The sequence below is a fragment of the Leclercia sp. 119287 genome (assembly GCF_009734485.1).
GTDB lineage: Bacteria > Pseudomonadota > Gammaproteobacteria > Enterobacterales > Enterobacteriaceae > Enterobacter > Enterobacter adecarboxylatus_C.
Genome location: NZ_CP046445.1, coordinates 2522035 through 2578965, shown reverse-complemented (window position 1 = coordinate 2578965; position 56931 = coordinate 2522035). Strand labels below are relative to the sequence as shown.

The 56931-nt window shown below is 56.1% G+C and carries 52 protein-coding genes and 1 pseudogene (2 of these 53 cut by a window edge); 27 read left to right on the top strand and 26 right to left on the bottom strand.

Annotated elements, in window-relative coordinates; all coding sequences use genetic code 11:
* The 4 genes in view from GNG27_RS12415 to GNG27_RS12400 are tightly spaced (at most 55 nt apart) and all read right to left on the bottom strand, a layout consistent with a single transcriptional unit that may run on beyond the window.
* A protein-coding gene (locus GNG27_RS12415) for an ROK family protein (protein WP_156263877.1) crosses the window boundary here: on the bottom strand, positions 1 to 423 show its 5' portion. 492 nt of this gene lie to the left of the window's left edge; the window shows 423 of its 915 coding nt (coding positions 1–423); it begins with the start codon at positions 421 to 423; the stop codon falls past the left edge of the window.
* A 55-nt stretch (positions 424 to 478) separates the two neighbouring features.
* On the bottom strand, positions 479 to 784 hold the full coding sequence (locus GNG27_RS12410; RefSeq protein WP_156263876.1) for a PTS lactose/cellobiose transporter subunit IIA: 306 nt from the start codon (positions 782 to 784) through the stop codon (positions 479 to 481).
* Between the two features lie 24 nt (positions 785 to 808).
* The gene (locus tag GNG27_RS12405; RefSeq protein ID WP_156263875.1) at positions 809 to 2134 is read right to left on the bottom strand and encodes a PTS sugar transporter subunit IIC; all 1326 of its coding nucleotides are present in this window, start codon (positions 2132 to 2134) and stop codon (positions 809 to 811) included.
* 11 nt (positions 2135 to 2145) lie between these two features.
* A complete protein-coding gene (locus GNG27_RS12400; RefSeq protein ID WP_156263874.1) occupies positions 2146 to 2460 on the bottom strand; it encodes a PTS sugar transporter subunit IIB in 315 nt (104 codons plus the stop codon).
* Between the two features lie 178 nt (positions 2461 to 2638).
* On the opposite strand from GNG27_RS12400, the gene GNG27_RS12395 reads away from it, so the two are divergent.
* The 5 genes from GNG27_RS12395 (at position 2639) to manA (ending at position 10335) form a co-directional block, all read left to right on the top strand.
* Entirely contained in the window at positions 2639 to 3913 is a 1275-nt protein-coding gene (locus GNG27_RS12395) for a PTS sugar transporter subunit IIC (protein ID WP_156263873.1), read from the top strand.
* Between the two features lie 241 nt (positions 3914 to 4154).
* Positions 4155 to 5489, top strand: coding sequence for a carbohydrate porin (locus tag GNG27_RS12390; RefSeq protein WP_156263872.1), 1335 nt, complete (start codon positions 4155 to 4157; stop codon positions 5487 to 5489).
* 12 nt (positions 5490 to 5501) lie between these two features.
* Positions 5502 to 7697 carry a CBM35 domain-containing protein gene (locus tag GNG27_RS12385; protein ID WP_156263871.1) on the top strand — a complete coding sequence of 732 codons (2196 nt, stop codon included), beginning with the start codon at positions 5502 to 5504 and terminating at the stop codon, positions 7695 to 7697.
* Positions 7698 to 7747: 50 nt separating this feature from the next.
* Entirely contained in the window at positions 7748 to 9157 is a 1410-nt protein-coding gene (locus tag GNG27_RS12380; RefSeq protein WP_156263870.1) for a glycoside hydrolase family 1 protein, read from the top strand.
* Positions 9154 to 10335, top strand: coding sequence for a mannose-6-phosphate isomerase, class I (gene manA / locus GNG27_RS12375; RefSeq protein WP_156263869.1), 1182 nt, complete (start codon positions 9154 to 9156; stop codon positions 10333 to 10335). Before GNG27_RS12380 ends, manA begins: the two co-directional genes overlap by 4 nt.
* Before the next feature lie 77 nt (positions 10336 to 10412).
* On the opposite strand, the gene GNG27_RS12370 is transcribed toward manA, so the two are convergent.
* A complete protein-coding gene (locus tag GNG27_RS12370; protein ID WP_156263868.1) occupies positions 10413 to 11678 on the bottom strand; it encodes a Y-family DNA polymerase in 1266 nt (421 codons plus the stop codon).
* A gap of 240 nt (positions 11679 to 11918) precedes the next feature.
* Between GNG27_RS12370 and GNG27_RS12365 the strand changes: the two are divergent.
* Positions 11919 to 12014, top strand: a pseudogene (locus tag GNG27_RS12365) (DUF4113 domain-containing protein); the annotation flags it as partial.
* A gap of 438 nt (positions 12015 to 12452) precedes the next feature.
* Here the strand turns inward: GNG27_RS12365 and GNG27_RS12360 are convergent.
* Positions 12453 to 13130 (bottom strand): SOS response-associated peptidase, encoded by a 678-nt coding sequence (locus GNG27_RS12360; protein WP_156263867.1) that lies wholly within the window; start codon positions 13128 to 13130, stop codon positions 12453 to 12455.
* A 107-nt stretch (positions 13131 to 13237) separates the two neighbouring features.
* On the opposite strand from GNG27_RS12360, the gene GNG27_RS12355 reads away from it, so the two are divergent.
* A complete protein-coding gene (locus tag GNG27_RS12355) occupies positions 13238 to 14041 on the top strand; it encodes a DMT family transporter (protein WP_231600392.1) in 804 nt (267 codons plus the stop codon).
* A 5-nt stretch (positions 14042 to 14046) separates the two neighbouring features.
* Here the strand turns inward: GNG27_RS12355 and GNG27_RS12350 are convergent, their stop codons facing one another.
* Together GNG27_RS12350 and GNG27_RS12345 are read right to left on the bottom strand one after the other, a co-directional pair.
* The gene (locus GNG27_RS12350) at positions 14047 to 15852 is read right to left on the bottom strand and encodes a glycoside hydrolase family 15 protein (RefSeq protein WP_231600391.1); all 1806 of its coding nucleotides are present in this window, start codon (positions 15850 to 15852) and stop codon (positions 14047 to 14049) included.
* Positions 15853 to 15998: 146 nt separating this feature from the next.
* Entirely contained in the window at positions 15999 to 16385 is a 387-nt protein-coding gene (locus GNG27_RS12345; RefSeq protein ID WP_142489608.1) for a helix-turn-helix domain-containing protein, read from the bottom strand.
* A gap of 112 nt (positions 16386 to 16497) precedes the next feature.
* Between GNG27_RS12345 and GNG27_RS12340 the strand changes: the two genes are divergently transcribed.
* Positions 16498 to 17547, top strand: coding sequence for an NAD(P)-dependent alcohol dehydrogenase (locus GNG27_RS12340; protein WP_142489607.1), 1050 nt, complete (start codon positions 16498 to 16500; stop codon positions 17545 to 17547).
* Positions 17548 to 17673: 126 nt separating this feature from the next.
* On the opposite strand, the gene catA is transcribed toward GNG27_RS12340, so the two are convergent.
* The gene (catA, locus tag GNG27_RS12335) at positions 17674 to 18351 is read right to left on the bottom strand and encodes a type A chloramphenicol O-acetyltransferase (RefSeq protein WP_142489606.1); all 678 of its coding nucleotides are present in this window, start codon (positions 18349 to 18351) and stop codon (positions 17674 to 17676) included.
* 344 nt (positions 18352 to 18695) lie between these two features.
* Here catA and GNG27_RS12330 point away from each other — a divergent pair, with 344 nt between their 5' ends.
* Positions 18696 to 19178 (top strand): glutathione peroxidase, encoded by a 483-nt coding sequence (locus GNG27_RS12330; RefSeq protein WP_142489605.1) that lies wholly within the window; start codon positions 18696 to 18698, stop codon positions 19176 to 19178.
* Positions 19179 to 19254: 76 nt separating this feature from the next.
* Here GNG27_RS12330 and GNG27_RS12325 read toward each other — a convergent pair whose 3' ends face one another.
* From GNG27_RS12325 to GNG27_RS12310, 4 genes are all read right to left on the bottom strand, one after another.
* The gene (locus GNG27_RS12325) at positions 19255 to 20286 is read right to left on the bottom strand and encodes a methionine synthase (RefSeq protein ID WP_142489604.1); all 1032 of its coding nucleotides are present in this window, start codon (positions 20284 to 20286) and stop codon (positions 19255 to 19257) included.
* Positions 20287 to 20313: 27 nt separating this feature from the next.
* Positions 20314 to 21297 (bottom strand): DUF1852 domain-containing protein, encoded by a 984-nt coding sequence (locus GNG27_RS12320; protein WP_142489603.1) that lies wholly within the window; start codon positions 21295 to 21297, stop codon positions 20314 to 20316.
* Between the two features lie 162 nt (positions 21298 to 21459).
* Positions 21460 to 22230, bottom strand: a complete 771-nt coding sequence (locus tag GNG27_RS12315; RefSeq protein ID WP_142489602.1) for a hypothetical protein — start codon at positions 22228 to 22230, stop codon at positions 21460 to 21462.
* A 1-nt stretch (position 22231) separates the two neighbouring features.
* Positions 22232 to 22429: a hypothetical protein gene (locus GNG27_RS12310; protein WP_142489601.1), complete on the bottom strand. Its 198-nt coding sequence runs from the start codon at positions 22427 to 22429 to the stop codon at positions 22232 to 22234.
* A 174-nt stretch (positions 22430 to 22603) separates the two neighbouring features.
* Between GNG27_RS12310 and GNG27_RS12305 the strand changes: the two genes are divergently transcribed.
* The gene (locus GNG27_RS12305) at positions 22604 to 23977 is read left to right on the top strand and encodes an FAD-binding oxidoreductase (RefSeq protein ID WP_156263866.1); all 1374 of its coding nucleotides are present in this window, start codon (positions 22604 to 22606) and stop codon (positions 23975 to 23977) included.
* A gap of 68 nt (positions 23978 to 24045) precedes the next feature.
* Here GNG27_RS12305 and GNG27_RS12300 read toward each other — a convergent pair whose 3' ends face one another.
* Positions 24046 to 24369: a hypothetical protein gene (locus GNG27_RS12300; RefSeq protein WP_142489599.1), complete on the bottom strand. Its 324-nt coding sequence runs from the start codon at positions 24367 to 24369 to the stop codon at positions 24046 to 24048.
* Positions 24370 to 24599: 230 nt separating this feature from the next.
* Here GNG27_RS12300 and GNG27_RS12295 point away from each other — a divergent pair, with 230 nt between their 5' ends.
* From GNG27_RS12295 to GNG27_RS12280, 4 genes are all read left to right on the top strand, one after another.
* Complete coding sequence (locus tag GNG27_RS12295; RefSeq protein ID WP_032610935.1) at positions 24600 to 24875, top strand: metal/formaldehyde-sensitive transcriptional repressor; 276 nt, start codon at positions 24600 to 24602, stop codon at positions 24873 to 24875.
* Between the two features lie 29 nt (positions 24876 to 24904).
* Entirely contained in the window at positions 24905 to 26023 is a 1119-nt protein-coding gene (locus tag GNG27_RS12290) for an S-(hydroxymethyl)glutathione dehydrogenase/class III alcohol dehydrogenase (RefSeq protein WP_156263865.1), read from the top strand.
* Positions 26024 to 26198: 175 nt separating this feature from the next.
* Positions 26199 to 27890 carry a methyl-accepting chemotaxis protein gene (locus GNG27_RS12285; protein ID WP_156263864.1) on the top strand — a complete coding sequence of 564 codons (1692 nt, stop codon included), beginning with the start codon at positions 26199 to 26201 and terminating at the stop codon, positions 27888 to 27890.
* A gap of 206 nt (positions 27891 to 28096) precedes the next feature.
* On the top strand, positions 28097 to 28549 hold the full coding sequence (locus GNG27_RS12280; protein WP_156263863.1) for an energy transducer TonB: 453 nt from the start codon (positions 28097 to 28099) through the stop codon (positions 28547 to 28549).
* 41 nt (positions 28550 to 28590) lie between these two features.
* Here GNG27_RS12280 and GNG27_RS12275 read toward each other — a convergent pair whose 3' ends face one another.
* On the bottom strand, positions 28591 to 30969 hold the full coding sequence (locus GNG27_RS12275) for a glucose/quinate/shikimate family membrane-bound PQQ-dependent dehydrogenase (RefSeq protein ID WP_156263862.1): 2379 nt from the start codon (positions 30967 to 30969) through the stop codon (positions 28591 to 28593).
* A 280-nt stretch (positions 30970 to 31249) separates the two neighbouring features.
* Positions 31250 to 32173 (bottom strand): LysR substrate-binding domain-containing protein, encoded by a 924-nt coding sequence (locus GNG27_RS12270; RefSeq protein ID WP_142489594.1) that lies wholly within the window; start codon positions 32171 to 32173, stop codon positions 31250 to 31252.
* Between the two features lie 274 nt (positions 32174 to 32447).
* Between GNG27_RS12270 and GNG27_RS12265 the strand changes: the two genes are divergently transcribed.
* Positions 32448 to 33791, top strand: coding sequence for a VOC family protein (locus GNG27_RS12265; protein WP_156263861.1), 1344 nt, complete (start codon positions 32448 to 32450; stop codon positions 33789 to 33791).
* Between the two features lie 42 nt (positions 33792 to 33833).
* The gene (locus GNG27_RS12260; RefSeq protein WP_156263860.1) at positions 33834 to 35342 is read left to right on the top strand and encodes a carboxylesterase/lipase family protein; all 1509 of its coding nucleotides are present in this window, start codon (positions 33834 to 33836) and stop codon (positions 35340 to 35342) included.
* On the opposite strand, the gene GNG27_RS12255 is transcribed toward GNG27_RS12260, so the two are convergent.
* Entirely contained in the window at positions 35329 to 36171 is an 843-nt protein-coding gene (locus GNG27_RS12255; RefSeq protein WP_142489591.1) for a LysR family transcriptional regulator, read from the bottom strand. The two genes, GNG27_RS12260 and GNG27_RS12255, sit on opposite strands and share 14 nt — an antisense overlap.
* A 110-nt stretch (positions 36172 to 36281) precedes the next feature.
* On the opposite strand from GNG27_RS12255, the gene GNG27_RS12250 reads away from it, so the two are divergent.
* The 4 genes from GNG27_RS12250 to rimL all read left to right on the top strand — a co-directional run bounded on the left by GNG27_RS12250 (position 36282) and on the right by rimL (position 40979).
* Positions 36282 to 37466: a pyridoxal phosphate-dependent aminotransferase gene (locus GNG27_RS12250; protein ID WP_156263859.1), complete on the top strand. Its 1185-nt coding sequence runs from the start codon at positions 36282 to 36284 to the stop codon at positions 37464 to 37466.
* The gene (locus GNG27_RS12245) at positions 37463 to 38236 is read left to right on the top strand and encodes an ABC transporter substrate-binding protein (protein ID WP_059307840.1); all 774 of its coding nucleotides are present in this window, start codon (positions 37463 to 37465) and stop codon (positions 38234 to 38236) included. The genes GNG27_RS12250 and GNG27_RS12245 overlap by 4 nt, the downstream gene beginning before the upstream one ends.
* 377 nt (positions 38237 to 38613) lie before the next feature.
* Complete coding sequence (locus tag GNG27_RS12240; RefSeq protein ID WP_142489589.1) at positions 38614 to 40269, top strand: glucan biosynthesis protein D; 1656 nt, start codon at positions 38614 to 38616, stop codon at positions 40267 to 40269.
* A 164-nt stretch (positions 40270 to 40433) separates the two neighbouring features.
* Positions 40434 to 40979, top strand: a complete 546-nt coding sequence (gene rimL, locus GNG27_RS12235; protein WP_156265125.1) for a 50S ribosomal protein L7/L12-serine acetyltransferase — start codon at positions 40434 to 40436, stop codon at positions 40977 to 40979.
* Here the strand turns inward: rimL and ydcK are convergent.
* Positions 40974 to 41954, bottom strand: coding sequence for a YdcK family protein (gene ydcK / locus GNG27_RS12230; protein WP_156263858.1), 981 nt, complete (start codon positions 41952 to 41954; stop codon positions 40974 to 40976). The two genes, rimL and ydcK, sit on opposite strands and share 6 nt — an antisense overlap.
* A gap of 122 nt (positions 41955 to 42076) precedes the next feature.
* Here ydcK and tehA point away from each other — a divergent pair, with 122 nt between their 5' ends.
* Positions 42077 to 43081: a dicarboxylate transporter/tellurite-resistance protein TehA gene (tehA, locus tag GNG27_RS12225; RefSeq protein ID WP_142489587.1), complete on the top strand. Its 1005-nt coding sequence runs from the start codon at positions 42077 to 42079 to the stop codon at positions 43079 to 43081.
* The gene (gene tehB, locus GNG27_RS12220; protein ID WP_156263857.1) at positions 43078 to 43674 is read left to right on the top strand and encodes a tellurite resistance methyltransferase TehB; all 597 of its coding nucleotides are present in this window, start codon (positions 43078 to 43080) and stop codon (positions 43672 to 43674) included. The genes tehA and tehB overlap by 4 nt, the downstream gene beginning before the upstream one ends.
* Positions 43675 to 43760: 86 nt before the next feature.
* On the opposite strand, the gene pepT is transcribed toward tehB, so the two are convergent.
* Positions 43761 to 44990, bottom strand: coding sequence for a peptidase T (pepT, locus tag GNG27_RS12215; protein ID WP_156263856.1), 1230 nt, complete (start codon positions 44988 to 44990; stop codon positions 43761 to 43763).
* A 114-nt stretch (positions 44991 to 45104) separates the two neighbouring features.
* Here pepT and GNG27_RS12210 point away from each other — a divergent pair, with 114 nt between their 5' ends.
* Together GNG27_RS12210 and GNG27_RS12205 are read left to right on the top strand one after the other, a co-directional pair.
* Positions 45105 to 46697 (top strand): ABC transporter substrate-binding protein, encoded by a 1593-nt coding sequence (locus GNG27_RS12210; RefSeq protein ID WP_156263855.1) that lies wholly within the window; start codon positions 45105 to 45107, stop codon positions 46695 to 46697.
* Positions 46698 to 46837: 140 nt separating this feature from the next.
* Complete coding sequence (locus tag GNG27_RS12205) at positions 46838 to 47509, top strand: DUF3313 domain-containing protein (protein WP_156263854.1); 672 nt, start codon at positions 46838 to 46840, stop codon at positions 47507 to 47509.
* Between the two features lie 35 nt (positions 47510 to 47544).
* On the opposite strand, the gene GNG27_RS12200 is transcribed toward GNG27_RS12205, so the two are convergent.
* On the bottom strand, positions 47545 to 48441 hold the full coding sequence (locus tag GNG27_RS12200) for a DMT family transporter (protein WP_156263853.1): 897 nt from the start codon (positions 48439 to 48441) through the stop codon (positions 47545 to 47547).
* A gap of 186 nt (positions 48442 to 48627) precedes the next feature.
* Here GNG27_RS12200 and GNG27_RS12195 point away from each other — a divergent pair, with 186 nt between their 5' ends.
* The gene (locus tag GNG27_RS12195; RefSeq protein ID WP_156263852.1) at positions 48628 to 49500 is read left to right on the top strand and encodes a helix-turn-helix domain-containing protein; all 873 of its coding nucleotides are present in this window, start codon (positions 48628 to 48630) and stop codon (positions 49498 to 49500) included.
* Here the strand turns inward: GNG27_RS12195 and GNG27_RS12190 are convergent.
* Entirely contained in the window at positions 49480 to 50667 is a 1188-nt protein-coding gene (locus GNG27_RS12190; protein ID WP_255474667.1) for a benzoate/H(+) symporter BenE family transporter, read from the bottom strand. The genes GNG27_RS12195 and GNG27_RS12190 overlap by 21 nt on opposite strands.
* Positions 50668 to 50735: 68 nt before the next feature.
* Here GNG27_RS12190 and GNG27_RS12185 point away from each other — a divergent pair, with 68 nt between their 5' ends.
* Together GNG27_RS12185 and GNG27_RS12180 are read left to right on the top strand one after the other, a co-directional pair.
* Positions 50736 to 51263 carry a helix-turn-helix domain-containing protein gene (locus GNG27_RS12185; protein ID WP_156263850.1) on the top strand — a complete coding sequence of 176 codons (528 nt, stop codon included), beginning with the start codon at positions 50736 to 50738 and terminating at the stop codon, positions 51261 to 51263.
* 80 nt (positions 51264 to 51343) lie between these two features.
* Positions 51344 to 53308: a U32 family peptidase gene (locus GNG27_RS12180; protein WP_156263849.1), complete on the top strand. Its 1965-nt coding sequence runs from the start codon at positions 51344 to 51346 to the stop codon at positions 53306 to 53308.
* Here the strand turns inward: GNG27_RS12180 and GNG27_RS12175 are convergent, their stop codons facing one another.
* The 5 genes from GNG27_RS12175 to GNG27_RS12155 all read right to left on the bottom strand — a co-directional run.
* A complete protein-coding gene (locus GNG27_RS12175; RefSeq protein ID WP_142489577.1) occupies positions 53309 to 53539 on the bottom strand; it encodes a DUF2554 family protein in 231 nt (76 codons plus the stop codon).
* A gap of 151 nt (positions 53540 to 53690) precedes the next feature.
* Positions 53691 to 53819 carry a DUF2474 domain-containing protein gene (locus GNG27_RS12170; RefSeq protein WP_156263848.1) on the bottom strand — a complete coding sequence of 43 codons (129 nt, stop codon included), beginning with the start codon at positions 53817 to 53819 and terminating at the stop codon, positions 53691 to 53693.
* Positions 53819 to 54829 carry a cytochrome d ubiquinol oxidase subunit II gene (gene cydB, locus GNG27_RS12165; RefSeq protein WP_156263847.1) on the bottom strand — a complete coding sequence of 337 codons (1011 nt, stop codon included), beginning with the start codon at positions 54827 to 54829 and terminating at the stop codon, positions 53819 to 53821. Before cydB ends, GNG27_RS12170 begins: the two co-directional genes overlap by 1 nt.
* On the bottom strand, positions 54829 to 56235 hold the full coding sequence (locus GNG27_RS12160) for a cytochrome ubiquinol oxidase subunit I (RefSeq protein WP_156263846.1): 1407 nt from the start codon (positions 56233 to 56235) through the stop codon (positions 54829 to 54831). The genes cydB and GNG27_RS12160 overlap by 1 nt, the downstream gene beginning before the upstream one ends.
* 227 nt (positions 56236 to 56462) lie before the next feature.
* On the bottom strand, positions 56463 to 56931 hold the 3' portion of the coding sequence (locus GNG27_RS12155; protein WP_156263845.1) for an LLM class flavin-dependent oxidoreductase. The gene runs 560 nt beyond the window's last position; the window shows 469 of its 1029 coding nt (coding positions 561–1029); its start codon lies beyond the right edge, outside the window; its stop codon occupies positions 56463 to 56465.

Sequence of the window (56931 nt, the reverse complement as noted above, 5' to 3'; positions counted from 1 at the left end):
GACCACCACACCGCCACCACAGCCTGTACCCACAATGACGCCAAACACCGTACCGTATCCTTTACCCGCCCCATCAACGGCCTCAGACAAGGTAAAACAGTCGGCATCATTGGCCAGAAAGACGGGCTGATCGAGCAACACCGTCAGGTCGCGCTTTAAATTCTCGCCATTCAGCACCAGACAGTTACAGTTTTTAATGAGTCCGCTCAGAGGATCGATCGCCCCCGGTAAACCTACGCCGACCGTAAAGTCGACCTGCGTGGCGGAGCGGATGCCATTGATCATCTCTGTCAGGTTATCCAGAAATCCCCGGTAGTTGTCTTTGTAAGTTGGACGGCGTTCACGCAGGACAACAGCGCCGGTAGCGTCCAGCAAGACGGCTTCCATTTTGGTGCCGCCAATGTCCAGGCCGAGATGGTACATAATGCTTCTCCTGAAAAAAGAAGAGAGGCATTGCCTCTCTTAAATCACGCAACACTCAATGACGAGTTCTGTAGATATCAATAAGCTCGGTGACGAGCTCTTTGGCGAGGATGGAGGTCATCAGGTGATCCTGGGCATGTACCATCACCAGCGTCATTTTGGTTTTGCCTTCGCCTTCATCGGCTTCAATAAGTTGGGTTTGCACCAGATGCGCTTCACGTGCGAAATGTTGCGCCTGTTTCATTTTTTCATCCGCATCGGCAAAGTCTCCTGCTTTAGCGCTTTGAAGTGCTTCGAAACACAGGCTGCGGGACTGTCCGGCATTAATGATGATGCCCATAATTTGTTCTTCTAATTCCATAACATCCTCTGGCAGTAAATACGTTTATGCAGTTTCAGATTGACCCACAGGCTGGGCCTGCTCTTTTTCACCAGATTCCTGATTAAGAAGCTGTTTTTCATAAGCTTTCAGGAATGGGTAATACATAATGACCGCCGTTACCATGCAGATTAAGCACATGATGACCGGACTGAATGCCCAGTTGGCGGCCCATGAGGCACCAATTGGGGCTGGCGTTGTCCAGGGTGTCATTGAGACCACACGTGCGACCAGACCCAAATCCAGCGCAAACCAGGCCAGCGTGGCATTGACCATCGGAACCAGGACGAATGGAAGGAAGAACAGCGGGTTCATAATCACAGGCGCACCGAACAAAATCGGTTCGTTAATGTTAAACAGGCCGGGAACGACGCCCATACGACCAATGGTGCGAAGATGTACAGCTTTGCTGCGCATAAGTAAAAGCGCCAGCGGGAGCGTAGAGCCTACACCGCCAATCAGCAGATAGTGATCCCAGAACCCCTGCACATAGATGTGGGGGATCGCCGTTCCTGCGGCCATCGCGGCCTGGTTTACAGAGAGGTTTGCCATCCAGAATGGATTCATGATGCCGGTAACGATCAGCGCACCGTGGATACCCGCAAACCACAGGATCTGACACACCAAAACAGACAGCAAAATGGCAGGCAATGTATCAGAAGCCGCGACCAGCGGTTTCACCAACGACATAATAGCTTTCGGGATAATCATCCCGAGCTGCGCTTCGATGAACAGATTCAGCGGATGCAGCGTCAGTACCACCGCCAGCACCGGAATTAAAATCTCAAACGAGCGGGCTACACCGGTCGGCACTTCAGGCGGCAGACGGATAGTAATATTATTGCGACGCAGAAAAGCATACAGTTCGGTAGTATAAATCGACACCAGCAGTGCGGTGAAAATGCCCTGCCCGGAAAAATAGGCTGTTGATACCATGCCATCTTTTAAGGGCGCAGCGACCAGTAAAAAGCCCATCAGCGACAGCATCCCAGACGTCAGCGGGTCCAGCCCATGATGACGTGCCAGGCTAGCAGCCACACCCACTGAGATGAATATTGTCATAATCCCCATGCTGAAGTTAAACGGCAACATCAGGTTTTCACGATGGTCTAATGAAAACTGCAACCAGGCTCGGGCGAAGCCCCAACTGGTATCTGGTGAGAAGGGCGGGAATATAAACACCAGCATAAACGAGCCGACAATCATAAAGGGCAGGGCAAGAATAAACCCGTCACGGATCGACGTGACATACTTTTGCTGGCCAATTGCACCAGCCATAGGCGTGATTTTTCGCTCTATCACGCTGATTAATTTAGAGTACAGGGCGCTCATGTTGATGTCCTTTAGTTATTTTTTTCAATCAGTGAAAGGGCAAAATCTAAAACTGCGCCTCCCTTTTGCATGCCGTAATCCATCATGTTGATGGGCTCGACCTTGATTCCATAGGGGTTGGCTTTGTTCTGAAGATCTTTTTGCATGTACTTCACCTGTGGTCCCAGCAGCACCACCTGATAATTCCCCACCTGTTGTTCAAACTCCGCGACCCCAAAGGCTTTGATATCAACGGACAAGCTGCGTTTTTCAGCCTCTTCCAACATTTTTTTAACCAGAAGGCTGGTAGACATTCCGGCGGAACAGCAAAGCATGATTTTCTTCATAAAAACTCCTGACCAGGTAATAACGATGAGCGGACTATAATCTTTACGGATTCAAAACGGAAAGCGCTTTCCGTATGCGGATCCATTAAATGTGAGCGCGATCACCTGATGCAGGCTTTTACTTTGTCGGGATGTAGGGGATGATCGCCGAACTTTCCTGTCCTCTATAGGCCTCGCCATGAGCATTCAGTTTATGAATGTTGCTGTGACACTGATTGAGCAGCGCGTTACTCCTTTTGCCAACCTACTCACCCGCAGCCCCCACATAACAGCGATGCGGGACAGCTTTGCGCTGGCGATGCCGTTTGTCATAGTGGGTAGCGTGATGGTTCCCCTTATCTTTCCGCCATTTTCCGTTAATCCCGGTGCGTGGTATGGCGCGGCATATCAGGCCATTCGGCCGATGCTGCTGCCGACGTTTGAATTGACCATTGGGCTCGTAGCGCTGATCATTGCTTTTGGCGCCAGTGCCAGTCTGGGCAAGCAGTATCAGCTGCCGGAACGGCTTTCTGGCCTGACGGGATGCCTGGCCTTTCTGGTATTTATCGGTTTCAAAGAGACGGATAACAGCAATGCTTTTCTTGGTGGGATTGGGATATTTAGCGCTTTAATATCAAGCTTCTACACGATTGAAGTAATGCGGCTCTTTTACCGGCGTGGCTGGTGTATCCGCCTGCCGGAGGAGGTTCCGGTGATGACGCGCAATGGTTTCCAGCTTCTGATGCCTCTCCTCGCCATCATGCTTTCTATTACCCTGGTTAATGCACTTCTGAAGCAGAACACCGGCATGATTTTACCGGACATGATAAGCGAAGCTTTTCGTCCGCTCATCATCGCCTCAGATACGCTCACCGCTCTTATTATTTCTATTGTTATCTGCAACTTACTGTGGTTTATCGGCATACATGGCGCATTGATTGTCACCGGTATCATGAACCCTTTCTGGATGACTTATCTCTTTGAAAACCAACAGGCGCTGGCGAATAACGTGACGCCTCTACCTCATATCTATCTGCAGGGTTTCTGGGATTTTTATCTGCTAATCGGTGGGATTGGCTCAACGCTGCCGCTGATCTTCATGGCCCTGCGTAGTCGCTCGCGTCAGTTAAAAAGCGTCAGTAAAATCGGGCTTATTCCCTCGTTGTTTAATATTAATGAGCCGGTACTTTTTGGCTTTCCGATCATCCTTAATCCGTTGTTTTTAGTTCCATTTATTTGTGTTCCAGTGATAAATGCTTGTCTTGCCTGGTATCTTACTCACCTTGGGGTGCTTGACCGCGCGGTTGCGATGTTACCCTGGTCGATGCCCGCCCCGCTGGGTGCCGCCTGGTCAGCAAACGGCAGCTGGAAGAACCTGTTTATGTGTTTGTTCGCATTCTTCAATGCCTGGATGATTTACCGCCCGTTTTTCAACGTTTATGAACGGCAACTGGTAGAATCAGAAAGCAAATAATCCTCCGCTTTCCCTTATCTTTTCCAGCCAGCGCGCGTAAGCCGCTGGCTTTTAAATTCTCCCCTTCGAATATGTGTGATCAGCATCACGATTTATTTCCCATTATTTTTGATTATGTGATTTAAACCGGCAATTACGGAAAGCGCTTTCCATAATTGGATGTACATTTCCATTTTTGATCCGTAGATTTCCAGTCGCGCCATAAGACGCTCTTTCACTCAGAAAAAGAAAAAGGAAATTTATGAACAGGTTGAACCGATTAATACCTCTGGCTCTTCTCATCAACGCGGCTGTCTGCGGTATCGCGCAGGCAGAGCAGTACGACTTTAAACTGCACGGTTATATGCGTTCGGGCATTCTGGCGAACTCCGATGGCAACCGTGCTGACTCTGTCGGCCTGATGCCGGACGGCAAATGGCGTCTCGGCAATGAAGAAGATACGAAGATTGAACTGATCCCGCAGGTGACGCTGAAATCTGACGCCGGTCCGGTTGCCAAAATTCAGGCCAATATTACCCATCAGAGCAAATGCACCTCCGACTGGAACTGTCAGGACGATGACGGCAAAGAGGTACAGTTCCGTGAAGGGTACGTTGAATTAAGCAACCTGGATTTTGCGCCAGATGTGACGTTCTGGGGCGGCAAACGTTACAGCAGCTCGAACACCTCCAGCCACCAGTTTGACTGGGAGTACATTCAGTACAACGGTACGGGCGGCGGTTTTGACAATCTCGATCTTGGCTTCGCGCGTTTCGATGCGGGCGTTTACGCCTTCTCTACTACAGATGAAGCCAAAGCGTACCCGGTAGATAAAGGCGATCAGGGGTACCCGGATGACTACTCTCTCAACCTATGGTTGAAGAAAATTGGCGGCACGGGCTTTGACCTGGAGTTGATTGGCCACCACATGAACCGCAATGAAAACCACCCTACCTCTGCCGAAAAAGGCTATGGCGTTACAGGGGTCTACAACTTTGAAGGTTTCTGGGGTCTGACGGGGGGATATTCCAAAGTGGTGATGCAGTACGGCCGGGGGCTAGCGGCGGGTGACTCGCTGGGCAAAAACGGCTGGGGCTGGGCAAACCTGGATGATACCCAATCCTGGCGTGTGATCCTGGACAGCATGGCTTCTCTGGGCAGAGTCGATATATCGACCTTTGCTTATTACCAGAAAGACAAAAACTACCGTTGGTGGAGCAGCGATGCTGATGGTTGGGGCCGTACCAGTTGGGTTGCTGGAGTGCGTCCATATCATCAGATAACCAAAAACTTCGCCATGCAGTATGAGCTGGGCTACGAATATCTCGATGACGAAAACTATAAAGGCGTCAACGGGAAAGGCAAAGGCGGTCTGACCAAAGTGACCATCGCCCCGACGCTGACCTTTGAATCGGGATACTGGAATCGGCCACAGTTGCGCTTCTTTGTAACCTACGCGAAGTGGGATAAAGGCGTCTCTGATGCCCTGGACGGTAACTATAACTGGGATACCAACACTCTCTCCGCCGGTGGCTATAGCCGCAGCGGTGAGAGTGACACGGTGAACTTCGGCGTTCAGGCTGAAGTGTGGTTCTAAGGAGAGAATAAAATGATTCAACCTATCCAAAAAATATTGTTAGTTTCACTGCTCTCTGCGCTGGGCTGCGCGGGAGCGATGGCGGCAGAACAGTCGCATTTCGAGCACTTCATTACGCGTGATGGCGCGAAGCTAATGGACGGTGAAACGACCTTCCGTTTTGCTGGCATTCACGCACCGGAACTGCATCGCATCGAAGATGATGCCCGCGGTGTCTGTAAAGCTGACCCGCGCGGCTGGGGGCAATATTTCAAATGGCCGACGCCGGAAGAACAGGCGAACTGGATCAAAGCCATGGTGGCAACAGGTGCGAAAGCGCAGCGTGTTTATGTGCTCTCCGTTCAACAGGAAAACGATACTGCCTGTGAACGCGAAACGCACATCCTGGCCCCGCTAAGCACGGATGGTATGCCTCGGCTTAATGAAAAAGCGATGAAGGTCTATGACAACATGATCGCCGAAGCCGACAAACAGGGGTTACGCCTGATTTTACCTTTTATCGATCACTGGTGGTGGTGGGGAGGACGTGAGCAACTTGCGGCCTTCTACAATGAAAAGCCAGAAGATTTTTACCGCACCGACAGCAAAACCTACAGAGCCTATCAGGACGTTATCCGCCAGGTTATCACCCGTACGAACACCGTGACGGGGCGTGCTTATTCTGATGAGAAGGCGATCATGGCCTGGGAAACAGGCAACGAACTGGAGGACACCAATGCCGCGTTCCTGCATGAGACGGCGGCGTGGATCCGCAAATGGGCGCCAAATCAGCTGATCGTTGATGGTACCTACAAGAAGATTAACGAATTTGCGTTAAGCGATCCGAACGTCGATATCGTCAGCAATCATTACTACACCAATGCCGATAACAATCATCCCGATCAGGTGCGTAAAGACCTGACCGCTATTGGCGGTAAGAAAGCCTATCTGGTCGGGGAATTTGGCCTGCTTGACCATACGCAACTCAACGACATTATGCAGTCAATTGTTCATAGCGAGTTCAGTGGCGCGCAGGCAGTCGGGGGATTCATCTGGGGCTTCCGTGGGCATCGCCATGAGGGGGGCTTCTACTGGCACAAGGAGCATACCGGCCACTACAGCTACCACCTGCCAGGTTTCCCTGTTGAAGGGAAAGCTAACCAGGAGATGGAGGTCGTGGATTTGGTGCGAAAAGCCTCGGCGCAGATGGCAGGCCTGAGTAAGGTTCCGCCGTTGCCGGTTCCTGACGCACCAGTACTGCGCGGGACCGATTCACCGTTCGCCATCAACTGGATGGGCGCAGCCGTCGGACGTAGCTATGACGTTGAACGTGCTGAGGCGGAGACCGGTCCATGGACGCGGGTTGGAGAGAACATCTCAGACGGAGTAAATGAGTGGAACCCGGCAACCATGGATCTGTTCCGCGATGATTACCGCAGTTTGCAACTGGGGAAAACCTACTACTACCGCGTCACTGCTAAAAACGAGAGTGGAGCCTCCTCGCCGTCCAACGTGATCGGTGTGAAACACACGCAGCAGAACCAGGCTCCGGTGGTCACCCTCGAAGATGCCCTGACGGCCACACTGGATAAAGGCGTGTGGTTGCAGGCGGCATGGATGGACGACAACCTGCCGGACCGCGAGGTAAAAGTTGGCTGGGAGAGCGGGGAAAATGCGAACGTACATTTCTGCGATGCGACGAAAGCGCACACCCGAGCATGGTTCTCCGCGCCGGGTGAGTATGCGCTGACCTTTACAGCCGACGATGGCCTGTTGAAAAGCAGTAAAACTGCCAGTGTCACGGTAAAAAAGGCGCTGGGAGAAGTTCCCGCGGATTACTGCCACTTTGCCGGAGGTGTGCTGGAAGTGGACAAAGGCAAACTGCACGTGGTGAAGAGTAAAGAAAATGCCCTCGCCATTGATGACGATGGCTTCCTTGGCCCCTTTGCCAATGAGGGGGATAAGGTGAGCTGGCAGGTTAACGTGCCCTGGGAGGGGCAATATACCCTGCGCGTCACTTTTAGCGGTAAGTGGGGCGGTAAAAAGAACTCTTTCGTGGTGAACAGCGGTGCGCCAGTTGCTATTGAGTTCCCACAGACCGACGAAAAAGGCCAGCAACTGGCGATCCCGGTGACGCTGAAAGCCGGTAAAAACAGCATCGATTTTGGTCGTTTCGCCGGCGACTGGGGCTACATGTTTATCAAATCTATCGAAGTATACGCAGAGTAGTGTTTTTGACCGCGTCCATCGGGCGCGGTTTTTTTATTAACGGAGGCGTCATGACCCGGTATTCATTCCCGAACGGTTTTTTATGGGGTGCAGCAGCATCTGGCCCACAAACGGAAGGCACGGCAGGTAAACAGCATTGTTCAATATGGGATAGCTGGTTTTCTGAAGAACCCCAGCGTTTTTATCAGCAAACAGGTCCCCAACGTGTTTGCGAGACTTACACCAAATATAAAGAAGATGTCGCCCTGATGAAGCAGACAGGGTTTAACTCTTTCCGGACCTCTATCCAGTGGTCACGCCTGATCGACGACTTTGAATCCGGAGAGCCGAACGCCGATGCCGTTCGCTTCTATAACGACTATCTCGATGAGATGATCGCCAACGGTATCGAGCCGATGGTCAACCTGTATCACTTTGATATGCCAGAGATACTGCAGAAAAAATATGGTGGCTTTGAATCTGCGCATGTGGCGGAATTGTTTGCCCGTTTCGCACGTACCGCTTTCTCTTTGTTCGGCCACAAAGTGAAATACTGGATCACCTTCAACGAGCCGATTGTCCCGGTGGAAGGTGGGTATTTGTATGACTTCCACTATCCGTGTAAAAAAGACGGGAAGCTGGCGGTACAGGTCGCCTTTAATATTATGCTGGCCCATGCGAAAGCGGTGCAGGTGTTCCGTGAGCGAGCAGAGAGCGGCGAAATTGGCGTGGTACTGAATCTGACACCGACCTACACACGTAGTGATTCAGCGGAAGATATAAAGGCGGCCTGGTATGCCGACCTGCTGTTTAACCGCAGCTTCCTTGATCCCCTGGTTAAACACCAGTTCCCAAAAGAGCTGTGCGAGCTTCTGGCGTTTCACCACTGTCTGCCAGAGGCGGCCCCGGAAGACGTGCGTCTGATTACCGACTCCAGAATTGATTTTCTCGGCGTGAACTATTACGTACCACGCCGCGTTCAGGCGCGAGAATCAGCTTACACGCTCGACTACTTCTCCCCGGAATATTACTTCGAGAACTATGTTGATCCGAACGGACGCTTTAACCCTTACCGCGATAATAATGAAATCCTTCCCGTTGCTATCTACGATATTGCCCGCAATATTCGCGACAATTACGGCAATATTAAGTGGTATCTCGCTGAGATTGGTATCGCGATGGATCTGGAATCAGAAGGTCCGGTACAAGCCGACGGTGTCATTGATGACAGTTTCCGCATCAGGTTAATGAAAGAACATCTGGTGCAACTCCACCACGCCATTCGCGATGGAGCAAACTGCTTTGGTGTTCACCAGTGGACGTTTATCGATAACTGGTCGTGGATAAACGCCTTCAAGCGCCGCTACGGATTTTATCGTCTGGATCTGGAAACGGGTGAGCGCTGCATTAAGCGTAATGCGCTGTGGTTCCGGGAGCTGGCGTTGAGCAATCAATTCAGCAGCGAGGACACGCCATCATGAGTCGGGCCTATTTTTATCCGCTTACCAATGTAGTAAAAAATTATCCCTGGGGAAGCCGACACGCGCTAAATCAGCGTTTCAACATTCTGAACCCGGACGATCAACCGCAGGCCGAACTGTGGATGGGGGTTCATCCGGCAGGGATTTCATATGTGAAAAACGCGCAGGGAATGGTGGCGCTCTCTGATTTACTGGCTTCAGAGCCAGTGGCAATGCTTGGCGAGGTAACGCATAAGCGTTTTAAAGACTTACCCTTTTTGCTGAAAATCCTTGCCGCTGAAAGGGCGTTGTCCATTCAGGTTCACCCCACTAAAACGCAGGCTGAACGTGGGTTTGCGCGCGTGCAGCAGTTGAAAGATGGTGAGGTGCCGGATTATAACGACGCGAACCACAAACCGGAGCTGGTCTACGCCATCACCCCATTTGTGGCGATGAACGGCTTTCGTGATGCGAAAACGATTGCCGCGAACCTGGCTGCGCTGGATATCCCCGAGCTAAAGATCATTGCCACAAGTCTGCTCGCACAGCCGGACGGTGAAGGATTACGCACATTCTTCACCGCCATAATGCAACTCCCTCCCGCCCTCAAAACGCAGGCCATCACGCAGGCGGTCGCGCGGGGAGAGGCGCTTTACGGTGAGGTGACTGGCGGGATTTTCCGGCGCTTACAGCAACACTATCCGGATGATACTGGCGTGCTGGCACCGCTGTTCCTCAACTGTATTACTCTGCAACCCGGCGAAGCGATGTTTCTTTATCCGGGTACATTGCATGCCTATGTTCACGGCATGGCAATTGAGGTGATGGCCAGTTCCGACAACGTGCTACGCGCTGGGCTCACCCCTAAGAAGATCAATCTGGACGAGTTGATTCAGTGCACCAACTTCACACCGACCGCGGCAGCCTCGCTGCGTATGTTACCGGAGCAGCATGCCGCAGAAGCGCGCTATCCTGTTCCGGTTGAGGATTTCCGTTTCAGTATTTTCACTGCGGTGGACAATCAAATGATAATGACATCCAGCGCTGAAATTGTGTTAGTGATTGAGGGTGCCGCGACATTAAGCCATGCCAGCGGCGAGAGCCTTTTGCTTCACGTCGGGCAGTCAGCGTTTATCCCTGCCTCCACTGGACAATGGCTGCTGACTACGACAGGGAAAGTCGGTCGAGTATCGTGTTAATGTGAAATCAGAGGGGGCACAGCCCCCTCATTAGTGTTTGCTTAATTAATCCGTTCAGCCATGGAGAGCTACCTGTCTCACTTAACGATGGGGAGATCAGTATATCGGGTGGTATATCGCGGAGAGAGCATTTCCCGCTTCATCTGCCATTGTTGCTGGATCCCTTGTCCGGCAAAATAAAGCGTCCCATGCCCGTTTTTAGCGTTCAGATAATCCAGGACATTCATCAGTTTCTGGCTATTTTTACGGGGTGGGTTTTCGTCAAACAGATTAAGTTGTGCGACGCCCTGGCTATAAAAATCTCCCAGCATGACGCCCGCTTTCTGATACCGATGTCCGTTTTTCCAGATTACATCCAGGCAGCGGGTTGCCGCGCCGATAATATCTCTGCTGTCCTGGGTCGGAGTGAGCAGCGTTACCGATGCGCTATTACCGTAATACGGTTCGTTAATTGTGAACGGAGAGGTTTTAACAAATGCCGATATAAATCGACAATGCTGATGCTCATTACGTAGTTTCTCTGCTGCCCGGGTCGCATAACTACAGATGGCCTCGCGCATCTCTTCATATTCTGTGATGCGGCTGCCGAATGACCGAGAACAGATAATCTCCTGCTTTACGGACGGGAACTCTTCCAGCTCAAGGCAGGGTTCACCGCGTAATTCACGGACCGTTCTCTCAAGCACGACGCTGAAGTGTTTTCTGATGAACCCTATATCGGTATCTGCCAGCTGTAATACGGTTTTGATACCCATACTTTCAAGTCTTTTTGTCAGGCGGCGGCCTACACCCCAAACATCTTCGACGGGCAGCGCTGCCATCAGTTTTCTCTGACGATCCATATCCGATAAGTCAACCACACCTCCGGTCTGCCGCTGCCATCGTTTTGCCGCATGATTCGCCAGTTTCGCCAAGGTTTTAGTCTGTGCGATTCCTACCCCAACGGTCAGATGCGTGCGCTGTAAAACAGTGGCTCTGATTTCACGGCCAAACTCGGTAAGATCGCGACAGTTACGTATACCTGTAAGGTCACAAAAAAGCTCGTCAATTGAGTATCTTTCGCAGCGGGGGGACATCTCTTCAAGCGTGGTCATCACCCGGTTGGACATATCTGCGTAGAGTTCATAATTGCTACTGAAGCAAACCACCCCATGATGTCTGAAAAGATCTTTTTGTTTGAAATATGGCTCACCCATTTTCACAAAGGGTTTCGCTTCTGCAGAACGTGCGATAACACAACCGTCGTTATTTGATAAAACGACGACTGGCCGGCCCTTCAGGTCCGGGCGAAAAACGGTTTCGCAGGAAGCATAGAAAGAGTTCACATCGCAGAGTGCAAACATGATCAGCTCCAGATTTTCACGACATCGGTCTGTGCGGGGCCCGGTAAAGCGCAGGGAATAAAATCACTGAACATACGCAATGCCACGATCTGGTGTAACCCGGTAGAAATGAAAAACAGCATTATGCTTACCGCTAAATTTACTGTGTTTATATACAGTATTGTATGTCGGTAGCAAAGATCAAGGGGCGGGAACCTTCTGGACACTTCGGCTGTTGGTAGGTCATGGCGGCGAGATAGTGCGGGGCAGGGCATCGAACAGCAATGGCAAATGAAAAGAGAGATGTTATCTCCCCGATATACCACGCGTTTTTCTGATTTATTACGGGTGAGATAAATCCTTATCCCGAAAATAATTTGCATATAAAAAAGAAATATAGGCGCAAAGGAAGTTTTTTAAACGATATATCCCTGGTCGATTGATATTTACGTTATGGTGGTCGTTCTATTCACCTGCCCGGAGGGGCTATTCCCAACCTAAAATTTGAGTGCCCGGTTTGCACAAGTAAGCGATTTCGTTTTACCACGTTTAGTCCAGCGCAAACCCAACCTCATGGTGCTGTTTGTTCCGTCTGTGGAACCCGACTCACTACCCACTCATGCGTGCCACTCCCGAAAAGGAGACGCTGGCCAAAACAGGTTGTTTAAGTGTAAAGCGGGGGCCTGATTCAGGCCCTCCTGGATATTATTTTGCCGCTTCGCTTACGACATTTTTATATTTTTTGGGTGTTAGTAAGTTCCAGAAATAATAGCTGTCAATGCCATTGACGTTATTTTACACCTCACCGATGTTCTCAATTAATTCTGGCCCCTGGTTTCTTATATTCCCCACCGCCCGGGTCACGGCATGCCAGTGGAACTGGTCTGCGGGGACGGCTCCCGTCTGCGCGATCTCTTCTGCCTCTTGCCCGCTCACCGTTTCGCGCAGCCATTCCCGCGCCGCCTCTGGCGTTAACACCAGCGGACGTCGGTCGTGGATATCTACCAGCCCTTTATCCGCCGCGGCGGTAACGATCAGAAATCCTTCAGCCTCATCCCCGCGTTCAAACGGCGTACTGCCGATGGCAGCCATAAAAATAGGTTGCCCGTCGGCGCGATAGAGAAAGTAAGGCTGCTTTTTATCCCCCTCTTTTTTCCACTCGAACCAGCCGTCGGCAAAGACAATTGCCCGGCCATGGTGCCACAGCGGTTTAAACATCCGGCTGCTGGCGGCGGTCTCCTGCCGGGCATTGATCAGCGGTGGCTTGTCCCACCAGCCGGGGGCGTAACCCCAGAAGACGGGGTCGAGATGCAACTGGTCCTCGCGCTCGCTGAGCAGTAAGACTTTGGTGCCGGGCGCGACGTTATAGCGCCCGATAGGTTCCGGATCGTAGGGGATGTTGCAATCCGCTTCATCGGCAAGAATGGCAAGGTACTCTTCCCGGGTCTGGGCCTGGGCGAAACGTCCACACATAGTCACCTCCGAAGGTTTGCTTAAGTATAGGATAGGGGGCATAGCTGAAGGGCTTCGGGCAGGTTTCACTTGTGAGATACGATATGACAGGAAAAATAATACTTACCATGCTGGCGTTTGCCGCGAACTCCGTCCTGTGCAGGGTGGCGCTGACCAGCGGATACATCGATCCGGCGACCTTCAGCGATGTGCGGATCGTCAGCGGGGCCCTGTTCCTGGTTATTCTGATGAGCGTCAGAAAAAAACCGGCATCGAAAATACATTATGACTGGCGCAGCGGCCTGGCCCTGACGCTGTATGTCCTGGCGATGTCCTGGTCCTATCTCCGGATCGATACCGGAACCGGGGCGCTGTTGCTGTTCGGCACCGTTCAGACGGCAATGGTTATCTATGGCTGGCGGCAGGGAGAAAAGGTCGGTGTACTGAAGGGGGCGGGGCTGTTTCTGGCGGTGGCAGGAACGGTGCTGCTTCTGCTCCCCGGCGCGCATGCCCCGGAACCGACCAGTGCGCTGATGATGATCGGCTCCGGGCTGGCCTGGGCCTACTACTCGGTGAAAGGGAAAAGCATGCCGGAGGCGATACCGGCAACGACGGGGAATTTTATACTGGCCGTGCCTTTCACCCTCATTCTCTCTCTTTTGCCGTCGGTGGAACGATTTGCCAGCGCGCCCGGACTGTTGTTAGCCATGACGTCCGGGGCGCTGGCCTCAGGCGCGGCCTATGCCCTGTGGTATACGCTGCTGCCGAGGATGAAAGCTATGACCGCCAGCACGGTTCAGCTGAGTGTTCCTTGCCTTGCCACCCTGGGTGGCGTGGCACTGCTGGGCGAAACATTCAGCCTGCGCATGTTGCTGTCGATGTGCGCCGTGCTGCTCGGCATCCTGATGGTTATCCGGGCGGGCCGCGCCTGAGGATATTATTTCTTCTCCCGTTGATGCTCGCTGATCGCCTGCGCCGCGCAGATCAGCGCGAGATGGCTCAGGCCCTGGGGCATGTTGCCGACCCACTCGCCGGTTCGGGTATCAAACATCTCATTGAAGGTTTCCACGTTGCCGCGGTGGCACAGCGTCTTAAGTATTTCATCCATGCTCTCTGCGGCAGCCGCCGGTTCGCCCATCGATGCCCAGGCCTCTGCCAGCCAGAATGAGCAGGCAATGAAGGTGCTTTCCTCCTGCTCAACGCCGCTGTAGCGATAGACCATCGCGCTGTTATGGCCCAGCTGCTGGTGGATAGCCTGATAGGTCAGCTTCATGCGTTTCGGGTTCACCTTCACGCCGTAGCGTGAAACCAGCGCCAGCGAGGCGTCCAGTTGCCCGCCGTCGCCAACGTAGAAGCAGTAGGACTGATGGGCTTCAGACCAGCAGTGCTTTTCCACCCAGTCGCGGATCCGGTCCCGCTCGCGTTCCCAGCGCGCCTTCCAGGTAGGTTCGATATGGCTGTGCTCCGCCAGCACCACGGCGCAGTCCAGCGCCAGCCAGCAGGACATTTTGGAGTGGGTGTAATGGCGCTCTTCCGGCAGCTCCCAGATCCCCGAGTCCTTCATGCGCCAGCGGTCGGCACACTGATTGGCAAGGTGTCCGAGGAAGCGCGAGGTGCCCGTATCCAGAATATGGCCCGCTTCGACAAACAGTTTTGCCACCCCAAGCATATCGGCATACATGCTCAGCTGGCGCTGGTTGCGGGCATTATTCCCTACCCGTACCGGCTGCGAATCCCGGTAGCCCTGGAGTTCTGCATACCGCTCTTCCGGGACCAGCTCGCCTTCGAGGGTGTAGCAGGCCTGCATTTCCGGGCCGTGCCTGATGATGGTTTTCGACAGCCAGGAAAAGGCCGCTTTACACTCTTCGAGGGTACCCAGATAGGTAAAGGCTTTGATAATCAGGCAGGCATCTCTCACCCAGGCAAAGCGGTAGTCGTAATTTTTCTTTCCACCGATCCCTTCCGGCAGGGAGGTGGTCGCGGCCGCGGCCAGCGCGCCGGTTGGCGAATACCAGAGGAACTTCAGCGCCAGCGCGGAGCGAATGACGTGATCTTTATAGAGGCCATCATATTTAAGCCCCTGGACCCAGTCCTGCCAGGCGGTATGGCTGGTTTCGATGCGGTTATCAATCGCCTGAATGTCCGGCACGGCCAGCGGTTCACTCTGGGTCACGAGCAGCGCGACAACCTCCCGGCTGCCCTTTTTAAGGGTGATCTCCGCTTCGATCTCTTCGTCATCAGCATGCGTAATGACGACGTTTTCACTGGTGTGCAGCATCGCCATCAGGTCGCCGATATGGTAAACGCTGCCCTTAAAGGTATCCGATCGCCAGGGCGATCGCGTTTCGACCATCGTCCCAAACCGCAAATGGAGCCTGAAAGGCACGGTGCCGCGCACGCCCTCAAGCCGCCGCGCCAGCTCACTCCAGGGCAGACGCCCCGCCAGCGTGCTGTTAATCGATTCGGTTAACAGCACCGTGCCGTCCTCCGTCTCAAAGCGGGTTTCCAGCACATTGCTGTCCTCGCGATAGGCGCGGGAGACGGTATAGTCAACCGCGGGCGTCAGGCTGAAAAAACCGCCGATGGTTGGGTCAAGCAGCCGATCGAAAAGGGGCGGGGAATCAAGATTGGGCGCGCTCCACCAGTCAATCGAGCCATCCGGGGCGATGAGCGCAACGGAGCGGCCCTCGCCGATCGCGGCATAATCTCCCAGACCAATGAACCCTTCCTCGCGTAAAGGCATTGTGTATTTAGCATTTTTCAAATGAGTCATCCCTTTAGTCTGGAGCAGCAGGCCGCGTTATCGTCACCTTGTGGTGGTGCATATAAAGCCTGGCATAATGTGATGAATATCGCGCTTTCAGGAGGAACATTTGAGAATTCAGCCCGTTAACTGAACGACGCCGCCTGATAACAGGCTTCCATTTGATCCAGTGCGGACTGATTTTCCAACCCCCACTGGTACATTTGCTCAATGGGTTCGGCAAAGGTTCTGCCGAGTGGGGTCAGGCGGTAATCGACTTTTGGTGGGACCACGTCATACACATGGCGGGCAATCAACCCTCGCTGCTCCAGCTCTTTGAGCGTCTGGAACAGCATTTTTTTGGAAATCCCCTGCAGGCTACGCTGTAACTCACCGGTACGGGCGCGTTCATCCGGCCAGTGATACAGCGCATGCAGCACCATTGAGCTCCATTTCACTGAAAAGAGCTCCATCAGGCGGCGCGGCGGCGAGTCCGCATAGAAAAAGAGTTTACCCTCAACCCAGGCTGGCATTGTTCTGTCCTCTGCTTATGGTCACCAAATGGTGACTACTATCAATATGGAACCCTGTTGACTATAGTCTGCCCCCTTGAGTTAGCCAGAACCAGCACATTCCTGAGGTAAGATGAAAATCAACGCATTAGTCGCCCATGACGCGGCACAACCCTTAACATCAGGCCAGATTTCGCTGCGCGCGTTACAAAAGCAGGATGTCAAAATCGAGATCCTCTTCTGCGGCGTGTGCCACTCCGATCTCCATATGGCGCGTAACGAATGGGCGGTTAGCCAGTATCCGCTGGTGCCGGGGCATGAGATTGTCGGGCGAGTCGTGGAGGTTGGGGACGAAGCCACCCGTTTTAAACCCGGTGATATCGTCGGTGTGGGCGTGATGGTCGACGCCTGCCGCGAGTGCCATTTCTGCAAGCACCACGAAGAGCAGTACTGTGAGGCGGGGTTTACCGCTACCTACAATGGTATTGATAAATATACCGGCGAAAGAACCCGCGGCGGCTATGCGCAGAGCGTGATTGTCGATCAGCATTTTGTGGTTTCTGTACCGCAAAACCTGCCGCTTGCCGGGGTTGCACCGCTGTTGTGTGCGGGCGTCACTGTCTGGTCGCCGCTGCGCCATTTCAACGTCAAAGCAGGCGATCGTGTGGGTGTTGTGGGGCTGGGGGGGTTAGGCCATATGGCAGTGAAGCTTGCCAGTGCGATGGGGGCGGAAGTGACGCTGTTTACGACCTCCCCGGAGAAGGGTAAAGATGCTCTTCGTCTGGGGGCAAAGCAGGTGGTGGTATCGCGCGATGCCGCGCAAATGGCTGCCTGCCAGACCTCGCTGGATTTTATCATTGACTGCGTAGCGGCACCGCACGATCTGGATCCCTATCTGGCAATGCTGAAAACCAATGGCCGCCTGGTGTTGGTAGGCATTCCGGACCAGCCGCACAACTCGCCGAATATTACGCCCATGGTGTTCCGGCGTTTAAGCATCAGCGGTTCGTCGATTGGCAGCATTCAGGAAACGCAGGAGATGTTGAACTTCTGCGGCGAACACAATATTACCGCTGATATTGAAACGATCGGTGGTGAGGATATCGAGGCTGCCTTTGCCCGTATGCTTAAGGGAGACGTTAAGTACCGCTTTGTCATTGATATGCAGGCTACGACCTGGTAGTGGAGCGGGAGTCTCGGGCGGCCATTGCAGGCCGCTTTGCGCCTGAGCGTAAATCAGTAGAGCAGACATGACGGCTATCGATGCTGCCCACTCCCTGTAAAAGGAGATATCAAGACGACTGGCGCATCAGGCATTGGGTCCCTCTGAAAGGTGCGGTAAGTCATCACATAACGCCTGCAATTCATTGAAGAGTCTTGCCACATGGAAACCATCGCACACGGAATGATGGACCTGAACGGCGACAGGCAACAGTACTTTCCCATCCTGGTTGAAATATTTTCCAAACGTGAACATAGGGGCAAAAAAGTTCTGCATGTTAGCCACGTTAATATTAAAACTGGTAAAACTTCCCCATGGAATAGACGAGACGAAAAATATATTTTCCGGAGATTCGCCCTTAGGCCAATAAGAAAGATTATTACCATAGCGCGCAACGTCTTCGGAATAAACCGTCTGGAAGTTTTGAATATTGCCATCGTACGGGCTCCATAATGATGAAAACGTCTCGGTTTCATTATGGAAAATGGTATAGCTTGGATGCACTTCCTTCCAAATGACAAGCTCATTATTCTTCATGGCCATACGAAATTCCGAATGGCTGTTTGCAATTTTAGAAAGAAGTGAAATCATAGTGGGGTAAAATCTCCAGCCCACCTCTTTGATATGTTTTAGCAGCACGGTAATATCTAAATTAACAGTTTGGTTAATTGTACTTTGAGCAAACGACTGAAATACCTCAAAATGCTCCTTCCTTGCCCAACGGGATAAATCAACAGTGGTATATTCCGGGATTGTTTTTTTCATTTTTCATCCTTATTAAGCAATCATATATCAGACTAAGTTTGTCATAAATTAAGCAAGGGTACAGGTCTCGAACCGTTTTGGTCGCGAACGCATTTGTGAGAGTAGCCTATCCTTATACAGGAGGAAAGAAAATGTTAAATGTTTAATATGTCAGATAATAAAAGTAGATTGTGCAATCTTCGGGTGTTTTCCTGTCGAGAAAATGCTCTGGAATATCCGCTCCTCCCTCATGATGGACCTGATAACCTTGCTTTTTGTTCGCTTCGCGCCAGAAGCAGACGTGTTAAAATCCAGATCCTATAATTCAGAAGTCCTGAAAAAGGTAATGCTTTGAGGTTTCCGACATGACGACCTTTCATCAACTTTCTGCCACCAGCCTGCGCGGCCAGCTCGTCTCTATGGCCGACTATGCAGGTAAGCTGGTTCTGGTGGTGAACACTGCCAGCCATTGTGGCTTCACACCCCAATACGCCGGCCTTGAAAAGCTCTATAAAAAGTATGCCGATCGGGGGCTGGTGGTGCTGGGTTTCCCCTGTAACCAGTTCGGTAAACAGGAGCCCGGCGGTGCCGACGATATTTCGCAGACCTGCCATATCAACTACGGTGTGAGCTTCCCGATGTTCGAGAAAGTAGAGGTCAACGGCGCGGCTACGCACCCGGTATTTCGCTATCTGAAAGAGGCGTTGCCCGGCGTGCTGGGGGGGCGGATCAAGTGGAACTTCACAAAGTTCCTGGTGGGGCGCGACGGCAAACCGCTGAAGCGTTTTGCACCGATCTCCACCCCGGAGAAGATGGAAGCCGCTATCCTTGCTGCACTTGAAATCTAAGTGGGCCAGAAAGGGAAGGCCGGGAGCGCTTCGCTTGCCCGGCCCGGATACTGCAACGGTTGCCCTGTGGCGGACCTTATTTTGTCGCCAGTTCTCTGCGGATAATCTCCGCCCCCGCGCTTAACGCGTTGAGCTTGCCGTTGGCAACCTGGCGGGATAACGGCGCCATCCCACAGTTGGTCGAAGGGTAGAGCTTGTCAGCATCAACGAACTGCAGCGCTTTGCGTAAGGTACTGGCTACTTCTTCTGGCGTCTCGATGGTATTGGTGGCTACATCGATGGCGCCAACCATCACTTTTTTACCGCGGATCAGCTCCAGCAGATCCATCGGCACGCGCGAGTTATGGCACTCCAGCGAGATGATATCGATGTTGGAGGTTTGCAGTTTAGGGAACGCCTCTTCATACTGCCGCCACTCTGAGCCCAGCGTCTTTTTCCAGTCGGTATTGGCTTTGATGCCATAGCCATAACAGATGTGCACCGCCGTTTCGCATTTCAGCCCTTCAATGGCTCTTTCTAACGCGGCGATCCCCCAGTCATTCACCTCATCGAAGAACACATTAAAGGCGGGTTCATCAAACTGGATAATATCCACCCCTGCCGCCTCTAGCTCTCTGGCTTCCTGGTTGAGAATTTTGGCGAACTCCCAGGCCAGCTTTTCGCGGCTTTTGTAGTGGTTGTCATAGAGAGTGTCGATCATCGTCATCGGGCCCGGCAACGCCCATTTGATCGGCTGCGTGGTGAGCTGACGTAAATATTTGGCATCTTCAACAAACACCGGCTTCTGGCGAGCCACGGCACCCACGACGGTCGGCACGCTGGCATCATAGCGATTACGGATTTTAACCACTTCGCGCTTCGCAAAATCGACGCCGCTGAGGTGCTCAATAAAGGTGGTGACGAAGTGCTGACGCGTTTGCTCACCGTCGCTGACGATATCAATGCCGGCCCGCAGCTGATCGTCGAGGGATAAACGCAGCGCATCCTGCTTACCGGCGAGTAATTCCTCATTCTCCAGCTTCCAGGGAGACCACAGGGTCTCCGGTTGGGCAAGCCAGGACGGTTTCGGCAAGCTGCCGGCAGTAGACGTGGGGAGCAATGTTTTCATAACAGGTGACCTTATTGTTTTAATTAATCAACGCGCGTACTGAGCAGACCATTGCTCAAGAATATTCTTGTACGGTTTGATGAAGTGTTTCTCAGTAAACTTTCCCTGCTCAATCGCTAACTGGCTACGCTCTTCGCGATCGTAAACAATTTTGGTCAAGGAGTGATCCTGGTTCGTCAGGCTGGGTTGATAGTGTTGCCCGGCGACCGAGTTAGCGTTGTAAATCTCAGGACGGTAGATTTTCTGGAACGTCTCCATCGTACTGATGGTGCCGATCAGCTCAATAAAGCTGTAGTCGCTCAGTAAATCGCCGATGAAATAAAACGCCAGCGGCGCTGCGCTGTTTGGCGGCATAAAATAGCGAACCTGCAGGCCCATTTTTTTGAAGTACGCTTCCGTCAATGACGAACCCTGCTGCTGGTATTCGAAGCCTAAAACCGGATGTTCATTCCCGATGCGCTGGTAGACATTTTTATTGGATACGCTGAGGCAGATCACCGGCGGCTTGTTAAAGTTCTGCTGGTACTCTTCAGAGTTCACAAAATGTTTGAAGATATTGCCGTGTAACGCGCCAAAATCCTGCGGAATGCTGAACTCCGCCTGATGTTTATTGTGATCCGGCAGCAATACGCTGAAATCATAATCCCGCACGTAAGAAGAGAAGTTATTCCCGACAATACCTTCGATGCGCTCGTTGGTATGTTTATCAACTATATTGGTTTTCAATATTTCAATGGCCGGGAAGGTGAAGCGGCTATCTTCCGCATCAATATTCATCTCGACAGAGATAATATCCAGCTCAACGGAATAACGATCGCCTTTGGGGTTATCCCAGTGCGCTAAGGCGTTGAATCGGTTGTCGATCATGACTAACGTATTACGCAGGTTCTGCTGGCGATTATCGCCGCGGGCCAGATTGGCAAAGTTGGTGGTAATACGCGTGTTTTCTGAGGGATTATAATTCTCATCGAAACGACTGCGCTTAATCGTAAAGGTGAAGTCTTTATTCATCGTTATCTCACTTCCTGAGCTCTGGCATAAGGACTGAAGCTATCTCATTTCAGTCTTTATGTTGCTGATACGTTAATGCATCTTTTATGCCAGAGCCCCGGAACGAGTGAAAGCGACTAAATTTCACTACAACATGAGCCATCTTCATGATCGGCGAACCGATCAGTCACTTTTCTCCGAACGCTGCTCCAGATCCAGCGCGCTGGCGCTGGCGGGATCGAAGAGTGAAAGACTTTCAATTTGATCCAGCATAATCACCTTGCGGAAGGCCATTGCGCTTCTGGGCTGTGAATCGAGGGTAATATCATGTTCGGCATACCACTTGCTGTAGTTATGCTCAATGCACAGATTCAGCGTCGTACCGTCACGATAGCCGCTGAGCATCGGGATCAGCACGATATTGGCGGTCTTTTCATATTCGAGGGTCGCGGTATGGATCATGCCGACATAAATTCGCCGCGACTTCAGGGTCACCAGCGCCAGTTCGCCTTCCTCCATACACTGGTAAAGCAGCTGTTCGATACCGCTGGATTGCGACAGGCGCTTATAAAGCTGTTTCCGGCCTTCGCCGTCCAGCCTGGCGCTGCCTGCCCAGTTAGAGCGATAGAGACAAAACAGGATGGCAAAGGCCAGCATCACCACCACCGGCGCCTGGATGCCCAGAAAGCTCCAGTTCATAAAATCCACTTGCCAGTTGGCGTTGTCCTGGGCGGTTAAGTGGAACGTATTGGCAGCATACGAAAGCCCGAGCAGCAGCAACCAGAGCAGGCCGGTGGCGATCACGCCCTGCAATACAAAGATACAGCCGTACAGCGCGACCAGAAAATAGACGTCCCAGCCGAAGGAGCGCTTAATTTTAAACCGGGTGGAGAGGTCACGACTGGTGTACCAGTATCCGCTCACCATCAGCACCATAAATATCGCCGTTCCCATATCAGGCCCTCTTCAGCGCGTTAACATGGCGCAGAAAGTCCTGTCGCACCTCTTTGCTTTTGTAATTGACCGAGGCGTTACCGTCCTGATCGATAATAATGCGGTCCCCGTCCTCGACGGCTTCAATAATTTCCTGCTGACTCATCACCTGCAGTAACGACTCCGGGCTGGAGAAGATCGACATAACCAGACGTCTCATCGCGTGGCATCCTTATAAACAAAAAGGTTAAGTCTGGTCGATCCGCGCAGGCGCTGCCTTAAGGTTATGCTGAAAATGTTTAGCTTAGGGCCACACAGGGGAGGGTGAATTAACCTGCCAGGGTGCATAAAACCCACCATAATTAGTAGGGTTAAACAACGCCAGGTGACAATCATGAAGGACAATATTGACGAGTTTAAAACGCACTTCCAGGGGGAAGTGCTTCTTCCGGACGATGCCGGCTACGACGAGGTGCGCCAGATCTGGAACGCCATGATCGACCGCAAACCCGCGTTAATCGCACGCTGTACGTCAACGGAAGATGTGATGCAGGCCATCCAGTTTGGCCGCACGCACAATCTGCTCATTTCGATCCGCGGGGGCGGGCATAACATCGCCGGCAACGCCGTCTGCGACGACGGTCTGATGATCGACCTCTCGCTGATGAAGGACGTTCAGGTAGACGTGACTACCCGTACCGCCAGCGTCGGACCCGGCTGCACCCTTGCCGACTTTGATCGGGTGGTGCAGGCTCATGGTCTCGCCACGCCGCTGGGCATCAATTCGACCACCGGGGTGGCCGGCCTGACGCTTGGGGGCGGGTTCGGCTGGCTGAGTAGGAAGTACGGGATGACCATCGATAACCTGCTCTCGGCCGAAGTCATTACGGCAGACGGTCGGCAGCTGAACGCCAGCGAATCGGAAAATGCGGATCTCTTTTGGGGGCTGCGCGGGGGCGGCGGCAACTTCGGGGTGGTGACGCGCTTTGATTTTCAGCTCCATCCCGTCGGGCCGGAGGTGCTGAGCGGGCTGATCGTCTTCCCGTTTGAGCAGGCCAAATCGGTGATCTCGCAGTTTGCCCGCTTCACCGAGACTATGCCGGAGGAGCTCAACGTCTGGATGGTGACGCGCAAGGCGCCGCCGCTGCCGTTCCTGCCCGCAGAGGTTCACGGCAGGGAGATGATCGCGCTGGCCCTGTGCTATGTGGGCGATCCGGAAGAGGGTGAGAGGATTATCGCGCCGCTGCGCGAGTTCGGTACGGTGCTGGGCGAGCACGTCGGCGTGCAGCCTTATACCGCCTGGCAGCAGGCCTTCGATCCGCTGCTGGCGAAAGGGGCGCGCAACTACTGGAAGTCGCACAACTTCGCGCAAATCAGCGACGGCGTGATCGATGCCATCATCGAATACGCGGCCAGGCTACCGTCCCCGCACTGTGAAATATTCATCGGAACCATTGGCGGTCAGACGACCCGCGTCGCGCCCGAAGCCATGGCCTACTCCAGCCGTGACGCGAACTACGTGATGAACGTACACGGGCGCTGGGAAACCGCCGCCGAGGATGAGCGCTGCATCGCCTGGGCGCGAGAGTTCTTCGCCAGATCGCAGCCGTTTGCCAGCAGCGGGGCCTACATCAACTTCCTCACCCAGGAGGAGACCGACCGCATCGCCTTTGCATACGGGGCTACCTGGAACCGGCTGGTGGAGCTGAAGAGTAAGTACGATCCGACAAATCTGTTCCGGATGAATCAGAATATTAAGCCGGTATGAGGTTGGTCAGGACGAAGCAGGTAAGCCAGTCCGCAGCTAGTCGGACTGGCGTTTAGCATTAACAGGGATCAGTTCTCTTCAGATTCATTTTCCGCGTCGTTATCGCCACCAAAACTGAGCAGTTCGGAGACTTTCATATTGCCGATCTCCTCGGCTTTCTGCTTAACGCTGTCGATTTGCTTGTTCGTCTCTTCCGATAGCCCAGAGGCGAGGGCACTCTGTTTAGCTTTTTCCATTTCGCTGTTCACGGAGTTGGTTAACGCCTCTACCGAGGCATTGGCCTCCTGGGTCGTCTCTTCAACTTTGGATTTCGCTTCCTGCGAGAGCTCCATATCACAGCCCGCGAGGAGAACGCTTCCCGCAAGAAGGAGTGCAGGGGTAAGTTTGATCATAGTGGTGCAGGCCTTTTTCATTATCCGGACGTTTCGCAACGTCGTCGTGGTGGTATTTGCCAACATGATGACATGCCGCTTTGATATTTATTCGAGCGATAAAGTAAGAAAGCGCAAAGTTGGGTAAGCCAGGGGGACGCCACCTTTACCGGGCTGCGCAGATATCACGGTTTACATCGCTGTAGCAGATCGCATACCATACCCCCCTACAGTATCCAGGAGCCCCTTCCATGCCACATTCACCTGAAGATAAAAAACGTGTCCTGACGCGCGTGCGCCGCATTCGCGGGCAGGTCGATGCCCTGGAGCGGGCGCTCGAGTCCGGCGAACCCTGTCTCGCCATCCTGCAGCAGATCGCCGCGGTGCGCGGGGCGGCTAACGGGTTGATGGGCGAGATGGTTGAAATTCACCTCAAAGATGAGCTGGTGACGGGCGAAACCACCGCCGATCAGCGGGCCGTCAGAATGGCAGAAGTCGGTCATTTGCTGCGCTCTTATCTAAAATAAAAACCTGACATCACTAAAAGGAAAGCAAGATGAAATCACGTGCTGCTGTTGCATTTGGCCCAGGCCAGCCGCTGAAAATTGTTGAGATTGATGTGGCACCGCCAAAGAAAGGTGAAGTGCTGGTCAAAATCACCCATACCGGCGTGTGCCACACCGATGCGTTCACCCTCTCCGGTGACGATCCGGAAGGCGTTTTCCCGGCGGTGCTCGGCCATGAAGGCGGCGGCGTGGTGGTGGAAGTCGGTGAGGGCGTCACCAGCCTGCAGCCGGGCGATCACGTCATCCCGCTGTACACCGCAGAGTGTCGCGAGTGTAAGTTCTGTAAATCCGGCAAGACCAACCTCTGCCAGGCGGTTCGCGCCACCCAGGGCAAAGGCCTGATGCCGGATGGCACCACCCGTTTCTCTTACAACGGTGAGCCGATCTATCACTACATGGGCACCAGCACCTTCAGCGAATACACCGTCTGCGCCGAAATCTCGCTGGCGAAAGTGAACCCGCAGGCGCCGCTGGATAAAGTCTGTCTGCTGGGCTGCGGCGTCACCACCGGCATTGGCGCAGTACACAACACCGCGAAAGTGAAAGAGGGCGATACCGTAGCGGTCTTCGGTCTGGGCGGGATCGGTCTGGCGGTTATCCAGGGTGCGGTGCAGGCGAAAGCCGGACGTATTCTGGCAGTGGACACTAACCCGGAGAAATTCAAGCTGGCCGGGGAAATGGGCGCGACCGATTTCATCAACCCGAACGACTACGACAAGCCGGTGCAGGACGTGATCGTTGAACTCACCGACGGCGGGGTCGACTTCAGCTTTGAATGTATCGGGAATGTCAACGTGATGCGCGCGGCGCTCGAGTGCTGTCATAAGGGCTGGGGCGAGAGCGTGATCATCGGCGTAGCCGGGGCCGGGCAGGAGATCAAAACTCGTCCGTTCCAGCTGGTGACCGGTCGCGTCTGGCGTGGTTCCGCCTTTGGCGGCGTCAAAGGCCGCACCCAGCTGCCGGGCATGGTAGAGGACGCAATGGCGGGCAAAATTCAGCTCGACCCGTTCATTACCCATCGCCTGCCGCTGGAGCAGATCAACGAAGCCTTCGATCTGATGCACGAAGGCAAATCCATTCGCACCGTTATCCATTTCGGCGATAACTAACAGACCCTCTCTCTCCCGCTGCGCCTTTACGGGCAGCGGGACGACATTTCTTTAAAAATCATTGCGAAAGTGTGACCAGTGTTGCGATTTTAGGCGTAATCAAATTCAGTGTAGTGCCGATGACTATTTTACAGGCGTGTTCCCACGCATCTTACCTATGAGAGAGTCAACGGCTATGGACAAAACAACAACAGTTCGGGCGCAACATAAGCTGGGCTTCCTGCATCACATCAGGCTGCTTCCGCTTATCTCCTCGATTTTGGGTGGTATTATTTTGCTGTTTGCCCTGAGCGCCGGGCTGGCAGGCTATTTTTTACTGCAGGCAGACAAAGATCAGCAGGATGTCACCGCTGAAATTCAGGTGCGTACCGGATTATCAAACAGTTCTAACCACCTGCGTACGGCGCGTATCAACATGATCCACGCGGGTGCCGCCAGCCGTATCGCGGAAATGGACGCGATGAAAAAGAACATCGCGGAAGCCGAACAGCGTATCAAACAGTCTCAGGACAGCTTTGCCATTTACATGAACCGCGGCGTTCGTACTCCGGCGGATGAAGCGCTGGATGGCGAGCTGAAATCGAACTATCAGGCCTATATCGACGGCATGCAGCCGATGCTGAAATATGCCAAAAACGGCATGTTCGAAGCCATCATCAACCATGAAAATGAATCGGCGCGCCCGCTGGATGACGCCTATAACGAGGTGTTGCTGAAGGCGATCAAGATCCGCACCGACCGCGCCAATATGCTGACCGAACAGGCGCATACCCGCACCCAGCTGGGGCTGATGTTTATGATCGGCGCCTTTGGTCTGGCGCTGGTGCTGACGGTGATCACCTTTATCGTGCTGCGTCGCACGGTGATTAACCCGCTGCAGCGCGCGGCGAACCGTATTGCCCATATCGCTAAAGGCGACCTGACCCTGGCTGAGGACCTGACCGGGCGCAGTGAAATTGGCCGCCTGACCCACGACCTGCAAACCATGCAGCGTTCGCTGGTGGGCACCGTAGGCACCGTGCGTCAGGGTGCGGAAGAGATCTATCGCGGAACCAGCGAAATCTCCGCCGGCAACACCGATCTCTCATCACGTACCGAGCAGCAGGCCGCCGCCATTGAGCAGACAGCTGCCAGCATGGAACAGCTGACCGCCACCGTGAAGCAGAACGCCGATAACGCGCATCACGCCAGCAAACTGGCGGAAGATGCCTCCGGTAAAGCCAGCCGTGGCGGCCAGATGGTCTCCGGCGTGGTGAAAACCATGGGCAATATCTCCAGCAGCTCGAAGAAAATCTCTGAAATTACCGCGGTGATCAACAGCATCGCCTTCCAGACTAACATCCTGGCGCTGAACGCCGCGGTGGAAGCTGCCCGTGCCGGTGAGCAGGGGCGTGGATTTGCCGTGGTCGCCAGCGAAGTCCGTACCCTGGCCAGCCGCAGCGCCAACGCCGCGAAAGAGATTGAAGGGCTGATCAACGAATCGGTGTCGCTCATTGACCAGGGTTCCGGTGAAGTGGTGGCCGCCGGTAATACCATGAACGAGATCGTGGAAGCGGTTAAACGCGTCACCGATATCATGCTGGAGATCGCAGCCGCCTCCGACGAGCAGAGCCGTGGCATTGTGCAGGTCAGCCAGGCGATCTCGGAGATGGATAAAGTCACCCAGCAGAACGCCTCGCTGGTGGAAGAAGCCTCTGCGGCGGCGGCCTCGCTGGAAGATCAGGCTGCCCGCCTGACCGAAGCGGTTGGCACCTTCCGTCTGCACGGTATGACCCAGGCCCGCAGCAGCAGTAAAGCGGCACCGATTACGCCTGCCGCGCCGCTGCGCCCGGCGGTAGCCGATGGTGATAACTGGGAAACCTTCTGATTTGCTAACCCTGCCCGGTGGCGGCTACGCCTTACCGGGCCTACGAAACCTGGCACCATGTGGGTTTTCGTAGGCCGGGTAAGCGCAGCGCCACCCGGCAATAGAGGGGCACCCTTGCCGCCGGGCAAAAAGGGTTCATGTTTCGACATGAACCCTTTTTTTATTCCCCGCTATGATGGTTGTAAGGGCTGAAGAGGAACAAGACGATGAAACGATTTACGCAGGTGGTTTGCGCCGCATGGCTGCTGGCCGGGTGTGCTTCCGGCGGCAGCGTGGGGATTGGCGGCGTGGGAATAGGCGGGGGCGGTGGCAGCGGCGGCGTAGGGGTTGGACTCTCTTTTCCGGTGGGCGGCAGCACCTCGACCGCGGACAACGGGCTGGCGGACTGCGAGGGTGATGTCTACCGCGTGCAGCCCCGCTATCCAGAGCAGGCCGCGGCGCAGAACTACTCCGGCAGGGTGACAGCGTCGTTTAACGTCAAGCTGAACGGGCGGGCGGCGGACTACGAGGCGGCGGGAGATAAACCCTTCTTCGACGAGACGAAGCGGGCGGTGATGCGCAGCTGTTGGCCAGCCGGCGTCAGACAGAGTTGGGTCGTGAACTACCAGAACGGCAAAACGGCGACCTGGGTCCAGAACGCCCTGTCAGGCACGCCATAAAGATAAAAAAAACCGGCCACACGAGGTGGCCGGCTGGAGCATTACTGCTTATCAGGCAAGGCGTACGCGATGATGTAATCCCCGCGATCCGGTGACTGACGTGCGCCACCCGCATTGATGATGATGTACTGCTTCCCGGTTTTCGGTGACACGTAGGTCATCGGCCCGGACTGACTGCCCACCGGCAGACGGTCTTTCCAGATCTCTTTTCCGTTGGCGGTATCGAACGCGCGCAGGTAGAAATCCTGCGTACCGGCGAAGAACAGCAGGCCGGACTGGGTAGAGAGCGATGCGCCCAGGGTCGGCATGCCGATTGGGATTGGCATATGCATGCGGATCCCCAGCGGACCGGTATCTTCCACGGTACCTACCGGCACCTGCCACACCAGTTTGCCGGACTTCAGATCCACGGCAGACATGGTGCCGAACGGCGGTTTCTGGCACGGAATGCCCAGCGGGGACAGGAAACGCTCGCGCATCGCGCCGAACGGCGTACCGTCCATCGGCACGATCCCCATCTCAATCCCGCTGGCGTTTTTGGCCACATTGGCGCGCGGCACCATGTAGTTCGCCAGCCCCAGGCGCATATCGTTAACAAACATCAGGCTGTTGTTCGGATCCACCGAGACGCTGCCCCAGTTCATCCCGCCCAGCGAGCCCGGGAACTGCAGGGAGCGATCCAGACCCGGTGGGGTATAGACGCCCTGATGGCGCATCTCTTTAAACTGGATGCGGCACAGCAGCAGGTCAACCGGCGTCGCGCCCCACATATCCGATTCGTGCAGGGTCTGGTTGCCGATCATCGGCATGCCGACCGAGTACGGCTGGGTAGGGGAGTAACGCTCGCCCTCGACATTCCCGGCAGGCACCGGACGCTCTTCCACTTTCGCGACCGGCTCGCCGGTTTCGCGGTTGAGCATAAAGATCATGCCCTGCTTGCTGGTCTGCACCAGCACCGGAGTGGTATCGCCTTTATCATCCGGCAGATCGTACAGCAGCGGCTGAGACGGCAGGTCGAAGTCCCACAGGTCGTGGTGGGTGGTCTGGAAATGCCAGCGTACCTGGCCGGTAGCGGCATCCACCGCCACAATTGAGGAGCTGTATTTATCGTCCAGTTCGGTACGTTCGCCCGCGTAGAAGTCCGGGGTGGCGTTACCGGTCGGGAGATAGATCAGGTTCAGCTTCGCGTCATAGGACATGGCTGACCAGACGTTCGGCGTCCCGCGGGTATAGGTCTGGCCTTCCGGCGGCAGGCCGGTCAGGTTCGGGTTGCCCGGATCCCAGGCCCAGGCCAGTTTACCGGTGTGGACGTCATACGCCCGGACCACGCCCGGGGGTTCGCCGGTGGAAAAGTTATCAGCCACGCGTCCGCCCACAACCACCACATTACCCGCTACCAGCGGAGTGGAGGTTTGCTGATAGTAGCCCGGCTTGATCTCACCCATGCCTACGCCAAGGTCAACCACGCCGTGGTCGCCAAAGTCTTCGCACAGCTGGCCGTTGTCGGCGTTGAGCGCAATCAGACGAGCATCGGTGGTCGGCAGGAACAGACGGCGCGCACAGGCGGCAGGCTGCGTTTCTTTCGGTGACGTTGTCACGTTAGAGGTATCTTCGAAATAGCCCAGGCCACGGCAGCGCTGCCAGTTTGGCGCGGTGGCTTTCGAATCATAACGCCACTTCTCTTTCCCGGAGTCCACGTCCAGCGCCAGCACCTTGCTGTACGGGGTACAGACAAACAGCGTGTCGCCAATCTGTAGCGGGGTGTTCTGGTCTTCCGCGCCGGAGCCGTTGCTCTGCGGAATGTCGCCGGTATGGGCAACCCAGGCCACCTTCAAATCGTTAACGTTCTGCTTGTTAATCTGATCCAGCGCGGCAAAACGGTCGCCGTGGGTGGTGTTACCCCAGTGCGCCCAGTTCTTCTGCTGCTGCCCCGCAGGCACCGGTTTAACCGGGACGGGTTCGTTAGCGGCCACCAGGGTTTGCGGCTTAAACATCCAGCCGAAGCTCACCAGCATCACTACGGCCAGGACGGCAGCAATACCGAACGCCGGGGCTTTATTGACCGGCCGATCCGCGCCACGCAGGTAAGGCCAGACGATGGCGGCCAGGAATGCCAGCACCGCAAAGGTGAACAGGCGCGAGAACAGCGGCCAGAAATCCCAGCCTGCGTCACTGACGGCCCAGATCGCCGAGGCGATAAACGCCACCGCGTAGAGGATAATGCCGCTGGTGCGATGACGCGCAATGAGGAACGCGGCGATCAGCATCACCACGCCCATGATCAGGAAGTACCAGCTTCCCCCTACGGTGGCGAGCTTAAAGCCCAGCCCACCGACGGCCAGTCCGATGAGTGCCATCAGACCGACCAGCAGCCACAGCAGGATCCGGGGGAACCCACGTAGCGAATTACCTATAGCCATTTCTGTCTCCTGAAATAATCTTGTCTTCACTGGACAGGCAGAACCAGACCTGAACCAAATGGGTAACAGAAGAGAAGATTCATGATGAAAAAGTCGCGCATGACGCCGTTATAGCGTCAGAGAAATCACCGCTGCGTTATTTGAATGAACCATTTGGTGAAATCGGCGGGTATGATAAATCTGTTAAATTGTTTAGCGCAATTGTTAATGAATGATTTCGCATTATTTGAGTAACAGAAACAAAAAGCCCGTCAGCAAGACGGGCGTAGGGGAAGTGTGATCACACCGGCATGGATTTACGAATCGCGCTGAGGAGCGTTTGCGTGGCAGTGGAGAGCGGGGCTTCCACGCGGGTTAATACCCCAATAGGTTCGCCGGGGCTGGAGGTTGTTACCGGCAGCGCCACCAGCGTGCCCTGGCGCAGATCTTCTTTCACCGCGCCGGAAGGGACAAACCAGACATAGTCATAATCGACGGTCAGCTGGCGCGACAGGGAGGCCGAAAGGGTTTCGATACAGCCCGACGGCAGTTTGCACCCCTGGGTTTGCAGCAGCGTTTCCGCGGTCTGGCGCGGAACGGTGCCTTTCGGGGAGACCACCACCGGCCACTCCATCACCCGGCTGAGGGTCACGGTATCGTTAAGGATCGGGTGACGCGGGCGCACCACCAGCTTCAGGGATTCCAGGAACAGCAGTTCGTAGTTGAGACCGCTCATCAGCTCCGGGTCCGACATTCTGCCGATACCAATATCCAGCTCTCCGGATTTCAGCCCCGCCAGCAGCATGGTGTTATTCATGGTGGCGACCTGCAGCGTGATGTTGCGCTGCTGCTTGTGGAACTGGCCAATGACCGCAGGGAGGATGCCCAGCGCCGCGGTAGGAAGCGCACCGATGCGCACCACATCTCCCGGCACGTCGTTGCGCCGCGTCAGGGACTGGCCCGCCGTATTCAGGGCATCGAGCACTTTAATGGCGTGGGTCAGGAATTGCTCTCCCACCAGCGTTAGCTGTGCACCCAGTCGTCCCCGGTCGAACAGGCGGGTGCCGGTCAGCTGTTCCAGCTCATTCAGCGTTTTTGAGAGCGCAGGCTGGCTCAGGTTGAGAGTTTCAGCCGCACGCCCCAGCGTTCCCTGTTGAGCGACGGCCACAAAAGTGTGCAGATGGCGCAGACGAATGCGCTGACTAAACAAACCATTTTTTTCCATAGGCGATGTTAAAAACAGAGGTAGCGGAGTGACAAGTAAAGTTGTTTAATTTTGATAACCTGCTAGCAAAATATTATTAACATTCAATCTAATTGAGTAACAAGCAATTTTTGGTTCTGCCCGTAAATAGTTGTGCAGACGCCTGAATCGCTTCACATCGCCGCTAGTCAGGAAATGAGCACCTCTCCACCTGGATCACAATTCGTAAATTCTTCCAGACGGCCTTAATGGCCTTCTCTACACTCCAGATAATATTCACTGGAGGCATTAAATCATGGCGAACAACATCACGGCTGATGATATTCGGGAGAACTTTTCACAGGCGATGTCGGCAATGTATCAACAGGAAGTTCCGCAATACGGGACGCTGCTGGAGCTGGTCGCAGATGTGAATCTGGCGGTACTGGAAAATAACCCGAAGCTGCATGAACAACTGGCCAACGCGGATGAACTGGCTCGCCTCAACCTCGAACGCCACGGGGCGATCCGTGTCGGTACGGCCCTGGAGCTGGCCACCCTGCGGCGGATGTTCGCCATTATGGGCATGTTCCCGGTCAGCTATTACGACCTCTCTCAGGCCGGGGTGCCGGTCCACTCGACCGCGTTTCGTCCGGTTGACGATGCCGCTCTGTGCCGCAATCCGTTTCGGATCTTCACCTCGCTGCTGCGCCTCGATCTGATTGATAACGTCGCCCTGCGCGAACAGGCGGCGGCGATCCTTGCCCGGCGCAATATCTTCACCCCCCGCTGTCTGGAGCTGATTGCCCTGCACGAAGCGGAAGGGGCGTTCACCCCGGCGCAGGCCGAGGAGTTTGTCCAGCAGGCGCTGGAGACCTTCCGCTGGCATCGTCATGCCACGGTCGATCATGAAACTTACCAGGCGCTGCACAACGAACACCGGCTGATTGCCGACGTGGTCTGCTTCCCGGGCTGTCATATCAACCACCTGACGCCGCGCACGCTGGATATCGACCGGGTACAGTCCCTGATGCCGGAGTACGGTATTGAGCCGAAGATGCTGATTGAAGGGCCGCCGCGCCGGGAGATGCCGCTCCTGCTGCGTCAGACCAGCTTTAAGGCGCTGGAGGAACCGATTTTGTTTGCGGGCGAACATCGGGGAACCCATACCGCCCGCTTCGGTGAGATCGAGCAGCGCGGCGTGGCCTTAACCCCGAAAGGGCGTGAACTCTACGATCGCCTGCTTAACGAAGCCGGAACGGGCAAGGACAACCTGACTCATCAGCTGCATCTGCAGGAGGTATTCCAGGCCTTTCCCGACAGCGATATTTTCCTGCGCCGTCAGGGGCTGGCGTGGTTCCGCTATCGCCTGACCCCGGCCGGGGAGGCGCACCGTCACTCCTTTGGCCCCGGTGACGATCCGCAGCCGCTGATTGAGCGCGGCTGGGTGGTGGCGCAGCCTATTACCTATGAAGATTTCCTCCCGGTAAGCGCCGCCGGGATCTTCCAGTCGAACCTCGGTAACGAGACGCAGGCCCGCACCCACGGCAACGCCAGCCGCGATGCCTTCGAGGAGGCGCTGGGCTGCCCGGTGCTGGATGAGTTCACCCTCTATCGCGAGGCGGAAGAACGCAGCAAGCGGCGTTGCGGTTTGCTCTGAAAACGGTACTCTGCGGGGATGTGATTGCAACCTGAGGTCAGTATGGAAAACGACTCATCCCCGATAATCACCACGCGCCAGGGGGCGCTGGGCGGCATCACGGATGGCGATGTGCAGGTCTGGCGCGCCATTCCCTACGCCGCGCCGCCGGTGGGCGCCCTGCGCTGGCGTTCGCCGCAGCCGGTTGAGCGCTGGCAGGGCGTGCGTCAGGCCACCGCTTTTTCGCCGTCGAGCTGGCAGAGCAGCGAGTACTGCCAGCAGCTGGGCGGGGGCGATCCGGGGCGTTTCTCGGAAGATTGCCTCTACCTGAACGTCTGGGCCCCGGTTCAACGCCCGGCGCCGCTGCCGGTGATGGTCTGGCTGCACGGGGGCGGCTTCACTATCGGCGCAGGCGGGCTGCCGCCCTATGACGGGAAGGCGCTGGCGCAGCGCGGCGCGATCCTCGTGACCCTGAACTACCGGCTGGGCCATCTGGGCTTTTTTGCCCATCCGGCGCTGGCAGGGGAAGAGGAGCGGGTGGTGCATAACTTTGCTCTGCTCGATCAGATTGCCGCCCTGGAGTGGGTGCGGGACAACATCGCGCAGTTTGGCGGTGACCCGAACAACATCACCCTGTTTGGTGAATCCGCCGGGGCGCGCAGCGTGCTGTCACTGCTGGCCTCGCCGCTGGCATTAGGGCTGTTTCATAAGGCGATTATCCAGAGCGGGTATACCCTGCCGGACACGCCCCGGGAGCAGGCGCTCAAAAAAGGCAAGGCGCTGGCGGCCCATTTTGGGCTGGAAGATGCCACCGCAGAGCAGCTGCGGGCGATCCCGCCCGAGGCGCTCTGGCCGCTGACGGCCCCGCTTAACGTCGCCCCTGCGCCGATCAATGGGGATTGCGTCCTGCCGGAGCCGATGCTGGAGGTCTTTTTTGCCGCTCGTCAGCATCCGGTGCCGATCATGGTCGGCTCCAACAGCGACGAAGCCAGCGTGATGGCGGTGTTTGGTATCGATCTCGCAGGGCAGATCCAGAAGCTGCGCCGGGAGCGGCGGCTGGGACTGGGGTTGATCAAGCTGCTCTATCCCGGCATCAAAGACGATACTGAACTCGGGCGTCAGGTGTGCCGCGATATGGCCTTCACCACCCTGGGGTTTGTGGTGATGCAGGCCCAGCGTCGGGTGGGGCAGCCGTGCTGGCGCTACTGGTTCGACTATGTGGCCGAAGCCGAGCATGCCACCTATATCAACGGGGCGTGGCATGGCAACGAGGTGCCGTACGTGTTTGATACGCTCACTCTGGCCGAGCCCGCCCGGCGCTACGTGAATGACAACGACCTGGCCTTCTCAGCCCAGGTTGCCGATTACTGGGTCAACTTCGCCCGCCATGCCAGCCAGCAGTGCGACGCGTTGGATGGCCCGACGCGCTGGCCTGCCTGTCACCACGGGCGGGACGTGTTGCTACGCATCGGAGTGAATAAACATGCGGGATTTAAGCTTGAAAACCGCTTTATGCGCGCCCGCATGGCGCTGTTTAAACGGGTGATGAAGCACCACGTCAGCCTGGATTGAGTAGACACTCGCGAAAGGCGGCCAGCCCGGCCGCTTTGCCGCGCGACTCCCGCAGCACCAGCCGGTAGCTGGCGCCGGTCCTGACGCTGCTGGCGTAAGGCCGCACCAGCCGCCCGGCGCGAATATCCTCCGCCACCAGCGTCTCGTCGGCAATGGCAACCCCGAGCCCCTGAATGGCGGCGGTGATCGCCAGATCCATGGTGTCGAAGTGTTGATTTTTGTGCATGACAGGCGGCGAAGTGGTCTGTTTTTCCAGCCACAGCGACCAGTCGGTCTTATCCCGCGTCGGATGCAGAAAGGTAAGCGACTCCAGCGCCGGGCCCTGGCGCAGAGGGCTGACCACCGGGGTTAACGCCTCTTCAAACAGCAGATCCCCGGCGCTGAGCTGGGTGCCAAAGACAATGGCGGCATCATAGGATTCGGTTTTGAAATTAACGCTGTGCTCGTTGGTGGTAGTCAGGGCAATCTGTAACTCGGGCTGTTCGCGCTCCACCTGCAGCAGCCGCGGCACCAGCCAGCGCATGGCGCAGGTGGGAACCTTCAGACGCACCACGGTTTGCTGGGCGCGGGCCTGATCCGCCACCGTCAGAAAGTGCTCCCAGGAGGCGCGCAGATCCGGCAGCAGGGCGCTGCCCTGGGGGGAGAGGCGCAGCCCGCGGGCGTGACGTTCAAAGAGCGGAAAACCGAACCAGCTTTCAAGAGCGGCGATTTTGCGGCTCACCGCCCCCTGGGTGAGGCAGAGCTCTTTTGCGGCATGGGTCAGATTCAGATGCCGCGCGGTGATAATAAAAGCCTCAACGGCGGTAAGCGGGAACGAGCGACGCGACACAGAACCTCCAGGTATGATTTTTTGTCATGGCTATTATGACAACAATTCGATTGTCGCCACAATAGTGTTCGGGTTGAATAGTTATGCATTCTCCACCAGAGGAATTTCCGATGACGCTGCGTACCCCGATACAACCCCGTTCCAAACTGCCGGACGTTGGCACCACGATTTTTACCGTTATCGGTCAGCTTTCCGCTGAACACAATGCCATCAACCTTTCCCAGGGGGCGCCGAACTTCGAATGCGATCCGGCGCTGATTGCCGGCGTTCACCGTGCGATGCAGGCGGGTCACAACCAGTACGCGTCGATGACCGGGCTGGCGCCGCTTAAAGCGCGCATCGCCGATAAAATCGCCTCGCTGTATGGCACCCAATACGATCCCGCCAGCGAAGTGCTGATCACCGCCAGCGCCAGCGAAGGGCTCTATTCGGCCATCAGCGGGCTGGTGCATCCCGGCGACGAAGTCATCTACTTTGAACCCTCATTCGACAGCTATGCGCCGATTGTGCGCCTACAGGGCGCGACGCCGGTCGCCATCAAGCTGACCGTGCCGGATTTCGCGGTGAACTGGGATGAAGTGCGTGCCGCCATCACCTCGCGCACGCGGATGATCATCATCAACACGCCGCATAACCCGAGCGGGCAGGTCTTCTCGGCCGCCGATCTGGAGCAGCTCGCGCTCGTCACCCGTAACACCGATATCATTATTCTCTCTGACGAAGTGTACGAGCACGTGGTGTTTGACGACGTGCCGCATCACGGCATGGCGACCCATCCCGGGCTGGCGGAACGCAGCGTGATCGTCTCGTCCTTCGGCAAAACCTACCACGTCACCGGCTGGCGCGTGGGCTACTGCGTGGCCCCGGCGGAGCTGATGGAGGAGATCTGCAAGATCCATCAGTTTTTAATGTTTTCTGCCGATACCCCTATGCAGTACGCTTTTGCCGAGCATATGGCCGATCCGCAAACCTGGCTGTCGCTGGCGGCATTTTACCAGCGCAAGCGCGATCTGCTGGTCAATCTGCTGGTCGATTCACCCTTCCGTCTGCTGCCGAGCGCAGGCTCGTTCTTCCTGCTGGCGGATTACAGCCACTTCAGCGACGAGCGCGACAGCGAGATGGTGAAGCGGCTGATTGTGGATCACGGCGTTGCCACTATCCCGCTGTCGGCGTTTTATACCGACGGGACAGATAACAAATTAATCCGTCTCTCTTTTGCCAAAGATGAGGCGACATTACGGGCAGGTGCGCAGGCCCTGTGTCGGGTAACACCACGCTTAGGAGTTCAGTCATGAAATTAAAAGCCTTCGTTGTCGGCCTGGGATTGCTGTGTTCGTTTTCGTCCTTCGCGGCAACAGAATTACGTTACGGCGTCGAAGCCGAGTATCCGCCATTTGAGAGCCGCAATGCCTCGGGTGAGCTGGAAGGGTTTGATATTGAGCTCGGCAACGCCATTTGCGCCGCCGCCGCGCTGAAATGCAGCTGGGTTGAAACCTCGTTCGACGCGCTGATCCCGGGGCTGGTGGCGAAGAAATTTGACGCTATTAACTCGGCGATGAACATTACCGATCAGCGTCGTCAGAGCATCGACTTTACCCAGCCGATCTACCGGATCCCCTCCCAGCTGGTGGGCAAAACCGGCAGTGCGGTAGACGCTACGCCGGAAGGGCTGAAAGGCAAGACCATCGGCGTGCTGCAGGGCTCCATTCAGGAGACCTATGCCAAGGAGCACTGGGAAAAACAGGGCGTCACCGTGGTGTCCTATAAAGATCAGAACATGGCCTGGGGCGATCTGCTCAATGGCCGTATCGATGCCTCGCTGGTGATGTCTGCCGCCGGGCAGGCAGGCTTCCTCAGCAAGCCGCAGGGGAAGGGCTTCGGCTTTATCGGCAAACCGGTATCGGATGACACTATTCTCGGCAGCGGGATCGGCTATGGCCTGCGTAAAGGCGACGAGGCCACCAAAAAGCAGCTTGATGCAGCCATTGATAAAGTCCGCGCTGACGGCACTATCGATAAGCTGGCGAAGAAGTACTTCCCGGGTATCGATGTCAGCGTAAAATAACGACAATCTGACTTTTTAGCCCCTGTCGTTAATGTCCGGCAGGGGCCTTTTTATACCCGTCATACTTCAAGTTGCCTGTGCGTTGGCTTTCCTCGCTCACCCCAGTCACTTACTTTAGTAAGCTCCTGGGGATTCGCTGCGTCGCCGCCTTCATGCAACTCGAATTATTTAGGGTATATACGTTTCTTTACCCGCCTTTCAGGCAATTCTCCTCGACATAAAAATCTTTCTCCCATTGCGCATATTCTCGCCTGTCAATTATTGGATTCTTAACCGTTTTTGTTTAGGCTGTGCCCTCTTAATGATGTTCTTTCTTGCCGTTGTTTCGCCCTGAGCGAAATCCACCTCCCCACGACCATAAGGACGTTTTTCCAGGCATGAATCGCAGACGTTTTTTAAAAGGCTCCCTGGCTGTTGCCGCCCTGAGCGGGACTTCCGGCCTCGCCGCGCTTTTTTCCCGGGCAGCCAGTGCGGCTGAGTCGGATATTGCGGACGGTACGAGCCGTCGTTTCGACTTCTCCGTGCTGCAATCCATGGCGCACGACCTGGCGCAAACACCCTGGGGCGGTGCGCCGCGTCCGCTGCCGGATACCTTAGCGACGCTGACGCCGCAGGCCTATAACAGCATCCAGTACGATGCGAAGCAGTCGCTGTGGAACAACATCGAAAACCGCCAGCTCGACGTGCAGTTCTTCCACGTCGGGATGGGCTTCCGCCGCCGGGTGCGCATGTTCTCGCTGGATAATCAGACCGCGCAGGCGCGTGAAATTCACTTCCGCCCGGAGCTGTTCAACTACCACGACGCGGGCGTTGATACGAAGCAGCTGGAAGGCCAGAGCGATTTAGGCTTTGCCGGTTTCCGCGCCTTTAAATCCCCGGAGCTGGCGCGTCGCGATATCGTCTCCTTCCTTGGCGCGAGCTACTTCCGCGCGGTGGATGACACTTATCAGTACGGCCTCTCTGCCCGCGGTCTGGCGCTCAACACCTATGCCGATACGCAGGAAGAGTTCCCGGACTTTACCTCGTTCTGGTTTGAAACCGTCAAACCGGGTGCGACCACCTTTACGGTCTACACCCTGCTCGACAGCCCGAGCATCACCGGGGCCTATAAGTTCGTGATCCACTGCGAGAAGACTCAGGTGATCATGGACGTCGAAAACCACCTGTATGCCCGAAAGGACATTCAGCAGCTGGGGATCGCGCCGATGACCAGCATGTTCGCCTGCGGCAACAACGAGCGCCGCATGTGCGACACCATTCATCCGCAGATCCACGACTCCGATCGTCTGGCGATGTGGCGCGGCAACGGCGAGTGGGTCTGCCGTCCGCTGAACAACCCGCAGAAGTTACAGTTCAACGCCTATACCGATAAGAACCCGAAAGGCTTTGGTCTGCTGCAGCTCGATCGCGATTTCTCGCACTATCAGGACATCATGGGCTGGTACAACAAACGTCCAGGCCTGTGGGTCGAGCCGCGCAACCAGTGGGGCAAGGGCACCGTGGGGCTGATGGAGATCCCGACCACCGGTGAAACCCTGGATAACGTGGTCTGCTTCTGGCAGCCGGAAAAACCGGTGAAAGCAGGCGACAAGCTGGACTTCCAGTACCGTCTCTACTGGAGCGCCAAACCGCCGGTCCGTTCTCCGCTGGCGAACGTGATGGCGACCCGTACCGGGATGGGCGGCTTCCCGGAAGGCTGGGCCCCAGGTGAAAACTATCCGAAAGTGTGGGCGCGCCGTTTCGCTATCGATTTTGTTGGCGGCGATCTGAAAGCGGCTGCGCCGAAAGGGATCGAGCCGGTGATCACCCTCTCCAGCGGCGAAGCGAAGCAGATCGAGATCCTGTACGTGGAGCCGTTCGACGGGTATCGCATTCTGTTTGACTGGTATCCGACCAGCGACTCCACCGACACGGTGGACATGCGCATGTTCCTGCGCTGCCAGGGGGAGGCGATCAGCGAAACCTGGCTGTATCACTACTTCCCTCCGGCACCCGATAAGCGCCAGTACGTGGATGACCGCATAATGCGTTAAGCCTGTGCCGGGTGGCGGCTGCGCCTGACCCGGCCTACTCAAACCATAACGATCCGGACCCTAGGCCCGGCAAGCGAATGCGCCGCCGGGCATCAGCCGCACCGATGCCACATTGCCGGGTGGCGGCTACACCTTACCCGGCCTACAAAGGCTAACCGATGAATATGACTAACGAAGAAGAAATTATCCCCGTCAGCGCGCATATCGAACTGCGCGCCACCGACGAGCGTTACACCACCGAGCTGCACAATCTGGTAGTCAAAAACCGGGAGTGGCTGCAGGAATACCTCAACTGGCCGCAGTTTGTCGGCACCGAAGACGATACCCGCCAGAACATCCTGAGCAACCAGATGCTGCATCAGCGCGGTTACGCCAAAATGTTCCTTATCTTCAGTGATAACGCCCTGGTGGGGGTGTTGTCGTTCAATTCCATCGAGCCGCTGAACAAAACCGGCTACATCGGCTACTGGCTGGATGAAGCGCATCAGGGGCAGGGGATTTTGTCTCAGGCGCTGGAAGCGTTTATTCAGCACTACGCCGGACGAGGAGAGATCCGCCGCTTCGTGATCAAGTGCCGCGTAGACAACGCCGCCAGTAACCAGGTGGCGCTGCGCAACGGCTTTCTGCTGGAAGGGTGCCTGAAAGAGGCCGAGTTCCTCAACGGGCGCTATGATGACCAGAATATCTACGCCCGGATCTGCACCTCATAATGCCCCGAGCAACGGCGTGCGGGTAATGTGCTGCGCGCCGTTAATCATCTTCTCGCCGCGCAGGTGAATCACCTCTCCGTCTGATGCCTCAATTACCGCGTCATCGGTAATTTCAATATGATGCTCGATCAGCACTTCGCCGCGAATGCGCGCCCGACCCTGGATCACCACTTTATCGTCAATCAGAATCGGCCCACCGCGTAGCCAGGCGTCGCCGCCAATCAGGACGTGATGTTTGATCACGCAGTTGCCCTCCACCAGGGCGTTTTCCGCCACCTGGGAGCTGTAGCGCAGGGTGGGGATGGCATCCTCCTCCAGCCCGGCGAGCAGGCGGGCGTTGCCGTACACTTTGGCGCAGTCACACACCCAGACGTTATTCACCTCGTTGCCTTCGACCAGCGCGTTCTCAAACACTTCCGCGCGGTGTTCAACAAAGGCGTAGGTGACGATGGCGTTGCCGTAGATCTGCGCCTGATGCACCACCCGCGACTGGCTGACCGTGGCTTCGCCAAAAATGCGCAGGATCTGATGCGGATCCGGGGTTAAGCCTTTGGCGGCAATTACCATGCTGTTATGCAGGATGCGGGCATTGTTGAAAAGATGACACTCACCGCGCACTACCGAGGATTGCACCGTGACGTTGTCACCTATACGCGCGCCGTGGGTGATCTGCGCCCCATCGACCCAGACGTTATCACTCACCGATGCCTGATGGCTGATGACGCAGGGCCGGGTGATGCGCGCATTGCCGCTGACCTGCGCCCCGGCGAACACCACGCTGTTCTCGTCGTAGATCCAGCAGTCTTGCTCGTGCGACAGCGCCGATTCGTCATCGATCCAGCCGCCCCGGGTGCCGCACTTCACATTGTTGAAATCGCGCGCGGCGATAATCTGGCGCACTTCTACCGCTGCCTTCGTCTCGCCGTCCTGCCAGTAGTGCTGACGGCTTTCATCGCTAAGTCGATATTTTTTCATCACTGTGCCCGCAGTTGTCCTCTCCACTAAACGTAGCAAACTTTAGCTTGATCGAAACAGTGGCATCCGCAAATGAAACACCTTAAACTAGTATTTCAAATATATTTTATAGATTAAAATTTATGTATAAAACGCAACCGACTGAACGCGTTCTTAATTTACCCGCGGGCTACTACGGGATGGTGCTGGGGACCATTGGGATGGGCTTTGCCTGGCGTTACGCCAGCACTATCTGGCCGGTGACGCGCTGGCCGGGCGAGATCCTGGTGACGCTGGCGATGGCGATCTGGGCATTTCTGACCGTCGCTTTTCTCACCCGGGCGATACGTTTTCCGCGCAGCGTGCTGGCGGAGATGCGCCATCCGGTGATGAGCAGCTTTGTCAGCCTGTTTCCGGCCACCACGCTGCTGGTAGCGATTGGCTTTGTGCCCTGGTATCGCCCGCTGGCGCTGGCGCTGTTCACCGTCGGGGTGGTGGTGCAGCTGAGCTATGCGGCGTGGCAGTCTGCCGGACTGTGGCGCGGCAAACACCCGGAGGAGGCGACTACCCCTGGCCTCTATCTGCCTACGGTGGCGAACAACTTTATCAGCGCCATGGCCTGCGGGGCGCTCGGGTTTCACGATGCCGGGCTGGTGTTCCTCGGGGCCGGGGTCTTCTCCTGGCTGAGCCTGGAGCCGGTGATTTTGCAGCGTCTGCGGAGCGCAGGCGAACTGCCCCCCGCGATGCGCACCTCCCTTGGGATCCAGCTGGCACCCGCGCTGGTGGCCTGTAGCGCCTGGTTCAGCGTCAACGGCGGCGAAGCCGATACCTTCGCTAAAATGCTGTTCGGCTACGGCCTGCTGCAGCTGCTGTTTACCCTGCGCCTGATGCCCTGGTATCTGTCGCAGCCGTTTAATGCGTCGTTCTGGAGCTTTTCGTTCGGCGTCTCGGCGTTGGCCACCACCGGTCTGCATCTGGGGCAGAGTAGCCCGTCCGGTTTTTTCCACGCCATCGCCATCCCGCTGTTTATTTTTACCAATGCCATCATTGCGCTATTACTGGTGCGCACGTTTATCCTGCTGATGCAGGGCAAACTGTTGGTCCGTGCAGACAAAGCAACGCTTATGCAAGCTGAGGAAAGAGAATGACTGTGTTTGATGAGAACTACTTTACCGAAAAATATGGCATGACCCGCACCCACTCTGAGGTGGTGTACAGCGCAGGGATGGTTAAACCGGGCAAAACCCTGGATCTCGGCTGCGGCAACGGACGTAACAGCCTCTACCTGGCGGCTAATGGTTTTGACGTTACCGCGTGGGATAAGAATGCGGCAAGTATCGATAACATCGAGAGCATCAAGGCCAAAGAGGGGATCGCTAACCTGCAGACGGCGATTCAGGATCTCAACAGCCTGCGCTTTGACGGCGAATACGATTTTATCCTCTCAACCGTCGTGCTGATGTTCCTCCAGCCAGAGACTATTCCGGGCCTGATTGACAACATGCAGCGCTGCACCAAACCGGGCGGCTATAACCTGATTGTGGCGGCAATGGATACCGAAGACTATCCGTGCAACGTCGGCTTCCCGTTTGCGTTTAAAACCGGGGAGCTGAGCGGCTACTATGCGGGCTGGGAACAGCTGAAGTACAACGAGGACGTCGGTGAGTTACACCGCACCGACGCCCAGGGGAATCGTATTAAACTGCGTTTCGCCACGCTGCTGGCGCGTAAACCAGCGTAACGGGCATTGCCTGGCGGCGTTTCGCTTGCACGGGCCTACAGGTCAGGGGTTTTGTAGGCCGGGTAAGGCGTCAGCCGCCACCCGGCTTAACGTGCCGCCAGCAGACAAAGCTGCAGCGCGGTATGATACGAGGCCTCGAACGATTTCAGCGGTAAAAACTCAAACTTCGAGTGGAAGTTATGGGCACCGGTGAAGAAGTTCGGGGTCAACAGCCCCTTCGCTGAAAGCGCCGCGCCGTCGGTGCCGCCGCGCATCGGGGTCGGTTTCGGCGTGATGCCTAAGCTTTCCATCGCCTCAAACATCAGGTCGATAGCCCGACGATCTTCCCCTACGGCGTTGCTGATGTTGCTGTAGGTATCTTCGATGTGCCAGCTCACCTTCGCGGTAGGATGCTGTGCCGCGATCTTCTGCGCGACGTCGCCAATTTGCGCCTTACGGGCGGCAAAGCTGTCGCGATCGAAATCACGAATATTGGCCTTCAGCACCGCCTCGTTTTGCCCGGCCTGGATGCCGTTGAACCAGATGTAGCCTTCACGGCCTTGGGTATGCTCCGGGGTTTGCAGGCGATCGAAGTGGCTGATGTAGTCGGTGGCCATCAGCAGCGGGTTCACCAGCACCCCTTTGGCCGACATCGGGTGCGCGGTCACGCCGGTAAAGCGAATTTCCGCCGCTGCGGCATTGAAGTTCTCATAAACAATCTCTCCCAACTCGCAGCAATCGATAGTCCAGGCGAAATCAACGTCAAAACGCGCCAGATCCAGGGCTTTCGCCCCGCACAGGCCAATCTCTTCGTCCGGCACGAAGGCCACCACGATATCGCCATGTTGATGCTCTGCGGTGAGGTTCTCCAGCAGCGTCATCACTACGGTGACCGCCGCTTTGTTGTCGGCGCCCAGCACGCTGGTACCGTCGCTAAAGATAATCTCTTCGTTGGGATAGGCCAGAATTTCCGGGTGCTCGCTGACCCGCAGCCAGATATCTTTTTCACGGTTCAGACAGAGATCATCTCCGGTAAACGTGAGGATCTGCGGATAAATATCCGGTGACAATCCCACGTCGACGGTATCGATATGGGTGATAAAACCGATGCGCGGTGCGCCGGGCACATTGCCCTTTTTCACCGCGGTAACGGTGGCAAATTCGTCGATCACAATGTCGTCCAGACCCAGCGTTTGCAGCTCCATCGCCAGTGCACGAGCCATCTCATGCTGACCGGGGGTGGAGGGCAGGGTTTTCACCTTCGGATCGCTCTGGCTGGTGATAGCCAGGTAGCGAAAGAAGCGTTGGGTTAATTGACTGGCGAGCGCGTGAGCCATGGTGGATCCTTCTTTATTTGTGTTATCAGGTGTTTGCACAATCACTTTAGTGTTATTTATGGTTTGGCACGACAAAAATTCATTAGCCGTCAAATTAAAAGACAGGAAAACGCGATGAAAAGCAACCTCACAACCCTGGCACTGATGGTCGCCGCGCTGACGGTCAGTTCCACCGTTGCCGCTAAAACGCTGGTCTACTGTTCGGAAGGATCGCCGGAGAACTTTAACCCGCAACTCTATACCTCGGGCACCAGCGTGGATGCCAGCGCCGTACCGGTGTATAACCGGCTGGTGGATTTTACTCCGGGCACTACCGATCTGGTGCCGAGCCTGGCCGAAAGCTGGGACGTCAGCGAGGATGGCAAGGTCTATACCTTCCATCTGCGCAAAGGGGTCAAGTTCCAGAGCAATACGCTATTCACCCCGAAACGAGACTTTAACGCCGATGATGTGATCTTCTCGTTTATGCGTCAGAAAGATGCCAGTCATCCGTATCACAACGTCTCCAACGGTAACTACTCAAATTTCGAGAGCCTGGAGTTCGGCAAGCTGATCGTCGCCATCGACAAAGTGGATGAGCATACGGTGCGCTTCACCCTGGCCCATCCGGAAGCGCCGTTCGTGGCGGACCTGGCCTGGTACTTCGCCTCAATCCTCTCTGCCGAATATGCCGACGCGATGCTGAAAGCCGGCACCCCGGAGAAGGTGGATATGGAGCCGATCGGCACCGGGCCGTTTAAGCTGGCGAAGTACCAGAAGGACTCGCGTATTCTGTTTACGGCGTTCCCTGAGTACTGGCAGGGCAAAGCGAAGCTGGATCGCCTGGTGTTCACCATCGTTCCGGACGCCTCGGTGCGCTTCGCCAAGCTGGAGAAAAACGAGTGCCAGGTGATGCCGTTCCCGAACCCCGCCGATCTGCCGCGGATGAAGGCCAACAAAGATCTCAATCTCATGAGCAAGGCGGGGCTGAATACCGGCTTCCTGTCGTTCAATACGCAAAAACCGCCGCTGGATAACGTCAAGGTGCGCCAGGCGCTGGCGATGGCGATCAACAAACCGGCCATTATCGAGGCCGTCTTCCAGGGCACCGGCACCGCCGCGAAAAACCTGCTGCCGCCGGGCGTCTGGAGCGCAGACAGTGAGTTGAAAGACTACGACTACGATCCAGAAAAAGCCAAAGCCCTGCTGAAAGAGGCCGGTTTTGCCAACGGGATGACCATCGACCTGTGGGCCATGCCAGTCCAGCGTCCGTACAACCCCAATGCCAAACGGATGGCCGAGATGATCCAGGCCGACTGGGCAAAAGTCGGCGTGCAGACCAAAGTCGTCACCTATGAGTGGGGGGAGTACCTCAAGCGGGTGAAGGGGGGTGAGCATCAGGCGGCGCTGATGGGCTGGACGACGGCAACGGGCGATCCGGATAATTTCTTCGGCCCGCTCTTTACCTGCACCTCGGCCAACGGCGGGTCGAATTCCGCCAAATGGTGTTATCCGCCATTTGATAAAATTATTGCCGAAGCGAAATCTATTACCGATCAGAATAAACGTGCGGCGTTATACCAGCAGGCACAGCAAATGATGCACGATCAAATGCCAGCGGTAATGATTGCGCACTCAACTATTTTTGAACCTGTACGCAAAGAAGTCACAGGTTATGAAATTGATCCGTTCGGTAAACATTTATTCTGGCAAGTGGATATAAAATAAACGTTTAATTCTGCCCGTCATCAAGACGGGCGATTTTTTTTTAATTTGTGCTGTCTTCATCATTTTTTGTCACTTTTCTTTCAGCCAACTTTTGCTATAACTTCAATTGCATATTTGCACTTAACAGGGATACACCCATTATGCGTACTAATACTTTATTTAAAGTTGCCGCGCTCTCCGGCCTGTTGCTTCTTGCTGGCTGTGCATCAAAAGTGGCTGCGCCTGAACAATATTCAGGTTTTTTAAAAGACTACTCCGGGCTCCAGCAAACCACCTCTGCTTCGGGTAAACCGACGCTGCGCTGGGTTGATCCGTCTTATAACGAAGCAAACTACGACAGCATTATCTGGAACAATATCACCTATTATCCGACGCCTAAGCCTACCACTCAGATTGGCCAACGCACGCTGGATGAACTGTTAAACTACACCAACACCAAAATGAAAACCGCTATCGGCCAGCGTAAGCCGATTGTGACGACCCCGGGTTCACGCAGCCTGATCTTCCGTGGCGCCATCACCGGTGTCAGCTCGCAGAAAGAAGGCCTGCAGTTCTATGAAGTTGTCCCTGTTGCGCTGGTGGTTGCCGGCACGCAAATGGCAACCGGTCACCGTACTATGGATACTCACCTCTTCTTTGAAGGTGAGCTGATTGACTCTAAGACCAACAAGCCGGTCATCAAAGTCGTCCGTAAGGGTGAAGGGAAAGAGCTGAATAACGAAAGTACACCAATGACCTTCGCGACCCTCAAGCAGGTTGTTGATGACATGGCGACCGATGCCACCATGTTTGATGTGAATAAAACCAAATAACCACAGACCGGCCTGCAACGCGCAGGCCGGTTTTTTTACGCCGTTCGCAGCCGTCTGAACCAGTTCTCCGGTCGGGCAAACATCACCAGATTCCCCGTTAAGATCAGCAGCAGCCCGGCAATGCCGTTGCTGTGCCAGACGTACCCCTCGTACACCGTCGAGAACGAAAGCGCCACCAGCGGGAACAGCAGGGTGCTGTACGCCGCTTTGCCCGCGCCAATCCGCCCGACCAGCGTGAAGTAAGCGCCAAAGGCAATCACCGAGCCAAAAAGCGCCAGATAGAGCAGAGCGCCCATATAGCTCATCGACCAGACCGGGGTGAAGTCATCCCCGCGGATCAGCGCAATCGCCCCCATCACCAGAGTGCCGTACAGCATCGCCCAGGCGTTGGTGGTCATGGTTTCCAGCCCGTTGCGCTGGTGGCGCAGGCTGATCATATTCCCGAGTGAGAAGCCGTAGGTGCCCAGCGCCGACAGGGCAATGCCGAACAGCAGACCGGCGCTCCAGCCGCTGGCTAACAGGTCGTTCCAGAACAGGGTGATAATGCCGAGCAGCCCCAGCGCCGCCGCCAGATAAAAGCGTGCCGGTGGGCGCTGACCAAAAAAGAGGAAGCTGTTCAGGGCGTTATAGAGCACCGCCATCGAAAAAATCACCGATTCGAGGCCGGTATTGATGTATCCCGCTGCCGTATAAAAGCACCAGAAATTAAAGCAGAAGACGCAGCAGCCCTGCAGGCCGCAAAACAGATGGTCGCGCAAGGCGAGCGGGCGCAGGCGTCGCAATATTAACAGCACCGCCATAATGGTGGCGGTGGCGACGGCGAAGCGCCAGAAAATAGAGACCGGCGCAGGCACCGGCCCCTGTTGTAAAAAGATGGCAATCCAGGTGGTTCCCCAGATCACGACCACCAGCGCGTACAATAATGCGTTCATCGTTTTGTCTCTTATCAGCAAAGTCTGACCCCAGTATGGTGGCAGGGAGAAGGGCCTTCTTTCACAGGCTTGCGGTGAACTTGCATATTCTTGCGCTTTTTTCCCGCCGGGGAGTCAACAGGGCTGGCACTGAAGTGAAGATCTTTTTAGACTCAATGGTTCTTATTTATCAGGGTGTGAGTCGCTATGGCTGAGATGTACGGTGCCTTTGAAAATCTGCGCAAGCATAAAGCGGTATTGCACAATGCCGTGGCGCTGAATTCAGGCATCCAGCTGGCGGCCTGGTCAAATAAACGCGACACCATTACGCAATATTGCGATCACCACACCCTGAGCCTCTATATTGCCGACGGCTACGAGAGCTATCACAAAACCAACGCGGGCTGGAAAAACGGCGGCGGCCCGGATCGCTTCTGCCTGATGCCAAAAGAGAGCGAATCCAGCTGGGATATCCGCGACAATCTGTCGTTTATCCATCTCTACTGTACCGACGCGCACCTGCGCAACGTCGGGGAGCAGATCTGGGATAAAAGCCCGTACAGCTTTACCCTGGACGAAAATCTGTTTGGCGACGATGCCAGCATTACCGCCCTGTACCGCCATTTTATCCTCGGCTGCGACTGGCAGCAGTCGGCCAACCAGCTCACGCTGAGTACCGCCTCGACGCTGCTTCTTACCCATCTGGTGCAGCATTACAGCAACGTGCAGTGGGAGCTCCCGACGGTAACGGGCGGCCTGTCGCCGTTCGTGCTGCGCAACGTGCTGGGGTTTATCGAAGAGAATCTGGCCCAGCCGCTGACCCTGGCGGATCTGGCGGGACAGGCGAGCTTAAGCGAGTTTCATTTTGCCCGCATGTTCCGTCAGTCGATGCAGATGGCGCCGCACCAGTATGTGATGCAGCGGCGGATGGAGAAGGCCAAAGTCCTGGTGCGATCCACCCGCCAGCCGCTGACCGAGATCGCGCTGGCCTGCGGGTTCAGCTCCGCCAGCCATTTCAGCAACCGCTTTCGCTCTGCCACCGGGCTGACGCCGTCCCAGCTACGCGCGTCGGGTGCGTAGCAGCAGGGCGTAGCAGATGCCGCCCGCCACTAATCCCCAGAACGCCGAGCCAATCCCGGCAAGCGTCGCGCCGCTGGCGGTGAGCAGAAAGGTCACGATCGCGGCATCGCGTTCGGCCTCATTGTGCAGGGCCTGATGCAGACTGCCACCGATGGTACCCAGCAGCGCCAGCCCCGCCAGAGTCTGGATCCAGCTTAACGGCAGGGCCGCCATCAGCCCGCTAATCGAGCCGCCGAAAATCCCTGCCAGCAGATAAAAGATGCCTGCCGCTGCCGCAGCCAGCCAGCGTTTGCCGGCATCCGGGTGCGCATCCGGGCTCTGACAGATGGCGGCGGTGATCGCCGCAATGCAGATCGAGTACACGCCAAACGGCGACAGCAGCAGCGCCAGCCCGCCGGTGAAGACGATCAGCGGCGAGACCGCCACCGGATAGCCGGAGGCTTTGAGCGTGGCGAACCCAGGCGCATTCTGCGAGGCCATGGTCACCAGGAAGAAGGGCAGACCGATACTGACAAGCGTGGTCAGGTTAAAGGTCGGGGCGATAAATTCCGGCATTACCACCGCAAAGGATAACTTATCAGTGACAACGTCACCTTTCAGGGCCGCTACTGCACCGCCCACCAGCAGGGTAGCGACGATGGCATAGCGCGGGGCGAAAGCTTTGGTAATAAGCCAGGCCAGCAACATGCTGCCGCACAGCAGCAGGTGCCCCTCCAGATTGCTGAAGGCCTGTAATCCGAAACGCAGCAGGACGCCCGCCAGCATCGCTGCCGCCAGGGAGTGGGGAATAATTTTCATCAGCCGGGCGAACAGGCCGCTCACGCCGCAAATCAAAATCAGCGCGTTAGCAAAGATAAAGATGCCGATGGTCTCTGACAGCGTCACCCCCTGCAGGCTGGTCGCCAGCAGGGCGGCTCCGGGCGTCGACCAGGCAGTGAGCACCGGGGCTTTATACCACCACGACAGCGCCAGGGTGCTGATCCCCATACCGATCCCCAGCGACGTCATCCAGCCTGCAATCTGTGGTGCCGTCGCGCCTGCCGCAGCGGCCGCCTGCCAGATGATGGCGGCGGAGCTGGCGTAGCCCACCAGCACGGCGACAAAACCCGATAACAGGGTAGGAAAGGTGAGCGAGGTTGCGCGCATAGGAACTCCGTTGTGCGTTATAACAGCCGTGAATGTAGCACTGTGCGTTATAGCATACAAGTGATACACTCGCGACAACGGGAGGGCCCATGGACATCACACAACATCTTGCCTTTACACTGAAAACGCTGCGTCAGGCGCGCGGCTGGAGCCTGTCAAAGCTGGCAGAAGAGACCGGCGTGTCGAAAGCGATGCTCGGCCAGGTGGAACGCAACGAATCCAGTCCGACAGTCTCAACGCTGTGGAAAATTGCCACCGGGCTGAACGTGCCGTTCTCCACCTTTATCACCCCCGAAGCGGAGAATCCGCCGGTCTTCGACCCGCAGCAGCAGGCGATGGTGGTCAAACCGCTGTTTCCCTGGGACGAGACGCTAAAGTATGATCATTTCTCGATTACCCTCGCCCCGGGCGCACTCAGCGAATCCACGCCGCACGAAGCCGGGGTGATTGAGCACGTGGTGGCGATCAGCGGGGAGCTGGAGATGCAGATCGACGGCGTCTGGCAGACGTTAGCCCCCGACACCGGCCTGCGATTTGCCGGAGATAAACCGCACGCCTACCGCAACAGCAGCGGCCAGACGGTGCACTTTCACTCGCTTATCCATTATCCCCGCTAAAGGCACGCAAAACTGTTTCACTGGCCCATACTTCTGACTACAATAGCCGCCATTTTGACCATAACGGATAACGACGAAGTATGCGCCTGCCATCCCATCATCTTGAACTCTTAAGCCCGGCTCGTGACGCCGCCATTGCCCGTGAAGCGATTCTTCACGGCGCCGATGCGGTCTATATCGGCGGCCCTGGATTTGGCGCCCGCCATAATGCCAGCAACAGCCTGCGCGATATCGCCGACCTGGTGCCGTTCGCCCACCGTTTCGGGGCGAAGGTGTTCGTGACCCTGAACACCATTCTTCATGATGATGAACTGGAGCCGGCGCAGCGTCTGATTACCGACCTTTATCAGACCGGCGTCGACGCGCTAATCGTCCAGGACATGGGTGTCCTCGAGATGGATATCCCGCCGATTGAGCTGCATGCCAGTACCCAGTGCGATATCCGCAGCGTGGAGAAAGCGAAGTTTCTCTCTGATGCCGGGTTCACCCAGATCGTGCTGGCGCGCGAGCTGAACCTCAATCAGATCCGCGATATTCACCAGGCGGCCGACGCCACCATCGAGTTCTTTATCCACGGCGCGCTGTGCGTGGCCTACTCCGGGCAGTGCAACATCTCTCACGCCCAGACCGGGCGCAGTGCCAACCGCGGCGACTGCTCCCAGGCCTGCCGTCTGCCCTATACCCTGAAAGACGATCAGGGCCGCGTGGTGGCCTTTGATAAACACCTCCTGTCGATGAAAGATAACGACCAGACCGCCAACCTTGGCGCGCTGATCGACGCGGGCGTACAATCCTTCAAGATTGAAGGGCGCTACAAAGACATGAGCTACGTGAAGAACATCACCGCTCATTATCGCCAGATGCTCGATGCCATCATTGAAGATCGCGGCGACCTGGCCCGCAGCTCCGCCGGGCGCACCGAGCACTTCTTTATTCCGTCCACCGATAAAACCTTCCACCGCGGCAGCACCGACTACTTCGTGAACGCGCGTAAAGACGACATCGGCGCCTTCGATTCACCGAAATTTATTGGCCTGCCGGTGGGTGAAGTGCTGAAGGTGGCGAAGGATTACCTTGACGTGGAAGTGACAGAACCGCTGGCGAACGGCGATGGCCTGAACGTGATGATCAAACGTGAAGTAGTGGGCTTCCGCGCCAATACGGTGGAGAAAACCGGCGAAAACCGCTACCGCGTCTGGCCGAACGAAATGCCCGCCGACATGTATAAAGCACGTCCGCATGCGGCCCTGAACCGTAACCTCGATCATAACTGGCAGCAGGCGCTGATGAAAACCTCCAGCGAGCGTCGTATCGCGGTGGACATTGAGCTGGGCGGCTGGGAAGAGCAGCTGATCCTTACCATGACCAGCGAAGACGGCACCAGTGTGACCCACACCCTGGATGGGATGTTCGAGGTTGCTAATAACGCCGAAAAAGCGCTGAATAATCTGAAAGACGGCATCGCCAAACTGGGCCAGACGATTTATTACGCCCGGGATATTCAGGTTAACCTGCCTGGCGCACTCTTTGTGCCGAACAGCCTGTTAAACCAGTTCCGCCGTGAAACCGCTGAAATGCTCGATGAAGCCCGTCTGGCGAATTACCCGCGCGGCAGCCGCAAAGCGGTCTCCGTACCGCCGCCGGTCTACCCGGAAACGCACCTCTCATTCCTGGCAAACGTCTACAACCATAAGGCGCGGGCCTTCTATCAGCGCTATGGCGTTGAGCTGATCGATGCCGCTTATGAGGCGCACGAAGAGAAGGGCGATGTACCGGTGATGATCACCAAGCACTGTCTGCGCTTCGCCTTTAACCTCTGTCCGAAGCAGGCGAAGGGCAGCATCAAGAGCTGGAAGGCCACGCCTATGCAGCTGGTGAACGGCGATGAGGTGTTAACCCTGAAGTTTGACTGCCGTCCGTGCGAAATGCACGTCATCGGCAAGATGAAAAATCACATCTTTAAAATGCCTCAGCCGGGCAGCGTTGTGGCCTCCGTCAGCCCTGACGAACTGCTGAAAACGCTGCCGAAGCGTAAAGGCAGTTAATCAAAGAAAGTGAGTATCCGGTTTGCGCGACTTCTGCCAGTGGTGATGTTCGCGCAAACCCTCAGCGGAATCTTCCGCCACGGCGCGCAGCTCATCGCTGTCGGCTTCGTGGCGCAGCTGCTGATCGACGTTCTTCACCCAAAAAAATTCATGCCCTTTGTGTCCCGCCATCAGCTGCCCGGAAAAAAGCGCGCAGGTCAGCATCACTATCGATAACGTTTTTGTAAACATTCTGCCACCACCCGGTTACGTTGAGCGGCCATCATGCCGATAGTTCAGTTAGGTTATTATTAGGATCTTCAAAGGCGCGAAAAGGTTTTGTCAGAATTTGTCTGGGCATGGACTGTTCCCTCTCCCTTGCCGGGAGAGGGTTGGGGGGTATTTAGTGCGCTTTAAACCCCGCCGCGGTCATCAGCACGCGGAAGAACATCCCCACCAGCGCCAGGGTCAGCACGCTGCCGCCCCAGATAATCACCATCCACATCAGACGTTTCCAGACAGGTTGATTCATCAGTGATAGCCCTCCCCAGGCTGGACTTTGCCGCGAAATACGTAATAGCTCCAGAAAGTGTAGACAAGGATGATCGGGATGATGAACAGCGCGCCCACTAACATAAAGCCCTGGCTCTGCGCTGGCGCGGCGGCCTGCCATAAGGTTATCGACGGCGGAATGATATGCGGCCAGATGCTGATCCCCAGCCCGCTAAAGCCGAGGAAGATTAACCCGAGGGTCAGCACGAACGGCAGATGGTGGCTGTGCGGATTGTTCAGGCTGCGCCACTGCCACAGGCCCAACACCGCCACCAGAACCGGGACCGGCAGCAGGAAGAACAGGTTCGGCAGGCTGAACCAGCGGTCGGCAATCGCGGGCTGGGAAAGCGGTGTCCAGATGCTGATCGCCGCGATAATCCCCAGCAGCGCCAGCAGCAGACGCTTCGATACCTCACGCATCCACCCCTGCAACGGGTTCTCACTTTTCATCACCAGCCAGGTGGCGCCTAAAAAGGCATAGGCCACCACCAGTCCCAGGCCGCAGAACAGATTGAAGAGGGTGAACCAGTCGAACGGGCCGCCGGCAAAGGCGCGGCCGCTGACAGCAAAACCGTTAATCACCGCGCCCACCACCATACCCTGGGTGAAGGTGGCCAGCACCGAGCCGCCGATAAACGCCTTATCCCAAAACGGACGGTGCGCGGGCGTCGCCTTGAAGCGAAACTCAAACGCCACGCCGCGGAAAATCAGGCCGATCAGCATCAGGGTCAGCGGGATGGTCAGGGCATCGACGATCACCGCATAGGCCAGCGGAAAGGCACCGAACAGCGCGGCGCCGCCCAGCACCAGCCAGGTTTCATTTCCGTCCCACACCGGGGCAACGCTGTTGACCATCACATCCCGGTCGTCGGCGTCCTGAATGGCGGGAAACAGAATGCCAATACCCAAATCAAACCCGTCCATCACGATATACATCAGGGTGGCGAAGACGATTATCACAAACCAGATCAGGGAAAGATCGATACCCATTATGCTGTCTCCTTGGTAGTAAACTCAGGGCTCGCTGCCGAGAGCGGGCGGGCCGGGCGACCATCATTTTCGGTCGGGAAGGACTCTTCTTCCTGCGGACCCTTTTTAATCAGGCGCACCATATAGCTGTAGCCCACGCCAAACACCGAGGTGTAGACCACAATAAAGGCCAGCAGGCTAACGCTCATGTGCAGATCGCCATGGGCGGAGACCGCATCTTTGGTTCGTTGCAGACCGTACACGACCCACGGCTGACGGCCCACTTCGGTAGTGACCCATCCGGCGAGAATTGCAATTAATCCCGACGGCCCCATCAGCAGGGCAAACCACAGGAAAGGCCGCGAGTGATAGAGCCGCTGCTTGTAGCGCAGCCACAGGGCAACGACCCCCAGCAACAGCATCAGCATCTCCAGCCCGGCCATAATGCGGAACGACCAGAAGACGATGGTAGCGTTGGGGCGGTCCTCTTTCGGGAATTCCTTCAGAGCTGGAACCTGCTTATCGAGGCTGTGGGTGAGGATCAGACTGCCGAGCTTCGGGATCTCCAGGCCGTAGCGGGTACGCTCCTGCTCCATATCGGGCCAGCCAAACAGCAGCAGGGGGGTAGGCTCGCCGGGCGGGTTCTCCCAGTGGCCTTCGATGGCGGCAATTTTGGCGGGCTGATGTTTCAGGGTGTTCAGACCATGCATATCCCCGACCATTGCCTGGATGGGGGCGACAATCAGCGTCATCCACAGCGCCATAGAAAACATGCGGCGAATGGCGGGGGTACTGTTGCCACGCAGCAGGTGCCAGGCCGCCGAGGCTGCGACAAACAGGGCGCTGCTGAGGAACGCCGCAATCGACATATGCAGCAGGCGATACGGGAAGGAGGGGTTAAACACCACCGCAAACCAGTTCACCGGCACCACCTGGCCGTTGACGATCTCAAAGCCCTGCGGGGTCTGCATCCAGCTGTTGGAGGCGAGGATCCAGAAGGTTGAGATGATAGTACCCAGCGCCACCATGCAGGTGGCAAAGAAATGCAGCCCCGGCCCGACTTTGTTCCAGCCGAACAGCATCACGCCGAGAAAACCGGCTTCGAGGAAGAAGGCGGTCAGCACTTCATAGGTCAGCAGCGGCCCGGTAATGCTGCCGGCAAACTGGGAGAAACCGCTCCAGTTGGTGCCAAACTGGTAGGCCATCACCAGCCCGGAGACCACGCCCATGCCAAAGTTGACGGCGAAGATCTTCGACCAGAAATGGTAGAGCGAGCGCCATACAGGGTTTTTGCTTTTCAGCCATAGCCCCTCCAGCACCGCCAGATAGCTGGCGAGGCCAATGGTTATCGCCGGGAAAATAATGTGGAAGGAGACAGTAAAGGCAAACTGGATCCTCGCCAGATGAAACGCATCTAAACCAAACATGCACAACCTCAGGGTAAAACGGTGTGGCTGTTATGGTAAAGGGACGGGAAGTCGAGTATCAGAGACAGAAAAGGGGAATTTAGCTATAACAGTTTAATAAAATCGGTGAATTACAAGGGAGTGTTATAGCCCCGCATCGTAACGCCCGGCGGCGCTACGCTTGCGCGGGCCTACGGTCAGGCAGTTTGTAGGCCGGGTAAGGCGTCAGCCGCCACCCGGCGTAATGCTTATTCGTCGCGCCAGCCCATTTCCGGGGCAACATGCTTCAGAATCGACTCAATCACATGCACGTTATAGTCGACGCCCAATTGATTCGGCACGGTGAGTAACAACGTATCCGCTTCGGCAATCGCTTCGTCCTGTTTCAGCTGGGCAATCAGCTTGTCAGGCTCGGCAGCATAGCTGCGCCCGAAAATGGCACGGGTTTTCTCATCCAGGTAACCCACGCTGTCGCTTTCGTTACGACTGGAGCCGAAATACATCCGATCGCGGTCGTCCATCAGGGCAAAAATGCTGCGGCTGACCGAGACTCGCGGCGTGCGGGTGTGTCCCGCTTCGGCCCAGGCATCACGGTAGGCGCGGATCTGTTTTGCCTGCTGGATATGGAACGGCTCGCCGGTTTCGTCGTCCTTCAGGGTCGAGCTTTGCAGGTTCATCCCCAGCTTCGCGGCCCACACGGCAGTGGCGTTCGAACCC

What these genes read in the sequence shown, in the direction of transcription:
- GNG27_RS12405 (WP_156263875.1), bottom strand. Translation starts at nt 2,134, where the DNA reads ATGAGCGCCCTGTACTCTAAATTAATCAGCGTGATAGAGCGAAAAATC.
- GNG27_RS12315 (WP_142489602.1), bottom strand. Translation starts at nt 22,230, where the DNA reads ATGGGAACGGCGATATTTATGGTGCTGATGGTGAGCGGATACTGGTAC.
- GNG27_RS12250 (WP_156263859.1), top strand. Translation starts at nt 36,282, where the DNA reads ATGACGCTGCGTACCCCGATACAACCCCGTTCCAAACTGCCGGACGTT.
- GNG27_RS12285 (WP_156263864.1), top strand. Translation starts at nt 26,199, where the DNA reads ATGGACAAAACAACAACAGTTCGGGCGCAACATAAGCTGGGCTTCCTG.
- GNG27_RS12295 (WP_032610935.1), top strand. Translation starts at nt 24,600, where the DNA reads ATGCCACATTCACCTGAAGATAAAAAACGTGTCCTGACGCGCGTGCGC.
- pepT (WP_156263856.1), bottom strand. Translation starts at nt 44,990, where the DNA reads ATGGCTCACGCGCTCGCCAGTCAATTAACCCAACGCTTCTTTCGCTAC.
- tehA (WP_142489587.1), top strand. Translation starts at nt 42,077, where the DNA reads ATGTATAAAACGCAACCGACTGAACGCGTTCTTAATTTACCCGCGGGC.
- GNG27_RS12265 (WP_156263861.1), top strand. Translation starts at nt 32,448, where the DNA reads ATGGCGAACAACATCACGGCTGATGATATTCGGGAGAACTTTTCACAG.
- catA (WP_142489606.1), bottom strand. Translation starts at nt 18,351, where the DNA reads ATGAAAAAAACAATCCCGGAATATACCACTGTTGATTTATCCCGTTGG.
- GNG27_RS12200 (WP_156263853.1), bottom strand. Translation starts at nt 48,441, where the DNA reads ATGAACGCATTATTGTACGCGCTGGTGGTCGTGATCTGGGGAACCACC.
- GNG27_RS12410 (WP_156263876.1), bottom strand. Translation starts at nt 784, where the DNA reads ATGGAATTAGAAGAACAAATTATGGGCATCATCATTAATGCCGGACAG.
- GNG27_RS12160 (WP_156263846.1), bottom strand. Translation starts at nt 56,235, where the DNA reads ATGTTTGGTTTAGATGCGTTTCATCTGGCGAGGATCCAGTTTGCCTTT.
- GNG27_RS12280 (WP_156263863.1), top strand. Translation starts at nt 28,097, where the DNA reads ATGAAACGATTTACGCAGGTGGTTTGCGCCGCATGGCTGCTGGCCGGG.
- ydcK (WP_156263858.1), bottom strand. Translation starts at nt 41,954, where the DNA reads ATGAAAAAATATCGACTTAGCGATGAAAGCCGTCAGCACTACTGGCAG.
- GNG27_RS12240 (WP_142489589.1), top strand. Translation starts at nt 38,614, where the DNA reads ATGAATCGCAGACGTTTTTTAAAAGGCTCCCTGGCTGTTGCCGCCCTG.
- GNG27_RS12400 (WP_156263874.1), bottom strand. Translation starts at nt 2,460, where the DNA reads ATGAAGAAAATCATGCTTTGCTGTTCCGCCGGAATGTCTACCAGCCTT.
- GNG27_RS12330 (WP_142489605.1), top strand. Translation starts at nt 18,696, where the DNA reads ATGACGACCTTTCATCAACTTTCTGCCACCAGCCTGCGCGGCCAGCTC.
- GNG27_RS12175 (WP_142489577.1), bottom strand. Translation starts at nt 53,539, where the DNA reads ATGTTTACAAAAACGTTATCGATAGTGATGCTGACCTGCGCGCTTTTT.
- GNG27_RS12325 (WP_142489604.1), bottom strand. Translation starts at nt 20,286, where the DNA reads ATGAAAACATTGCTCCCCACGTCTACTGCCGGCAGCTTGCCGAAACCG.
- GNG27_RS12210 (WP_156263855.1), top strand. Translation starts at nt 45,105, where the DNA reads ATGAAAAGCAACCTCACAACCCTGGCACTGATGGTCGCCGCGCTGACG.
- GNG27_RS12245 (WP_059307840.1), top strand. Translation starts at nt 37,463, where the DNA reads ATGAAATTAAAAGCCTTCGTTGTCGGCCTGGGATTGCTGTGTTCGTTT.
- GNG27_RS12185 (WP_156263850.1), top strand. Translation starts at nt 50,736, where the DNA reads ATGGACATCACACAACATCTTGCCTTTACACTGAAAACGCTGCGTCAG.
- GNG27_RS12355 (WP_231600392.1), top strand. Translation starts at nt 13,238, where the DNA reads ATGCTGGCGTTTGCCGCGAACTCCGTCCTGTGCAGGGTGGCGCTGACC.
- GNG27_RS12275 (WP_156263862.1), bottom strand. Translation starts at nt 30,969, where the DNA reads ATGGCTATAGGTAATTCGCTACGTGGGTTCCCCCGGATCCTGCTGTGG.
- tehB (WP_156263857.1), top strand. Translation starts at nt 43,078, where the DNA reads ATGACTGTGTTTGATGAGAACTACTTTACCGAAAAATATGGCATGACC.
- GNG27_RS12290 (WP_156263865.1), top strand. Translation starts at nt 24,905, where the DNA reads ATGAAATCACGTGCTGCTGTTGCATTTGGCCCAGGCCAGCCGCTGAAA.
- GNG27_RS12370 (WP_156263868.1), bottom strand. Translation starts at nt 11,678, where the DNA reads ATGTTTGCACTCTGCGATGTGAACTCTTTCTATGCTTCCTGCGAAACC.
- GNG27_RS12345 (WP_142489608.1), bottom strand. Translation starts at nt 16,385, where the DNA reads ATGCCAGCCTGGGTTGAGGGTAAACTCTTTTTCTATGCGGACTCGCCG.
- GNG27_RS12360 (WP_156263867.1), bottom strand. Translation starts at nt 13,130, where the DNA reads ATGTGTGGACGTTTCGCCCAGGCCCAGACCCGGGAAGAGTACCTTGCC.
- GNG27_RS12340 (WP_142489607.1), top strand. Translation starts at nt 16,498, where the DNA reads ATGAAAATCAACGCATTAGTCGCCCATGACGCGGCACAACCCTTAACA.
- rimL (WP_156265125.1), top strand. Translation starts at nt 40,434, where the DNA reads ATGACTAACGAAGAAGAAATTATCCCCGTCAGCGCGCATATCGAACTG.
- GNG27_RS12395 (WP_156263873.1), top strand. Translation starts at nt 2,639, where the DNA reads ATGAGCATTCAGTTTATGAATGTTGCTGTGACACTGATTGAGCAGCGC.
- GNG27_RS12270 (WP_142489594.1), bottom strand. Translation starts at nt 32,173, where the DNA reads ATGGAAAAAAATGGTTTGTTTAGTCAGCGCATTCGTCTGCGCCATCTG.
- GNG27_RS12205 (WP_156263854.1), top strand. Translation starts at nt 46,838, where the DNA reads ATGCGTACTAATACTTTATTTAAAGTTGCCGCGCTCTCCGGCCTGTTG.
- GNG27_RS12305 (WP_156263866.1), top strand. Translation starts at nt 22,604, where the DNA reads ATGAAGGACAATATTGACGAGTTTAAAACGCACTTCCAGGGGGAAGTG.
- GNG27_RS12300 (WP_142489599.1), bottom strand. Translation starts at nt 24,369, where the DNA reads ATGATCAAACTTACCCCTGCACTCCTTCTTGCGGGAAGCGTTCTCCTC.
- GNG27_RS12385 (WP_156263871.1), top strand. Translation starts at nt 5,502, where the DNA reads ATGATTCAACCTATCCAAAAAATATTGTTAGTTTCACTGCTCTCTGCG.
- GNG27_RS12195 (WP_156263852.1), top strand. Translation starts at nt 48,628, where the DNA reads ATGGCTGAGATGTACGGTGCCTTTGAAAATCTGCGCAAGCATAAAGCG.
- manA (WP_156263869.1), top strand. Translation starts at nt 9,154, where the DNA reads ATGAGTCGGGCCTATTTTTATCCGCTTACCAATGTAGTAAAAAATTAT.
- GNG27_RS12260 (WP_156263860.1), top strand. Translation starts at nt 33,834, where the DNA reads ATGGAAAACGACTCATCCCCGATAATCACCACGCGCCAGGGGGCGCTG.
- GNG27_RS12380 (WP_156263870.1), top strand. Translation starts at nt 7,748, where the DNA reads ATGACCCGGTATTCATTCCCGAACGGTTTTTTATGGGGTGCAGCAGCA.
- GNG27_RS12170 (WP_156263848.1), bottom strand. Translation starts at nt 53,819, where the DNA reads ATGAATCAACCTGTCTGGAAACGTCTGATGTGGATGGTGATTATCTGG.
- GNG27_RS12310 (WP_142489601.1), bottom strand. Translation starts at nt 22,429, where the DNA reads ATGAGACGTCTGGTTATGTCGATCTTCTCCAGCCCGGAGTCGTTACTG.
- GNG27_RS12180 (WP_156263849.1), top strand. Translation starts at nt 51,344, where the DNA reads ATGCGCCTGCCATCCCATCATCTTGAACTCTTAAGCCCGGCTCGTGAC.
- GNG27_RS12390 (WP_156263872.1), top strand. Translation starts at nt 4,155, where the DNA reads ATGAACAGGTTGAACCGATTAATACCTCTGGCTCTTCTCATCAACGCG.
- GNG27_RS12320 (WP_142489603.1), bottom strand. Translation starts at nt 21,297, where the DNA reads ATGAATAAAGACTTCACCTTTACGATTAAGCGCAGTCGTTTCGATGAG.
- cydB (WP_156263847.1), bottom strand. Translation starts at nt 54,829, where the DNA reads ATGGGTATCGATCTTTCCCTGATCTGGTTTGTGATAATCGTCTTCGCC.
- GNG27_RS12350 (WP_231600391.1), bottom strand. Translation starts at nt 15,852, where the DNA reads ATGCCTTTACGCGAGGAAGGGTTCATTGGTCTGGGAGATTATGCCGCG.